The 55,823-nt window shown below is 70.3% G+C and carries 51 protein-coding genes and 1 tRNA gene; 20 read left to right on the top strand and 32 right to left on the bottom strand.

The features are described 5' to 3' along the window. Window positions 1–85: 85 nt before the first annotated feature. Genes FKV25_RS12145 through FKV25_RS12135 form a run of 3 tightly spaced genes read left to right on the top strand, consistent with a single transcriptional unit; the run spans window position 86 to window position 6,321 of the window. Window positions 86–1,588 carry a transglutaminase-like domain-containing protein gene (locus FKV25_RS12145; RefSeq protein ID WP_141519062.1) on the top strand — a complete coding sequence of 501 codons (1,503 nt, stop codon included), beginning with the start codon at window positions 86–88 and terminating at the stop codon, window positions 1,586–1,588. Window positions 1,589–1,636: 48 nt separating this feature from the next. Further along, window positions 1,637–4,672, top strand: a complete 3,036-nt coding sequence (locus tag FKV25_RS12140) for a TonB-dependent receptor (RefSeq protein WP_141519061.1) — start codon at window positions 1,637–1,639, stop codon at window positions 4,670–4,672. Then, window positions 4,660–6,321, top strand: a complete 1,662-nt coding sequence (locus tag FKV25_RS12135) for a serine hydrolase (protein WP_141519060.1) — start codon at window positions 4,660–4,662, stop codon at window positions 6,319–6,321. The genes FKV25_RS12140 and FKV25_RS12135 overlap by 13 nt, the downstream gene beginning before the upstream one ends. Before the next feature lie 9 nt (window positions 6,322–6,330). Here the strand turns inward: FKV25_RS12135 and dinB are convergent, their stop codons facing one another. The 3 genes from dinB to FKV25_RS12120 form a co-directional block, all read right to left on the bottom strand. After that, the gene (dinB, locus tag FKV25_RS12130) at window positions 6,331–7,455 is read right to left on the bottom strand and encodes a DNA polymerase IV (protein WP_141519059.1); all 1,125 of its coding nucleotides are present in this window, start codon (window positions 7,453–7,455) and stop codon (window positions 6,331–6,333) included. Window positions 7,456–7,547: 92 nt separating this feature from the next. Continuing rightward, window positions 7,548–7,901 (bottom strand): hypothetical protein, encoded by a 354-nt coding sequence (locus FKV25_RS12125; protein WP_141519058.1) that lies wholly within the window; start codon window positions 7,899–7,901, stop codon window positions 7,548–7,550. Window positions 7,902–8,010: 109 nt separating this feature from the next. Continuing rightward, window positions 8,011–9,414, bottom strand: a complete 1,404-nt coding sequence (locus tag FKV25_RS12120) for a GntP family permease (protein WP_141519057.1) — start codon at window positions 9,412–9,414, stop codon at window positions 8,011–8,013. A gap of 195 nt (window positions 9,415–9,609) precedes the next feature. On the opposite strand from FKV25_RS12120, the gene FKV25_RS12115 reads away from it, so the two are divergent. The 3 genes from FKV25_RS12115 (at window position 9,610) to FKV25_RS12105 (ending at window position 16,291) form a co-directional block, all read left to right on the top strand. Continuing rightward, complete coding sequence (locus FKV25_RS12115; protein WP_141519056.1) at window positions 9,610–11,799, top strand: TonB-dependent receptor; 2,190 nt, start codon at window positions 9,610–9,612, stop codon at window positions 11,797–11,799. 145 nt (window positions 11,800–11,944) lie between these two features. Next, window positions 11,945–15,316 (top strand): hybrid sensor histidine kinase/response regulator, encoded by a 3,372-nt coding sequence (locus FKV25_RS12110; protein WP_141519055.1) that lies wholly within the window; start codon window positions 11,945–11,947, stop codon window positions 15,314–15,316. A 111-nt stretch (window positions 15,317–15,427) separates the two neighbouring features. After that, on the top strand, window positions 15,428–16,291 hold the full coding sequence (locus FKV25_RS12105; RefSeq protein WP_141519054.1) for an amidohydrolase family protein: 864 nt from the start codon (window positions 15,428–15,430) through the stop codon (window positions 16,289–16,291). An 8-nt stretch (window positions 16,292–16,299) separates the two neighbouring features. Here the strand turns inward: FKV25_RS12105 and FKV25_RS12100 are convergent, their stop codons facing one another. After that, window positions 16,300–16,977 carry a response regulator transcription factor gene (locus FKV25_RS12100; protein WP_141519053.1) on the bottom strand — a complete coding sequence of 226 codons (678 nt, stop codon included), beginning with the start codon at window positions 16,975–16,977 and terminating at the stop codon, window positions 16,300–16,302. 96 nt (window positions 16,978–17,073) lie between these two features. Between FKV25_RS12100 and FKV25_RS12095 the strand changes: the two genes are divergently transcribed. Both FKV25_RS12095 and FKV25_RS12090 read left to right on the top strand, forming a co-directional pair. After that, a complete protein-coding gene (locus FKV25_RS12095; RefSeq protein WP_246072073.1) occupies window positions 17,074–18,924 on the top strand; it encodes a D-(-)-3-hydroxybutyrate oligomer hydrolase in 1,851 nt (616 codons plus the stop codon). A 567-nt stretch (window positions 18,925–19,491) separates the two neighbouring features. Then, window positions 19,492–19,740, top strand: coding sequence for a hypothetical protein (locus FKV25_RS12090; protein ID WP_141519052.1), 249 nt, complete (start codon window positions 19,492–19,494; stop codon window positions 19,738–19,740). 72 nt (window positions 19,741–19,812) lie between these two features. Here FKV25_RS12090 and FKV25_RS12085 read toward each other — a convergent pair whose 3' ends face one another. Together FKV25_RS12085 and FKV25_RS12080 are read right to left on the bottom strand one after the other, a co-directional pair. Next, window positions 19,813–21,387, bottom strand: a complete 1,575-nt coding sequence (locus tag FKV25_RS12085) for a DUF1501 domain-containing protein (RefSeq protein WP_170218631.1) — start codon at window positions 21,385–21,387, stop codon at window positions 19,813–19,815. A gap of 10 nt (window positions 21,388–21,397) precedes the next feature. Beyond that, window positions 21,398–23,248, bottom strand: coding sequence for a DUF1800 domain-containing protein (locus FKV25_RS12080; RefSeq protein WP_141519051.1), 1,851 nt, complete (start codon window positions 23,246–23,248; stop codon window positions 21,398–21,400). A gap of 201 nt (window positions 23,249–23,449) precedes the next feature. Here FKV25_RS12080 and pssA point away from each other — a divergent pair, with 201 nt between their 5' ends. The 7 genes from pssA (at window position 23,450) to FKV25_RS12045 (ending at window position 28,410) form a co-directional block, all read left to right on the top strand. Next, on the top strand, window positions 23,450–24,064 hold the full coding sequence (pssA, locus tag FKV25_RS12075) for a CDP-diacylglycerol--serine O-phosphatidyltransferase (protein WP_141519050.1): 615 nt from the start codon (window positions 23,450–23,452) through the stop codon (window positions 24,062–24,064). An 82-nt stretch (window positions 24,065–24,146) separates the two neighbouring features. Further along, entirely contained in the window at window positions 24,147–25,379 is a 1,233-nt protein-coding gene (gene phaE, locus FKV25_RS12070) for a class III poly(R)-hydroxyalkanoic acid synthase subunit PhaE (RefSeq protein WP_141519049.1), read from the top strand. 14 nt (window positions 25,380–25,393) lie between these two features. Then, the gene (locus FKV25_RS12065; RefSeq protein ID WP_141519092.1) at window positions 25,394–26,464 is read left to right on the top strand and encodes a class III poly(R)-hydroxyalkanoic acid synthase subunit PhaC; all 1,071 of its coding nucleotides are present in this window, start codon (window positions 25,394–25,396) and stop codon (window positions 26,462–26,464) included. Window positions 26,465–26,556: 92 nt separating this feature from the next. Further along, window positions 26,557–26,847, top strand: a complete 291-nt coding sequence (locus tag FKV25_RS12060; RefSeq protein ID WP_170218630.1) for a DUF5329 family protein — start codon at window positions 26,557–26,559, stop codon at window positions 26,845–26,847. 41 nt (window positions 26,848–26,888) lie between these two features. Next, on the top strand, window positions 26,889–27,092 hold the full coding sequence (locus FKV25_RS12055; protein ID WP_141519048.1) for a PspC domain-containing protein: 204 nt from the start codon (window positions 26,889–26,891) through the stop codon (window positions 27,090–27,092). A 14-nt stretch (window positions 27,093–27,106) separates the two neighbouring features. Next, window positions 27,107–27,538, top strand: a complete 432-nt coding sequence (locus FKV25_RS12050; protein ID WP_141519047.1) for a hypothetical protein — start codon at window positions 27,107–27,109, stop codon at window positions 27,536–27,538. 59 nt (window positions 27,539–27,597) lie between these two features. After that, a complete protein-coding gene (locus tag FKV25_RS12045; RefSeq protein WP_141519046.1) occupies window positions 27,598–28,410 on the top strand; it encodes a PhzF family phenazine biosynthesis protein in 813 nt (270 codons plus the stop codon). On the opposite strand, the gene FKV25_RS12040 is transcribed toward FKV25_RS12045, so the two are convergent. After that, window positions 28,407–29,216, bottom strand: coding sequence for an NRDE family protein (locus FKV25_RS12040; RefSeq protein WP_141519045.1), 810 nt, complete (start codon window positions 29,214–29,216; stop codon window positions 28,407–28,409). The two genes, FKV25_RS12045 and FKV25_RS12040, sit on opposite strands and share 4 nt — an antisense overlap. A gap of 54 nt (window positions 29,217–29,270) precedes the next feature. Continuing rightward, window positions 29,271–30,401 (bottom strand): aminopeptidase, encoded by a 1,131-nt coding sequence (locus FKV25_RS12035; RefSeq protein WP_211345428.1) that lies wholly within the window; start codon window positions 30,399–30,401, stop codon window positions 29,271–29,273. 314 nt (window positions 30,402–30,715) lie between these two features. Between FKV25_RS12035 and FKV25_RS12030 the strand changes: the two genes are divergently transcribed. Together FKV25_RS12030 and FKV25_RS12025 are read left to right on the top strand one after the other, a co-directional pair. After that, a tRNA-Leu gene (locus tag FKV25_RS12030) sits at window positions 30,716–30,802 on the top strand. 124 nt (window positions 30,803–30,926) lie between these two features. Next, window positions 30,927–31,466, top strand: coding sequence for a hypothetical protein (locus FKV25_RS12025; protein ID WP_141519044.1), 540 nt, complete (start codon window positions 30,927–30,929; stop codon window positions 31,464–31,466). Here the strand turns inward: FKV25_RS12025 and FKV25_RS12020 are convergent. Further along, entirely contained in the window at window positions 31,451–31,903 is a 453-nt protein-coding gene (locus FKV25_RS12020; protein WP_211345427.1) for a DUF2214 family protein, read from the bottom strand. The two genes, FKV25_RS12025 and FKV25_RS12020, sit on opposite strands and share 16 nt — an antisense overlap. 212 nt (window positions 31,904–32,115) lie before the next feature. Here FKV25_RS12020 and FKV25_RS12015 point away from each other — a divergent pair, with 212 nt between their 5' ends. Then, the gene (locus FKV25_RS12015) at window positions 32,116–32,610 is read left to right on the top strand and encodes a hypothetical protein (protein ID WP_141519043.1); all 495 of its coding nucleotides are present in this window, start codon (window positions 32,116–32,118) and stop codon (window positions 32,608–32,610) included. 47 nt (window positions 32,611–32,657) lie between these two features. Here the strand turns inward: FKV25_RS12015 and FKV25_RS12010 are convergent, their stop codons facing one another. The 17 genes from FKV25_RS12010 to FKV25_RS11930 all read right to left on the bottom strand — a co-directional run bounded on the left by FKV25_RS12010 (window position 32,658) and on the right by FKV25_RS11930 (window position 45,280). Next, the gene (locus tag FKV25_RS12010; RefSeq protein ID WP_141519042.1) at window positions 32,658–33,239 is read right to left on the bottom strand and encodes a hypothetical protein; all 582 of its coding nucleotides are present in this window, start codon (window positions 33,237–33,239) and stop codon (window positions 32,658–32,660) included. Next, window positions 33,236–34,153 carry an MbnB/TglH/ChrH family RiPP precursor modification enzyme gene (locus tag FKV25_RS12005; protein WP_141519041.1) on the bottom strand — a complete coding sequence of 306 codons (918 nt, stop codon included), beginning with the start codon at window positions 34,151–34,153 and terminating at the stop codon, window positions 33,236–33,238. Before FKV25_RS12005 ends, FKV25_RS12010 begins: the two co-directional genes overlap by 4 nt. Before the next feature lie 22 nt (window positions 34,154–34,175). Then, window positions 34,176–34,406: a hypothetical protein gene (locus FKV25_RS12000; RefSeq protein ID WP_141519040.1), complete on the bottom strand. Its 231-nt coding sequence runs from the start codon at window positions 34,404–34,406 to the stop codon at window positions 34,176–34,178. A gap of 320 nt (window positions 34,407–34,726) precedes the next feature. Beyond that, on the bottom strand, window positions 34,727–35,323 hold the full coding sequence (locus tag FKV25_RS11995) for a cysteine dioxygenase family protein (protein WP_246072072.1): 597 nt from the start codon (window positions 35,321–35,323) through the stop codon (window positions 34,727–34,729). A 42-nt stretch (window positions 35,324–35,365) separates the two neighbouring features. After that, window positions 35,366–36,511 (bottom strand): homoserine O-acetyltransferase MetX, encoded by a 1,146-nt coding sequence (gene metX / locus FKV25_RS11990; protein ID WP_141519039.1) that lies wholly within the window; start codon window positions 36,509–36,511, stop codon window positions 35,366–35,368. Window positions 36,512–36,720: 209 nt separating this feature from the next. Beyond that, complete coding sequence (locus tag FKV25_RS11985) at window positions 36,721–37,146, bottom strand: organic hydroperoxide resistance protein (protein ID WP_141519038.1); 426 nt, start codon at window positions 37,144–37,146, stop codon at window positions 36,721–36,723. A 131-nt stretch (window positions 37,147–37,277) separates the two neighbouring features. Then, window positions 37,278–37,757 (bottom strand): MarR family winged helix-turn-helix transcriptional regulator, encoded by a 480-nt coding sequence (locus tag FKV25_RS11980; protein ID WP_141519037.1) that lies wholly within the window; start codon window positions 37,755–37,757, stop codon window positions 37,278–37,280. Between the two features lie 89 nt (window positions 37,758–37,846). Next, window positions 37,847–38,866, bottom strand: a complete 1,020-nt coding sequence (locus FKV25_RS11975) for a tetratricopeptide repeat protein (RefSeq protein ID WP_246072071.1) — start codon at window positions 38,864–38,866, stop codon at window positions 37,847–37,849. Further along, on the bottom strand, window positions 38,866–39,330 hold the full coding sequence (locus FKV25_RS11970; protein WP_141519035.1) for a cytochrome c-type biogenesis protein: 465 nt from the start codon (window positions 39,328–39,330) through the stop codon (window positions 38,866–38,868). Before FKV25_RS11970 ends, FKV25_RS11975 begins: the two co-directional genes overlap by 1 nt. Next, window positions 39,327–39,905 carry a DsbE family thiol:disulfide interchange protein gene (locus FKV25_RS11965; protein WP_141519034.1) on the bottom strand — a complete coding sequence of 193 codons (579 nt, stop codon included), beginning with the start codon at window positions 39,903–39,905 and terminating at the stop codon, window positions 39,327–39,329. The genes FKV25_RS11970 and FKV25_RS11965 overlap by 4 nt, the downstream gene beginning before the upstream one ends. Further along, the gene (locus FKV25_RS11960) at window positions 39,902–41,860 is read right to left on the bottom strand and encodes a heme lyase CcmF/NrfE family subunit (protein WP_141519033.1); all 1,959 of its coding nucleotides are present in this window, start codon (window positions 41,858–41,860) and stop codon (window positions 39,902–39,904) included. The genes FKV25_RS11965 and FKV25_RS11960 overlap by 4 nt, the downstream gene beginning before the upstream one ends. Further along, a complete protein-coding gene (ccmE, locus tag FKV25_RS11955; protein ID WP_141519032.1) occupies window positions 41,861–42,346 on the bottom strand; it encodes a cytochrome c maturation protein CcmE in 486 nt (161 codons plus the stop codon). Window positions 42,347–42,356: 10 nt separating this feature from the next. After that, a complete protein-coding gene (ccmD, locus tag FKV25_RS11950) occupies window positions 42,357–42,533 on the bottom strand; it encodes a heme exporter protein CcmD (protein WP_141519031.1) in 177 nt (58 codons plus the stop codon). Then, entirely contained in the window at window positions 42,530–43,309 is a 780-nt protein-coding gene (gene ccmC, locus FKV25_RS11945; protein ID WP_141519030.1) for a heme ABC transporter permease CcmC, read from the bottom strand. Before ccmC ends, ccmD begins: the two co-directional genes overlap by 4 nt. Before the next feature lie 69 nt (window positions 43,310–43,378). Then, window positions 43,379–44,068 (bottom strand): heme exporter protein CcmB, encoded by a 690-nt coding sequence (ccmB, locus tag FKV25_RS11940; RefSeq protein WP_141519029.1) that lies wholly within the window; start codon window positions 44,066–44,068, stop codon window positions 43,379–43,381. Next, the gene (gene ccmA, locus FKV25_RS11935; RefSeq protein WP_141519028.1) at window positions 44,065–44,706 is read right to left on the bottom strand and encodes a heme ABC exporter ATP-binding protein CcmA; all 642 of its coding nucleotides are present in this window, start codon (window positions 44,704–44,706) and stop codon (window positions 44,065–44,067) included. Before ccmA ends, ccmB begins: the two co-directional genes overlap by 4 nt. Before the next feature lie 82 nt (window positions 44,707–44,788). After that, window positions 44,789–45,280 (bottom strand): DUF3293 domain-containing protein, encoded by a 492-nt coding sequence (locus FKV25_RS11930; protein ID WP_141519027.1) that lies wholly within the window; start codon window positions 45,278–45,280, stop codon window positions 44,789–44,791. 138 nt (window positions 45,281–45,418) lie between these two features. On the opposite strand from FKV25_RS11930, the gene FKV25_RS11925 reads away from it, so the two are divergent. Further along, on the top strand, window positions 45,419–46,567 hold the full coding sequence (locus tag FKV25_RS11925; RefSeq protein ID WP_141519026.1) for a pyridoxal phosphate-dependent aminotransferase: 1,149 nt from the start codon (window positions 45,419–45,421) through the stop codon (window positions 46,565–46,567). 9 nt (window positions 46,568–46,576) lie between these two features. After that, window positions 46,577–47,374 (top strand): amidohydrolase, encoded by a 798-nt coding sequence (locus FKV25_RS11920; protein WP_141519025.1) that lies wholly within the window; start codon window positions 46,577–46,579, stop codon window positions 47,372–47,374. 694 nt (window positions 47,375–48,068) lie between these two features. On the opposite strand, the gene FKV25_RS11915 is transcribed toward FKV25_RS11920, so the two are convergent. The 6 genes from FKV25_RS11915 to FKV25_RS11890 form a co-directional block, all read right to left on the bottom strand. Next, window positions 48,069–49,172, bottom strand: coding sequence for an NAD(P)/FAD-dependent oxidoreductase (locus FKV25_RS11915; protein WP_141519024.1), 1,104 nt, complete (start codon window positions 49,170–49,172; stop codon window positions 48,069–48,071). 102 nt (window positions 49,173–49,274) lie between these two features. Continuing rightward, window positions 49,275–49,640, bottom strand: coding sequence for a DUF3592 domain-containing protein (locus tag FKV25_RS11910; protein ID WP_170218629.1), 366 nt, complete (start codon window positions 49,638–49,640; stop codon window positions 49,275–49,277). 102 nt (window positions 49,641–49,742) lie between these two features. Next, window positions 49,743–52,988 carry an efflux RND transporter permease subunit gene (locus FKV25_RS11905; RefSeq protein ID WP_141519022.1) on the bottom strand — a complete coding sequence of 1,082 codons (3,246 nt, stop codon included), beginning with the start codon at window positions 52,986–52,988 and terminating at the stop codon, window positions 49,743–49,745. Then, window positions 52,978–53,973, bottom strand: a complete 996-nt coding sequence (locus FKV25_RS11900; RefSeq protein WP_141519021.1) for an efflux RND transporter periplasmic adaptor subunit — start codon at window positions 53,971–53,973, stop codon at window positions 52,978–52,980. Before FKV25_RS11900 ends, FKV25_RS11905 begins: the two co-directional genes overlap by 11 nt. Beyond that, a complete protein-coding gene (locus tag FKV25_RS11895; RefSeq protein ID WP_141519020.1) occupies window positions 53,970–55,244 on the bottom strand; it encodes a TolC family protein in 1,275 nt (424 codons plus the stop codon). Before FKV25_RS11895 ends, FKV25_RS11900 begins: the two co-directional genes overlap by 4 nt. A 54-nt stretch (window positions 55,245–55,298) precedes the next feature. Then, complete coding sequence (locus FKV25_RS11890; protein ID WP_141519019.1) at window positions 55,299–55,685, bottom strand: hypothetical protein; 387 nt, start codon at window positions 55,683–55,685, stop codon at window positions 55,299–55,301. Window positions 55,686–55,823: the final 138 nt, after the last annotated feature.

Below are 55,823 nucleotides of genomic sequence, written 5' to 3'. Positions count from 1 at the left end.
AAGTATCAATTCGGAATAAATTATTGACCACCATCCCGTCTGCGTGTTACATCGATGTCATCTCCAGCCGGCCGGGGGCCGCGTCATGGCGAACGACCCAAGCACACCTGTCGAGACCCTGGCCGGCCTGCGCATGCAGGCCCGGCGGCTGGGGTGCGTGGCGCTGCTGGGCTGGAGCCTGATGGTGCCCGCCCGCCCGGGTCCTCCCGATACCGTACGTGAAGTCGTCGCCCGGGTCGACGCAGGGCGCTTTGCGGACGCCGAGCGCCGCATCGCCGAGGCCCTGGCCGATGACGCCACCCCGGCCGAGGCTCGCCGTGCGCTGGCGTTCGAGCGCGAGCGCATGCGACGCATCCTGCTGGATTTCCCGCTCGACGAGCCGGCCACGCTCGAGCGTCTGCGCAAGGAGATCCCGGACCTGTCGAGCGGCGAGTTCGCCGCCTGGTCGGCCTCCGGCGCCCTGGAGCACCTCGACATCGATGGCCGGCCCCGCTACTTCGCGCGCGCCGTTCCCAACCTGTTCCGGGTGAACGCGGAAGCCGCGATGCGTCGACGGGAAACACCCGCGCCGCGGATGGGGCCGATGGAAACGCTGGGCCCGCACCACGTCGAGGTGCGCGACGCCGCGCTGGCGATGGGCCGGCCCGGCGTGGCGCCGCGACGCATCCGGGTGGAGCAGTCCCTGGTCGTGGAGGCCGACGCGGTGCCGGCCGGAGAGACGCTCAGGGCCTGGATTCCCTATCCGCGCGCGATCCCGGGCCAGCAGGACGACATCCGCCTGCTCGGCAGCGAGCCCGGCCGCCCGGTCGTGGCGCCGGAGTCGGCGCTGCAGCGCACGGTGTACCTGGAAAAGCAGGCCGTGGCCGGCGTGCCGACCGAATTCTCGGTGAGCTACGAACTGACCGTGCGCGGCCAGTACCACGCCATCGATCCCGCGCGCGTCAGCCGCGTGACGCTACCGCCGGAGCTGCTTGAGTTCACCGCCGAGCGCCCGCCGCACATCGTGTTCACCGACGCCCTGCGGCGCTTCTCGAAGCAGGTCGTGGGCGACGAGGAGAATCCGGCGCGCATCGCGCGCAGGCTGTTCGCCGCGGTCGACAGGATCCCCTGGGCCTCGGCGCGGGAATATTCGACGATCTCCAACATAAGCGAGCACGCGCTGCGCACCGGCCACGCCGACTGCGGGCAACAGACCCTGCTGCTGATGGCCCTGCTTCGCCTCAACGGCATCCCCACCCGATGGCAGTCGGGCATGGTCTATTCCGACGGCGACTACGACAACCTGCACGACTGGGGCTGGCTCTACCTGGCGCCCTACGGCTGGGTGCCGATGGACGTGACCACCGGCCTGCTCGACAGCCCGGACGAGGGCCTGCGCGATTTCTACCTCGGCGGTTTGGACGCCTATCGCATCGCCTTCAACGACGAATATTCGCGGGAGTTCTTCCCGCCCAAGGAGCATTTCCGGTCGGAGACCGTGGATTCGCAGCGCGGCGAAGTGGAGTGGCCGGGGGGCAACCTCTACTTCGACCAGTGGGACTACCGCTTCTCGGCGCGGGTCCTGTCGGGCAACGCCACCGCGCACTAACAGGGACGTTACCTACCTCAACCACAGCAACCAGTTCGGGGGATACACATGTACGGCACGGCATTGCGGAAGAGTGCGTTATTCGTGGCGATGGGGATCGGCCTGGCGTCGATGGCGCCGGGGATCGTCCACGCCCAGAACGTGAACGGCGCCATCGCAGGCCGCGCGAACGCCGGGGACCGGATCACCGTCACCAATACCGAGACGGGGCTCTCGCGCTCGGTCGCCGCCGGCGCCGACGGCAGCTACCGGCTGTCGCAGCTGCCGGTGGGCAGCTACTCGCTGCAGGTCAGCCGCGACGGCCAGCCCCTGGGCGAACCGGTCGAAGTCGGCGTGTCGCTGGGCAACGCGACCACCATCAACCTCGGCAGCGACGGCGTGGTCAGCCTTTCGGCGGTCCAGGTCATCGGTTCCCGAGTGATCTCGCCAGTCGACGTCACCTCGACCGAATCGGCCACCAACATCACTGCCGAGGAGATCGAACGCCTGCCGGTGGAGCGCGACGTCGCGTCGGTGGCCCTGCTGGCACCGGGCGTGGCGGGAGGCAGCGCGGGCTTCGGCGGCATCTCCTTCGGCGGCTCCTCCGTCGCCGAGAACGCCTTCTACATCAATGGCCTCAACGTCACCGACTTCTACAACCGCGTCGGCTTCTCGCAGGCGCCGTTCGACTTCTACCAGGAGTTCCAGGTCAAGACCGGCGGCTACTCCGTCGAGTACGGGCGCACCACTGGCGGCGTCGTGAACGCGATCGCCAAGTCGGGCAGCAACGACTTCCACTATGGCGCCAAGCTGGTCCTGGAACCGCGCGACTGGCAGTCCTCGGCGCGCGACAGCTACCTCGATGGCGACCGCTACCTCACGCGCAGCAAGGACAGTTCGGACCTGGCCACCCTCAATGCCTGGGCGTCGGGCCCGATCATGAAGGACCGCCTGTTCTTCTTCGCCATGTACGAAGCGCGCGACGTCAAGCCCGAGAGCACCAGCAACGCCGGCACCAGCTTCACCCGCGGCGACTCGGACAACGGTTTCTGGGCGACGACGCTGGACTGGCAGCTCACCGACAACAACCTGCTCAGCCTGATGGCGTTCTCGAACGACAACCGTGTCGACAACACCACCTACGCCTACGACTTCGATGCAGGCGCGCGCGGCGACAAGCTCAGCGAGGCCTATTCCGAATCCGGCGGCGACAACTGGGCGCTGACCTGGACGTCGCATTTCACCGACACCCTGTCGATGAAGCTCATGCACGGCCGCAACGAGCGCAACAGCGTGGCCGCCTCGCCCAACGACGGCGACTGCAACTACGTGACCGCCGGTGCCGGCGTGGTCGATCCGGGCGTGCCGCTGGGCTGTACAAACAACGCCACCATCTACGACCGCAACGACCAGCGCGAGCAGACCCGCGCGGACTTCGAGTGGGCGCTGGGCGACCATCTGCTGCGCTTCGGGCTGGACCGCGAGACCAACACCTCCGACCTCAGCCAGGACTATGCCGGTCCCGGTGGCATCCAGTACAACGTGTACTCGACCACCCCCGGCGCACAGATCTCCGGCGCCGGCATCGTGCCGCCGGGCTACTTCGCGTACGTCCGCGCGCGCCGCTATTCCATCTTCGGCGAGTTCGAGAGCCGCAACGAAGCCTTCTACCTCGAGGACAACTGGTCGGTCACCGACAACGTGGTCCTGAACCTCGGCATCCGCAACGAGACCTTCGACAACCGCGACGCGGAGGGACGTACCTACATCGAGATGGACGACATGTGGGCCCCGCGCGCCGGCTTCGCCTGGGACATGAAGGGCGATGGCACCACCAAGCTGTTCGGCAACGTGGGCCGCTACTTCCTGCCCGTCGCCAACGTCATCAACATCAAGCAGGGTGGGGCACTGCTCGATGAGCGCACGTACTACGGCTTCGACGGCTGGGACATCCAGGAGCGGGACGGCGTGCAGTACGCGGTTCCGATCCTCGGCACCCAGTTCGGCTTCGACAACAGCCAGGGCGACGGCACGGTCGGTGACCTGCGTGCCGAGGTCGACGCGGACATGGATCCCGTCTACCAGGACGAACTGATCCTGGGCTTCCAGCAGCAGATCAACTCGACGTGGTCCTGGGGCGTGCGCGGCACCTACCGCAAGCTCCACAACGCCATCGACGACATCAACCTGACCGCCACCCATTGCGGGCGCATCGCCAGCCGCTGGGTGATGGCCAACCCGGGCGAGGACGTGACGGTCTGGGGCGACACCGACTGCGACGGCGTCGACGACGGCTACCTGACCGTCGATACCTCGAAGATGGGCTATTGGACCGAGTCCGACAACTACGCGTTCGTCAACGGCGAATGGGAATACGTGGACTCGACCCCGACCGGGCAGCGCGGCTGGGTCAAGCCCCGGCGCACGTACAAGGCGCTGGAGTTCCAGGTCGACCGCGCATGGGATGGCAAGTGGGCCTTCAACGCTGCGTACACCCTGTCCTGGAACGAGGGCAACGCCGAGGGCCCGGTCAATACCGACACCAACTTCGGCGACACCGGGCGCACCGAGAACTTCGACGATCCCTTCGTCAACTACCGGGGCGACGGACCGCTGGCGAACGACCACCGCCACCAGATCAAGCTCCGCGGCAGCTATGCGTTCAACGACAACTGGAGCGTGGGCGCCACGCTGGACGCGCGTTCGGGCGGGCCGATCACGGCCTTCGGCGTGGGCAATCCCTACAACTGGAAGAGCTACCACAGCTACTTCATCTGCGTAGAAAACTGCACGCCACCGGAGGGCGCCCAGGAGGGTGATACCTGGAGCACGGCCGACCGCGTGTTCGAGCACTCCCCGCGTGGCGGCGAGGGCAACATGCCCTGGATCATCGACGTGGGAATGAGCCTGGGCTACGAGCGGGCGTTCTCGTTCGGCACCTTCGAAGCACGGCTTTCGGTCTACAACCTGTTCAACCGGCAGGAGCCTGTGTGGGTCTACCAGGACCTCGAGCCGGGCGTGGGCGACCGCGACGAGTACTTCGGCAAGGAGCGCTTCCTGCAATCGCCGCGCTATGGCCAGCTGACGCTCGCATGGCGCTACTGAGCCAGCCGGACGCGCGCGCGCCGCTGGCGCGGGCGCGGGAAGCGAGGGTGAAGGGGGGCGGCATTGCCGGTCCCCGACCCTCGCGCCGGCTGCCAGGTTTCGTCCTGTCGGTGGCGGTCGCGTGCGCGCCTGCAGTGGTGCTCGCGCAGTCGCCCGCGGGGGCCCGCGACCCGGCTGCCCTCGACCGGATCTTCGAGCAGGCCATGGCGCGCTACGCGCTGCCGGGCATGGCAATGGGCGTGATCGAGGACGGCGAGGTCGCCTGGGTGCGCACGGGCGGCGAGACCGTCGCCGGCTCGGGCGAGCCGGTGCTGCCCGCCACGCTCTTCAAGATCGCCTCCAACAGCAAGGCCATGACCGCCTCGCTGCTGGCGCGCCAGGTCGATGCCGGCCTGCTGGCCTGGGACGATCCAGTCGTCCGCCACCTGCCGTCGTTCCGTATGCATGACCCGTGGGTCACGCGGGAAATGCAGGTGCGCGACCTGCTGGTGCACAACTCCGGCCTGCCGGAGGGCGCCGGCGACCTGATGCTGTGGCCCGAACCCAACCGTTTCGGCCGCGAGGACATCATCGCCGGCCTGGCCCACCTGAAGCCCGAACGCAGCTTCCGGTCGGGCTACGCCTACGACAACCTGATGTACGTGGTGGCCGGGGAAGTCGCCGCCGCGGTCGGCGGCGAGGCCTACGAGGTGCTGCTGCGGCGGGAGGTCTTCGAGCCGCTCGGCCTGGATTCATGCCGCGTCGGCGAATGGAGTCGTGCCGCGGCGGGCAGCGTCGCCCAGCCGCACATGCGGACCGACACGGGCAACATCGCCATCCGCACCGACGGCGACACGGTGCCGGCCATCACCTCGGCCGCCGCCGGTGGCATCCGCTGCAGCCTGGACGACATGTTGGCATGGGCCCTGAACTGGCTCGCCCCGACGCCCGCGCAGCGCGAGTGGTTGTCGGAGCGGCAACGGGGCGAGATGTGGGCCGCGCACACGCCGCTGCCGGTGTCGGCGCGCAACCGCGAATGGGACGACACGCATGTCCGTGCCTACGGTTATGGCTGGCGCCTGGCTGACGTCGACGGCGAATGGACCGTGTCGCATACCGGCACCTTGTCGGGCATGTACTCGGTGCTGATGCTGTTGCCGGACCGGAAGTCCGGCTTCGTGGTGATGATCAACGGCGAGGGCAGCGCCGCGCGGACGGTGCTGACCGCCGCGCTGCTCAAGTACTTCACCCGTCCAGGGTCGGACGCGGACGTGAACGCCTTCGCCGCGCGCCTGGAAAGCGAGCGCACCGCGCCTTCGGCGTCCCGGGTGCCGGATACCACTTCGCGCCGGCCGATCGAGGCCACCTTCCCGGGCGTGCGGCTGGGGCGGTACCGCGACCCCTGGTTCGGCGAGGTGTCGGTCTGTGCCATGGAGGACGGCGTACGCTTCCAATCGGTGATGTCGCCACTGCTGTCGGGACGGGTGATGCGGGTGGGTGAGCGCGCCCTGGTGGACTGGGACGACGACACCGTCGACCTGGAAGCATGGATGGATTTCCACGACGATGGCGCGGGCACGCGCATGACGATGGCCAAGCTCGATCCCGACGGCGACTTCAGCTCGGACTACGAGGACCTGGACTTCCGGCGCATCGCCGACTGCGAATAGGGCCCGGCGTCACGCGTCGCCCGGGTCGCGTGCCTCGAACAGATCGATCTGGGCGGTTTCGCCCTCACCGTCGACGAAGCCCGAGAGGCCGACCCCGACCAGGCGGTAAAGCGTCTCCCGGGGCAGGTCCACGCGCTGCCGCAGCTCGCAGGCGACCTCGGCCAGTCCCTGCGCGTCCGCGGGCAACGCCGGCAGCGTCAGGCTGCGGGTGAGGATGCGGAAGTCGGCGGTCTTGAGCTTCAGCACCACGGTGCGGGCCAGGCGCTGCGGATCGCGCGCGCGTTCGCGCTGGTAGCCGGCCCAGGTCTTCTCGGCCAGGCGCTGGATATGGGGCGCCAGCGACGACAGCGGCAGGTCCTCGGGGAAGGTGTCCTCCGAGGACACCTGCATGGTCGGGCGTTCGGGTTGCACGGGGTTGTCGTCCACGCCCATCGACAGGCGGTGCAGGCGCGCACCCCAGCGGCCGAACGTCCGTTCCAGCTCGGCCTGGCCGAGTCCGCGCAGGTCGCCCACCGTGGCGATGCCCAGGCGCGCCAGGCGGCGCTCGGTGACCTGGCCGACGCCGGGGAGCCGCCCGACCGGCAAGGGCTGCAGGAAGGCATCGACGTCGCGCGGGCGCAGCACGAGCTGGCCGTCGGGCTTGCGCCAGTCCGAGGCGATCTTCGCCAGGAACTTGTTCGGCGCGATGCCCGCCGAGGCGGTCAGGCCGGTCTCCTCGCGGATCGCGGCGCGGATGGCCTCGGCGGTGGCCGTCGCCGAGGGCATCCCGGTCTTGGTCTCGGTGACGTCGAGATACGCCTCGTCCAGGGACAGGGGCTCGATGAGGTCGGTATGGCGGGCGAAGATCGCCCGGATCTGCCGCGAAACGGCCTTGTAGCGCGGGAAGTCGGGCGGCACGAACACCGCATGTGGACACAGCCGCTCCGCCCGCACCGCGGGCATCGCCGAGCGCACGCCGAAGCGTCGCGCCTCGTAGCTGGCGGCGCACACCACCGAGCGCGCGCCGCGCCAGGCCACCACGACCGGTTGCCCCTTCAGTTCGGGCGCATCGCGCTGTTCCACCGATGCGTAGAACGCATCCATGTCGACATGGACGATCTTGCGGAGCGGGGCAGCGGACACGGGCGACGGCATCGGGATTCGGTGGAACGATACCGCGTCCTGCTGACAGCGGGCGTCAGCAGGGTGTGCGGGCGCGCCTGCCCGGGGCGCCCGCGAAGGCGGACTCAGGGGTGGTAGTCCGGGTCGGGGGGTTGGGCCGGGGCCATCGCCACGACCGGGGGCGTGGTCGGCGTGCTCCAGTTGACCACGTCCTCGATCCAGGCGTTGCCGGCAAACCGGTCCCAGCGCGCCAGGTTGGCGTTCCAGGCGTAGTGGACGTGGGCGCGGACCGTGATCGGAGGGAGCTGCGGGACGGGCACGTTCGCCCACTGCATCGTCAGGGTGTACTGGTAGCCGCGCTGAGCCCAGGCATCCTGCGGGACCTGGGCGAAGATCGGGTTGGGGTCATGGGGCGGCGGATTGCCCAGCAGGGCGGTGGCGGCGCCGATCCTGCGCTGCTGCGGAGGCACGTAGGCCATGGGGATACCTCGATGGTCGGGAAGGGGTGAGTGAAGCCGTGCGGCGCGACCCGCGATGCGGCTACCCCAGTTCCAACGTCGGCCCTACCGTCCCGTGAAGCCCGCGGCCTCAGACCAGGCCGGTCGCGTAGAACACCCCGATGATGAAGAACACCGCCAGCGTCTTGATGATCGTGATCGCGAAGACATCCTTGTAGGCCTGCCGGTGGGTGAGGCCGGTGACCGCCAGCAGGGTGATCACCGCGCCGTTGTGGGGCAGGGTGTCCATGCCGCCCGACGCCATCGCCGCGACCCGGTGCAACACCTCCATGGGGATGCCGGCGGCATTGGCGTTGGCGATGAAGGTATCGGCCATCGCCGCCAGGGCGATGCTCATGCCGCCCGAGGCCGAGCCGGTGATGCCGGCGAGCGCGGTGACCGTCACCGCTTCGTTGACCAGCGGGTTGGGGATCGAGCCCAGGGCGTTGGCCACGATGAGGAAGCCGGGCAGGGCGGCGATCACCGCACCGAAGCCGTATTCCGACGCGGTGTTCATGGAGGCGAGCAGGGCACCGCCGACGGCGCTCTTGCTGCCCTCGGCGAAGCGCGCGGTGACCGGCTTCCAGGCGAGCGCGATGACCGAAAGGATGCCAACGAGGAGCGCCGCCTCGACCGCCCAGATCGCGGCGATCTTCGAGACCTCCTGCACCACGGGCGCGGCGTCGCCGACCACCGCCGGGTCGAAACTGTGGGTCTGGCCATACACGCGCGGGATCCAGAGCGTGAACAGCTTGTTGGACACGCCCACCAGCACCAGTGGCAGGATCGCCAGCCAGGGGTTGGCGAGGCGGTCGTCGGTGAAGGGCGCGGGTTCGTTGACCAGGCTCGCCGGGTCGCCGTAGCCCTCGCCGGCACGGGCGGCCTTGCGACGGCGCGATTCCAGGTAGGCCATGCCGAGGACGAGGATGAAGATGCCGCCCAGCGTGCCCAGGACCGGCGCGGCCCAGGAGTTGGTCCCGAAGAATGCGGTGGGGATGATGTTCTGGATCTGCGGCGTCCCGGGCAGCGCATCCATGGTGAAGGTGAAGGCACCCAGCGCGATCGTGCCCGGGATCAGGCGCTTGGGGATGTCGCTCTGGCGGAACAGCTCGGCCGCGAACGGATAGACGGCGAACACCACCACGAACAGCGAGACGCCGCCGTAGGTGAGCAGGGCGCAGACCACGACGATCGACAGCATCGCGCGCTGGGCCCCGAGCAGCCTGATCGTCGCGGCGACGATCGACTTCGAGAACCCCGACAGCTCGATCAGCTTGCCGAAGATGGCCCCCAGCAGGAACACCGGGAAATAGAGCTTGATGAAGCCGACCATCTTGTCCATGAACAGGCCGGTGAACATGGGCGCGACCAGGCCGGGGTCGGTCAGCAGCACGGCGCCCAGTGCGGCGATGGGCGCGAACAGGATCACGCTGTAGCCGCGATAAGCGACGAACATCAGGAAGCACAGCGCCCCCAGTACGATCAGAAACTCCATTCCTTGCTCCCCGGCGCCCCGGCGGGCCCTCGACAGTCCGGAGTCTCTGCAACGCGGCGGCGCGTGGGCATTGTCCGAAGGTACAGCAGTCGCGCCGGGCGCCCCCTCCTAGTCTGTGCTCCAGGACGGGGACCCCCGTCGTCGTACTGCACACCATCATTCCGATATCGGTTGGCACCTGGGGAGAGGACACGCATGAACCGCAAACACCTGAGCATCGCCATTACCTGCGCATTGCTGGCACCCAGTGCCTGGGCGCAGGACGCCGGCACCACCGCGGCGCAGGGCGAGCGCGCCGCGGCGACCCTCGACGCGGTCACGGTCACCGCCCGCAAGCGCGAGGAGACCCTGCAGGAAGTGCCGGTCGCCGTCACCGCGTTCACCGCCGACGCCCTCGACAGGCTCGACGTCGAGGACCTGTCCGACCTGGACGCGCAGGTGCCCAACCTGACCATCTACGCCGCGCGCGGCTCCAGCAGCACGGTCACCGCCTACATCCGCGGCATCGGCCAGTCCGACCCGCTGTGGGGCGTCGACCCGGGCGTGGGCATCTACCTCGACGATGTCTACATCGCCCGGCCCCAGGGCGCGCTGCTGGACGTGTTCGACGTCGACCGCATCGAAGTGCTGCGCGGCCCGCAGGGCACGCTCTATGGCAAGAACACCATCGGCGGCGCGATCAAGTACATCTCGCGCGGCCTGCCGGCCAGCACCGACGGCTTCGCCTCGGTCACCGCGGGCACCAACGGGCAGCTCGACGTCAAGGCCGCGCTGGGCGGCTCGTTCGGCGGCAACGATGCCCTGCGCGGCCGGATCTCGGTCGCCAGCCTCAACCGCGACGGTTACGGCGAGAACCGGATCACCAAGCAGGACGTGAGCGACAAGGAAATCCTGACCCTGCGTGCCGAACTGGGCGCCTATGTCAGCGACGATTTCGACATCCGCTTCGCCTACGACTGGATGGACGACCAGTCCGGCGTGCGCGGGGCGAAGATGCTCGCGCCCAACCCGTTCGCGCCCGGCTATGCGCCGCTCGACGACCGCTACGACGTGCGCAACGGCATGCCGAACGTCAACGACACCGACATGCAGGGCCTTTCGGCGACCGCCAATTGGCGCGTCAACGACGACTGGTCGGCGAAGTACGTCATCGCCAAGCGCGAATCCGACACCGAGACCAACATCGACTTCGACACGCTGCCCAACACGATCGCCGACGTGAAGGCCTTCTACAGCGACGAGCAGGTCAGCAACGAGCTGCAGGTCAACTACGATGCCGGTGGTCGCGCGCGCGGCGTGATGGGCCTGTACTGGTTCGACGGCGAGGCCGGCGGGCAGGTGCTCAACAACTTCTTCGGCCTGCTGTTCGGCGATACCCAGGGCACGGTGTACACCGAGAGCTTCGCGCTGTACGCCGACTGGACCTTCGACCTGACCGACCGCCTGCAGCTCGACGTCGGCGCCCGCTACACCGACGAGGACAAGCGCGCCGACGTCCTCAACCGCGGCTACAGCGACGCCACCTACACGACGCCGATCTCGGTCGCGGCCGACTTCGACAAGACGATCAACTTCAAGAACACCTCGCCGAAGGTCTCGCTGGACTACCAGGTGACCCCGGACATCATGGTCTACGGCGCCGCCTCGCGCGGCTTCAAGTCGGGCGGCTACAACATCCGCGCCCAGGCGACCGCGGTGCCGCGCTCGGCCGAGCCCTTCGACGACGAGGTGGTCGACAGCTACGAGGTCGGCAGCAAGATGGCCTTCCTCGACCAGACCCTGTTCCTGAACCTGGCCGCGTTCCACAATCGCTACAAGGACATCCAGCTGTCGGTCTTCACCGCCTTCGACGCCGACGGCGACGGCGTGGAGGACTCCTTCTTCGGTGACTTCACCAACGCCGGCGAAGGCACGGTCAACGGCGTAGAGGTGGAGTACCAGTGGCTGCCCTCGCAGCACTGGGCGATCTCCGGCAACCTGGCCTGGCTGGACGCGGAGTACGACGAGTTCATCACCAACGGCGTCAACGTCGCCGACAGCCAGGAGTTCACCAACGCGCCGGAGTTCTCCGGGGCGATCAACGTGGAGTACCGCCTGCCGCTGGCCAATGGCGGCGATGTCTCCACCCGCGTGGGCTACAGCTACCAGAGCGAGGTCTACCCGACCACCGACCTCTCCGAGGCGATCAGGCAGGACGGCTACGGCCTGCTCAACGCGGGCGTGATCTGGCGTGCCAACGACACCTGGAGCCTGTCGTTGCAGGGCAAGAACCTGCTCGACGAAGAGTATCGCACCACCGGCTACAACATCCCGGTGCTCGGGGTGCTGACCGGCTTCTACGGCCCCCCGCGCGAGGTCAGCCTGACCGCGCGGTACGACTTCTGACCCGGGCCCGCACCGACGATACGCTGGATCGACGGCGGGCTCCGGCCCGCCGTCGCTGCGTTATGCTCGCGACGGGGCGTCGCAGGCAGGTGGACACGGTGAGGCGGCAAATGGATCGGCGTGACAGCGGCGGGGGGCGGCCGGCATGACGCTCGGCTACGCGACCGTCGCGATCGCCAGCCTGGCCTGGCTGGCCTTGATGTTCGGCGCCGCCCTGTATGCCGAGCGGACCCCGACGGTATGGGCGCGCCACTGGCGCCACGTCTACGCGCTGTCGCTGGCGGTGCATTGCACGTCGTGGACCTTCTACGGCACCGTCACCCAGGCGGCGCGCTACGGCTGGCCACTGCCGCCCACGTTCCTGGGCGCGATCCTGTTCTACGTACTGGCGATGGGCTTCATGGTGCGCCTGGTCCGACTGGCGCGCGAAACCAACGCGACCTCGCTGGCCGACCTGATCGCCACGCGCCTGGGCAAGGACGCCTGGCTGGCGGCCACGGTGACCCTGGTCGCCGCGCTGGGACTGGTCCCCTACATCGCCCTGCAGCTCAAGGCGGTGGCGATGAGCTTCGCGATGCTCACCGCGGGCGCGGCCGATCCCGATCGTGTCCCGCCCTGGCAGGACATCGCGCTGTACGTGGCCCTGGCGATGGCCCTGTTCGCGATGCTGTTCGGCACGCGTCGCGCCAGCGCCGCCGAGCACAACCGCGGCCTGGTGCTGGCGATGGCCTTCGAGTCCGTGTTCAAGCTGGTGGCGATGCTCGCCATCGGCGCCTTCGTCTGGTTCGGCCTGGCCGGCATGCCCGGGGCGCACGTGGCCCAGCCAGTCGCCTTGCCGGTCGCGCCCACCAGCGGCGGCTTCATCCCGCTGGTGCTGCTCGGCGGCCTGGCGATGTTCATCCTCCCGCATCAGTTCCATGTCGGCGTGGTGGAATGTCGCAACGAGCGCGACGTCGGCACGGCGCGCTGGCTGTTCCCCCTCTACCTGCTGCTGATCGCGCTGCCCGTGCTGCCGCTGGCCAAGGCCGGCAGCGCGCTGCTCGGGGGCACCGGCATTCCCTCCGACCTCTATGTGCTGGCCCTGCCGCTGTCGCAGGGGCAGCATGCGCTGGCCCTGCTCGCCTTCCTCGGCGGCCTCAGCGCGGCGACGGGCATGGTGGTGGTGAGCACGCTGACGCTCAGCCTGATGATCGGCAACCACTGGTTCGCCCCGGGACTGTTGCGTGGCGCCTGGTCGCGCAACGACGGCAGCGACCTGCGCGGTCGCGTGCTCGCGCTCCGGCGCGGCGGCATCGTGGTCATCATGCTGCTGGCATGGGGCTACAGCCGGCTGGTGGCGAGCAACGATGCGCTGGCCGACGTGGGCGCGGTATCGTTCTCGGCGCTGGCCACGCTCGCGCCCGCCCTCGGCTTCGCGGTCTGGCGACCGCAGACGCCACCCCGCGCCGCCGTGGTGGGCGTGGTCGCCGGCTTCCTGGTCTGGGCCTGGGTCCTGCTGACGCCGATGTACCTCGCCTCGCGCGGCCTGTCGCCGGCCTGGCTGGTCGACGGCCCGCTGGGCTGGGCCTGGCTCTCGCCCGACGGCCTGTTCGGACTGACCGGCTGGAGCCGGCTGGGGCGCGCGGTGGGGGCCAGCCTCTTCGTGGGCACGGCGGCGACCCTGCTGTCGGCCATGCTGCGCCGTGAGGCCCCCCGGTTCGCACAGCGGGGGCTGGATGCGAAGACATTGCGCGATGCCGGCCTGCGCTTCCTGCCGCGCGAGCGCGTGCAGCAATGGCTGGACGGCGTGGAAGGCAATGGCCCGGTGCCGGCCGCGACCGAAGCGGCGATCGAGCGCGAACTGGCCGCGGTGCTGGGCTCGGCGTCGGCGCGCGTGCTGCTCGATGCGGCCCGTCGCGAGGTCGGCAGCGGCCTGGACACGGTCGCCCAGATCGTCGGTGAGGCCTCGGCCGACCTGCGCTTCAACCAGCGCGTGCTCGAGGCCGCGCTGCACAACATGAGCCAGGGCATCAGCGTGGTCGATTCCGACCTGCGACTGGTCGCCTGGAACCGGCGCTACGTCGAGCTCTTCGGCTTCCCCGAGTCCCTGCTGCAGGTGGGGCGTCCCATCGCCGACCTCGCGCGCTGGGCGATGCGGCAGGTGCCGCCGGACGGCGACATGGAGCGCGCGCTCGAGCGGCGGCTGGCCTACATGCGTGCCGGCACCGTGCATCTGAGCGAACGCGTGCTGCCCGACGGCAGCATCGTCGAGATCCGCGGCAACCCCATGCCGGGTGGTGGCTTCGTGGCGACCTTCACCGACGTCACCGAGTTCCGTCGCGCCGAGGCCGGCCTCATCCAGGCCAACGAGACGCTGGAGCAGCGCGTCGCCGAGCGCACCACCGACCTGGAAGCGGCCAAGCGCGAGGCCGAACGCGCCAACGAGGCCAAGAGCCGCTTCCTCGCCGCGATCGGCCACGACCTGATGCAACCGCTGCATGCCGCGCAATTGTTCGCCGACGCCCTCCAACAACAGGTGGCGGGTCCGCAGCGCGACTCCGTCCTGCAGATCAGCGGCGCGCTGGACTCCACCAGCGACCTGCTGACCGGCCTGCTCGACATGTCGCGGCTGCAGGCCGGCGGTCTGGCGCCACAGTCGCGCGACTTCCCGCTGGCGGAGGTGCTCGAACCGCTGGCCTCGGAATTCGGCGCCATCGCCGCGGCCCGCGGCCTGGCCTTCCATTACGTGCCCAGCCGCGCCTGGGTGCACAGCGATCCGCAACTGTTGCGACGGGTGCTGCAGAACTTCCTTGCCAATGCGGTGCGCTACACGCCGCACGGCGATGTATTGCTGGGCGTGCGGCGCGAAGGCGGGCAGGTGCGCATCGAAGTGCACGACACCGGACCGGGCATCGCGCCGGAGCAGCAGCGCGTCATCTTCGACGAATTCCGCCGCGGCGAGGACGCGCCGGGACAAGGGCTCGGACTGGGCCTGTCGATCGCCGATCGCATCGCGCAACTGCTCGGCGTGCCGATCCGCCTGCGCAGCCAGCCGGGCCGGGGCACCGTGTTCGACGTCGCGATGCCGCGCCTGGCCGGCGCCGGCGCGGTCGCGGCGGCGACCTCCGCGGCCTCGCGCGCGACGGACGCTTCCGAGGTGTTGGTGGTCGACAACGATCCCCAGGCATTGGCGGCCCTGGCGACGGTGCTGCGGGGCTGGGGATACCGCGTGCGCACCGCCGAGGGTGGCGCCGTCGCGGAGCGGGCGCTGGCGTCGATGCCTGCCGCGTTGTGGCTGTTCGACTACCACCTCGACGATGGCGACACTGGCGTCGCGCTCGCCGAGCGCCTGGCCGGGGCGTTCGGTAGCCGGCCGACCCTGATCCTCAGCGCCGACACCGGTGAGGCGGTGCGTCGCGCCGTCCACGAGGCCGGCCTGCCGCTGATCGCCAAGCCGCTCAAGCCACTGGCGCTCAAGTCGGTGCTCGATCGTCTGTTGACCTCGCGCTCCGCCGCATCCGGCGCGGTCGACGGCTGAACCCTTCGCCCCGGGGCCGGCGCAGGCAAGGGCGGCCGCGGGGGCCAAGGCTGCGACAGGCGGTGGGTCCCGCTAGACTGGCGCCCCGTACGGTCGAGGAGGCCCCGATCCATGCGTTACCTGCCGTTGATTTGCCTGTCGCTGCTGCTGTCCGTGTCGAACGCGTCCGCGCAGGTGGCGTCACCCCCGGTATTCGACGTGCACGTGCACCTGCGCGATGGTGAAACATCGCTGCGGGCCTTCGAGGCCGACACCCGGTCCGCCGGCATCGAACTCGCCGGACTGGGCGCCATGTGGTTCGGTGGGCCCCACCAGGCGCTGGCGGGGAACCCGGCGGACATCCGCGTCCGCAACGATGGCGTGATCGCACTGGCGGAACGGCATCCACGGGTCGTTGCGATCGGCACGGTGCATCCCTACGACGGCCAGGCGGCGCTGGACGAGCTCGAGCGCATCGCGTCCCAGGGTGTCAAGCTGATCAAGCTGCATGCGCACACCCAGCGATTCGACGTCGCCGACCCGCGCGTACTGGCACTGGTGCGCAAGGCGGGCGAGCTGGACGTGGCGGTCTTGATGGACAACGCGAACATCGTCGCCGGGGACAGCGAGAACCTGTTCAACCTCGCGCTGCGCGCGCGGGACACCACCTTCATCTTCGCGCACGTCGGCGGGCTCAACTTCCGCTTCTGGAACATCCTGCCGCTGGCGCGCACGGCCGATGGCATCGACATGGACAATGTCTACTTCGACATCTCCGCGACGGTCCTGCTCATGGCCGACTCGCCGCTGGAGGACGAGTTCCTGTGGACCCTGCGCAACATCGGCATCGACCGTGTGATCCTGGGCTCCGACCATCCGCAGATATCGCTCGCCAGGACCCTGGAGGCCTTCGAACGCCTGGACCTCAGCGACGAGGAGAAAGCGGCGATCCGCTTCGGCAATGCCCGCCGCCTGTTCGGGCTCGACGCACCCTGAGACCGCACTCAGCCCGGCGTGCCGTCGGGCATCTGCCGGCTGGGGTCGCTGAGCTCGAGTTCGCGCAGCACGACGCCGGCCTGGGTGCGATTGCGCACGCCCAGGCGTTCGAAGATCGCCGACAGGTGGGCCTTGACGGTGCGTTCCTGCACGTCGAGCCGGTCGGCGATCTGCTTGTTGAGCAGCCCCTGGGCGACGAGGGTCAGGACCCGGAACTGTTGCGGGGAGAGGCTGGCGAGCCGGGCGGCGAGGTCGGCGTCCGCGCGCGAGCTCTCGGTGCGGGCCACGGTCCCGCGAAGGGCCGGCGGCAGCCATTGTTCGCAGGCGAGGACGGCGCGGATCGCGTCGCGCAGCTCGTCGAGCCCTGCGCTCTTGGGCAGGTAGCCGGCGGCGCCGTGGTCGAGGGCCCGGCGGACCACGCGCGGATCGTCGTTCGCCGAGACCACCACGACCGCCACGCCCGGGAACTGCGCCCGGATCGCGGCGAGCCCGGCCAGGCCGTGGTTGCCGGGCATGTGCAGGTCCAGCAGCACCAGGTCGATGCCGGGATCGGCATCCAGCGCCGCGAGCACCGCGTCCAGGGTATCGGCCTCGCGGACCACGGCGCCGGGGACCGCATCCGTGGCGGCCTGGCGCAGCGCGGCGCGGAACAGGGGGTGGTCGTCGGCGATGAGCAGGCTGGACATGGGGCTAGCCTACAAGCCATTGCGCGGGCGCGGGCGGGAGCCGCGCTCGTACATAAGTACGATGGGCGCGCGGGGCGGTGTTGGTAGGCTGGCCGCATGACCACCCATCCGATGCCATCATCCCTGCGCTGCCTGGCCCTGGGCCTGGCCCTCGCCACCGCCGCCTGCGCCACCACCGCGGCACGCGCCCCCGTCCAGGAGAAGCCGATGTTCGCGGCCGAACGCATGACCGAGCATCGCGCCGGCGATGACCTGCTGACCGCCGGCCTCGGCCTGGCCGGCCTGCGTGACATGGCCGGTCCTGCGTTCGCCGACCCCCTGAATCCAAGCGCGGCCGAAACGCGTCGACGGGCGATCTGGAGCAACTGGCGCGGAATCGCCGACCTGGCGCCCGGTGGCGGCTTCGGCGAGGTGTACGGCAGCACGGCCAGCGTGCCCGGACGCGAGTACAGCGCGCTCGCCCGCGTGGCGGGCGCCAGGCAGCCTCACCGCGTGCTGGTCCAGGTGCCGGATGGGTTCGACGCGGACAAGCGCTGCGTCGTGGTGACCGCGGCTTCCGGCTCGCGCGGCGTCTATGGGTCGATCGCGGTCGCCGGCGCTTGGGGCCTGCCGCGGGGCTGCGCCGTCGCCTACACCGACAAGGGTGCGGGTACCGACTACTACGACTTGGACAGCGGCCAGGGCGTCGCCGCCGATGGCAGGCTCGCGACTGGCGGGGACCTGGCGTTCGAGCCCGGCCTCGCGACCTTTGCGGGCGAGGGCACGCGCGGCGTCGCGGTCAAGCACGCGCATTCAGGCGACAACCCGGAAGCCGACTGGGGCCGGCACGTCGAGCAGGCGGCCCGGTTCGCGCTGCACGCGCTCGACCAGGCCTTCCCTGCGTCGGCGCCTTTCACGCCCGACAACACGCGGGTCATCGCGGTCGGCATCTCCAATGGCGGCGGCGCGGTGCTGCGTGCCGCCGAGCTGGAGGGGAACTGGCTTGACGCGGTGGTGGCCGGCGAGCCCAACGTCGACGTCGAAGGCGGCCGCAGCCTGTACGACTACGCCACCGAGGCGGCGCTGCTGATGCCCTGTGCGCTGCTCGACCCCGCATTGGGACCGCTGCCCCAGCCGCCGCTGGCGGCACAGGTCGGTGCTGTCGGCCTGGCGCGCTGCGGCGCACTGAAGGCCGCGGGCCTGGTGGATGGTGCCGACGCAGCGGCACAGGCCGTCGACGCCCATCGCCGGCTCAATGCAAGCGGTTTCAGCGACGAAGCGCTCAGGGCCGGCGTCCTGTCCTCGGGTTTCGACCTGTGGCGAGCGGTGGCGGTGACCTATGCGTCGGCCTACGGGCGCTATGCCCCTGGCGCCCACCCATGCGGTTTCAGCTTTGCCGCGCTCGACGCCAACGGCGCGCCGCGCCCCTCGACCCATGCCGAACGCGCAGCCTGGTGGTCCGATGGCAGCGGCATTCCCCCCGGCGGCGGCATCGGCCTCGTGCAGGCGCCGGTCGCCGCGCCCGATCCGGGCTTCGATGGCCTGCGTTGCCTGCGCGCGCTGTGGACGGGTGAGGGCGACGATGCGCGTCGCGTCCACGCGGGCGTGGACGAAATCCGCGCCTCGGCGCCGCGCGAGGGCCTGCCGGTGGTCGTCGTCCACGGCACCGACGACGGCCTCATCCCGCCAGCGTTCAGCAGCCGTCCGTACGTGGCAATGGCCCGTGCAGCCGGTCGCGACGTCCGCTACTGGCAGGTGGGCCACGTCCAGCACTTCGATGCTTTCCTGGGACTGCCCGATTACGCGGCGCGCTATCTGCCGCTGCTGCCTTACGTCTACACCGCGCTCGATCGGGTCGATGCCTATCTGGATGGCACGGGTCCGCTGCCTTCGAACGCCGTGATCGCGACCCGGCCGCGTGGCAGCGGCGCTGCGCTGGAGGCCGGGCACCTCGTGATGCCGGAGTAGGTGATTGGTAAAGGGTGATTGGGCGCGGGCGCAGGGGCAACATCCCTCTTGGCCCGCGCAGCCGGGTAAGCCAAGCGCATGCGGGGCCCCTTCATGAGGGGGCGAGGATCGTAGGGTGCAACAAGCGAAGCGCATTGCAGCAAAACGTCATCGGCACGTCCCGGCGATACCCGTAGCCCGGGTAAGCGAAGCGCACCCGGCGCTCCGGTAAAGCCAAGAGCCGGGTCCCAGCGAACGCTGGGATCCAGCCTTTGCCATGCCGCCTTCGTAGGGTGGGTAGAGCCAAAGGCGAAACCCGCCGTCGCCGCTGCCGGCCACGACGCACGATGGGTTTTGCTTCGCGCAACCCATCCTACGGTGCTCAATCGGAACCCACGGAAAGATCAAAGGCTTCCGCCCTTTGGGCGGGTCCCTTTTGTCTTGGTAAAAGGAACCAAAACCGCGGGCTCCATCGTCCGTCGGTCCGGCTTCGCCGCACCGGTCCCCTGTGCGCCTCGGCCATGGCGGCACGGCGCCCAAACTCGCTGCGCCCGGACAAGGGCGCCTCTCCGGCCGCCATGGCCTGCGGTGCTCGGCGGCCTCAAAGTCGCGAAGATCAAGATCAAGATCAAGATCAACGGCAACGGCAACGGCAACGGCAACGGCAACGGCAACGGCAACGGCGACACGCCACGTAGCCCGGGTAAGCGACGCGCACCCGGGGCCGCGGCAAGAGGGATCGAGAATCGCAGGGTGCAAGAATCCAAGCGCATTGCACCCAGCGTCACCCGCACGCACCGGCGTTACCCGCAGGATGGGTCGAGCCGCAGTCGATAGCCACCGTCGACGACCGCCACGGCCCATGATGGGCTGCGTGAAGCAACACCCATCATGGGTTTTCCGCGGACGTCAGGGAAGGACGTCGCGGAAGAAGCGTTCGACCCGTCGGTGGATCTGGCGGACGTCGCGCTGCACCTGTTGCACCCAGTCCGGCCCCGGTTGGGATGGAGTCGGGGTGGGCTTGGGCGCCGGCCGTGGCCGGTCGACCGTGGAGGGCCGCGTGGGCGTGGAGGGCCGGGGGGCAACGGGGCGGCGTGACGGCGCGATGGCTGATGCCGCGACCGCCGGTGACGCGGCCGACGCGGCCATGCCGACCGGGGCGAGGTCGCTGCCCTTCATGATCCCCATCGGGGTATAGCCGCCGTAGCCGGGGAACACCGCGCCCAGGTTCGGATTGCGCATGCGGCGGATCAGGATCTCCGAGAGCACGCGGCGATGGTCGGTCGTGACCGGCACGTCGCCGTAGTAGGGCGACAGCACCTGCGGGTCCAGCCCCAGCCAGTTGCCGTAGAGCCTGCGCCCATTGACAGTGCCGCCCATCACCAGCATCGGATTGCCATAGCCATGGTCGGTGCCCCGGTTGGCGTTCTCGCGCACGCGCCGGCCGAACTCCGATTGCACCACGGTGGTGACACGCGACAGGTGGCCGCTTGCCTCGAGCGTGGCGTGGAAGGCAGACAGGGCGTCCGACAGTTCCGCGATCTTGTTCTGGTAATAGTGGTAACCGCTGCCGGCCGTGCCCTGGCCGTCATGGGTGTCCCAGCCGCCCAGGTCGAGGGTGGCGTAGCGCAGTCCCAGGTTCATCTGGATGGATTGCGCCACCGTCCACAGCTGGCGGGCGAAGGTGCTGGTGGGCCAGTCGGCGGGCAAGTTCTGGTAGGGCTGTTGCGCGATCACGCGCAGCGCGCCCTCGGCGCGCGCGCCGCTGCGCTCCAGGCCGGTGTTGCCCGGGCTCCACATCGACTCGAGGACGTCGTTGACGCCGACCAGGCCGGCCGGGGAATTTTCGCGTGCTTTCTGCCAGGACCAGGCGCCCGCATTGAGCGCGAAATCGCCCGGGCTTCCCATCGTCAACGCCGTGGTGCTGCCGTTGAAGTTCGCCGGTTGGCGGCTGTTGACCGCCAGTCCGGTGAGCGGCATCGACGCCGTCACGCCGGGTTGCGTGTCGAGCGCGCGCGCCAGCCAGCCAGTGCCGGTGCCCTGGCGGCCCGGGGTGCCGAGGTCGATCGACAGCTGGGCATCGAAGTGGCTGCGGGTGACCGACGTCAGCAGGCCACAGCACTGCACGATCCCGAGCATGCCGTCGTTCCACAGGTCGCGCAGCCCGGTGGCCGAGGGATGCAGGCCGAACCCGGTGGCGCTGCCGTTGCCCAGGGTCAGCGGCAAGGCGCCATAGGTCCCGCTGGCGGCGATGGCGAGGTCGGGGCGTGCCTGCTCGTAGTGGATGCGGTCCTGCCCGCTGACCGGGAGGACCAGGTTCAGGCCGTCCATGCCGCCACGCAGGAACACCGACACGACGGTGTCGTGGTTGTTCGCGGCCTGCGCCGCGCCCGAGAAGAACAGGCCGGGCCCGACCGCGCCGATGGCCGTGGCGGCCGCGCAGCCCTTGAGGAAGTCGCGGCGACTGTGTTCGATCGTCTTCATCATCGCCTCCTCAACGGCTCAGGAATTCGGGGGACATCAGGATCAGCGAGACCATGCTGCGCAGTCGTTCCTGGTTGTAATGGTTCTTCAGGTCGTTGCCCGCCCAGGCGTTGGTGTCGGTGATGACATGCGTCGCCGGGTCGCCGTTCTGGGCCATGAAGCCGATGAGGAGCTGGCGGCGCGCGTTGCTCGGCCTGCGCCCCAGGATCCGGTTGCACCAGTAGTCGACCAGCCGGGTCGCCGTCCACTGCGACACCTGGGCCCGGCTGATGGCGAGGATCGGCAGCAACGGCGCCTCCCCGTCCCTGGCTTCGGTCAGCCAGTTCAGCAGTTTCCAGTCCATCGCCAGGCTGTTGGCGCCGGTCCACGCCTGCTCGGTGTCCGGGTAGCCATTGGGTGCCGGCCAGGCATAGGGTTCGTGGCCGGTGAAGCCCAGCCGCCACATGAAGCTGTTGGCCGCATCGTTGTCCAGGCGAAGGGTCCAGTCGCTGCCGGTCGCGCGCATCGCGGCGACGATGGCCTCGAACGGCCGCCGGGTCTTCTGGCCCCAGGCGTTGTACATCGCGCTCGAGGTGAGGACATGGCGCAGCACGCGCTCGATCTGGTCGGCGCGCTGCCAGTTCTGGCGGAAGACCGTCGCCGCGCTGCTGACCAGCGACTCGGGCGGGGTGTCGTTGACGAAGCGCCGGATCAGCTTGCCGCAGACGAATCGCGCAACCGCGGGGTGGCTTGCCAGCCGGTCGAGGATGTCGCGACCGTCCTTCATCGCCGGCTGTTCGGGGTTGAGCAGTTTTCCGAGGACGAACTTCGGGCCCGCGTCGTGCCAGGACTGGCGGTAGACGAAACTGCCGTCGTTGTCGTCGGGGAATTCCCAGTGCCCGTTCTTCATCGTCCATCCGGTGAAGGCGGACGCGGTCTCGTAGACGTCGATGTCGGTATAGCCCGACGGATAGTCACGGTCGGTCGGGTCCGGTGGCACCGCGAACGGATCCATGAAGCCCAGGTAGTTGGCCGCGCCGAAGGTGTGCAGCTCGAGCAGCTCGCGCGCCCAGTTCTCGTTGGGGCCCGCGCGGGTGTTGGAGACATTGTCCAGGTAATAGAGCATCGCCGGGCTGGTGGCGACCGCCTCCAGCATGCTGCGGAAGTTGCCCAGCGCGTGTTTGCGGATGACGTCGCGGTCGTAATGCACGTACACCGGTCCGGCCGAGAAATCGCCCGCGGTGACGTTGAAATGGTCGTGCCAGAAGTTGACCACGACCTCGCGCAGCTGCCGCCGGGAGTGGGTGGCCCGCACGAACGCGGCTCGCTGCACCTCCCAGGCCGGTCGCATGCGGGTGTTGTACTCGGGATTGCCGAGCACATGGCCGCTCCACAGCTGCGCGAGCGACTTGCCCAGGGTCGTGTAGCCGGCCGCGGACAGCCGGTTGTCGACGGCGCTGTCGTCGATGGCGCCCCAGTCAAGCTGCCAGTCGACCCAGTTGGCCAGGCGCTCCATGTCGCTGCTGCCCAGCGCATCGAACTCCGACAGCGACTGCGGCGTGATGCCGTAGCTCAGGTTGGACAGCATGCGCACCGCGAAGGGCGCACGCGCGAGCGTCAGCAGCGACGGCGGCGAACTCCGCTCTGCGCGCGGCGCCTGGCCGGCATGCGGCGAGGCGGTCGAAGCCGCTCCCCCGGCGTTGTGCCCGAGGTGGCCCTGCGTGGCGATGGCCACGCCGTTGCCGTACCGACGGGCCAGGAAGTTCCGGTCGACCCGGCCCCCGGCGCTTGTCGAGGCCGGCGCCACGGCCGATGTCCTTGCCTGCGGTTGCGACGAACCGGCCATGCGCATGCTGCGCATGACCTCATCTGCGATCGACATGTCCCGTTTTCCCCTGCGTGCAGCCCCCTGCACACTGGACTATACCGCCCGCACGGGGCTTTGCCGTGGCAGGCTTCACAAAGCTGTGAAGTCCGTCGCCGCTGCCGCTGCGCCACCCCGGATCGGGGCGCTTGCAGGGCAGGGGGCGGCTTTGGCAGGCTGGCCACTTCCGGTCCCCGCGACCGTCGCCAGGTCGATCCCATGAGCCGCCATTTCTCGATGCTTCGCGAGTTCCACCTGGCGGACTGGTTCACCCTCGCCAACGCCATCTGCGGGATGGGCGCCATCTTCGCCTCGATGCACTACCTTCAGTTCGGGCAGGCGCGGAGCCTGATGGTCGGCATGGGCCTGATCCCGCTGGCCTTCATCTTCGACGCCCTCGACGGGCGGATCGCGCGCTGGCGCAACTCCGCCGGCACCCTGGGCCGGGAGCTCGACTCGCTCGCCGACGTCATCTCCTTCGGCGTGGCGCCGGCGGCGCTCGCCTATGCCTGCGGCCTGCATGGCGGTTGGGACTGGCTGGTGCTCAGTTACTTCGTCGGCTGCGGGGTGAGCCGGCTGGCGCGCTACAACGTCACCGCCGAGCAGTTGTCCGGCGACGAGGGCAAGGTGACGCATTTCGAGGGCACGCCCATTCCGACCAGCCTGGCCCTGGTCGTGGTGTTGGCGGTGGCGGCCTGGCAGGGGGCGATCGGGGATGCGATCTGGTTCGGGGCCGTCCAGCTGGGCCCCTGGAAGCTGCACCCGCTGGTGCTGATGTTCGCCCTGTCGGGCTCCCTGATGATCAGCAAGACCCTGCGCATCCCCAAACCCTGAGCCCGCGCGCCCGCAGCAGCGGGACCTTCGCGCTATCTGAAACACGGCATTGCTATGATCGGACCTCGTTTTGGAGGGCACCATGGCAGACCGTTCTTTCGGCGACTTCGACGCGCTGGCGCGCCAGTACTGGAACCAGTGGGGCGAGATGATGCGCTCCGCCACCGCGCCCGCGGCGCCCCCGGCGCCGACGATGCCCGGCTGGGACGATGCCATCGGCTGGTGGTCGAAGCTTGCATCGGGCGGCATGCCCGAGGCGAATGCCGCGGTGGGGCGGTTCGAACGCCAGGCCGGTGACTGGTTCGGCCGCATCCAGCAGCTGGCCGCGGGCTTCGTCGGCCGCAACCCGGCGGCCGCGGACGTGGTCGATGCCTGGAAGCAGATGCTCGGCGGCGCCCGCGCGAACCCCTTCGGCGACGTGCTCGCCTCGATGGGCGGGCAGGGCCAGCAAGGTTTCGACCAGTGGTTCGAGCAGGCCGCGCCCTTCATTTCCGCCCTCCAGGGCGAGGGTCGCAGTTGGCTGGGCATGCCGGCCTTCGGCTTCGCCCGCGAGCACCAGGAGCGCTGGCAGCGCATCGCGCGCCTGCAGGTCGAGTACCAGGAGCGCAACCAGGCCTGCCAGCAACTGATGATGGAGGCGGGCCAGAAGGCCTTCGTCCGCTTCGAGGAGAAGCTTGCCGCGCACGCCGAGCCCGGCCGGCAGCTGACGTCGGCGCGCGCCTTGTTCGACGTCTGGATCGACGCCGCGGAGGACGCCTACGCCGAGGTCGCGCTGTCCCCGCAATACCGCGCCGACTTCGGCGAGATGGTCAACGCGCAGATGCGCCTGCGGGCCGCCCTCCAGCACGAGGTGGAGCTCGTCGCCGGGCTGTTCGGGATGCCCTCGCGCACCGAGATCGACTCCGCGCACCGCAAGATCGTCCAGCTCGAGCGCGAGCTTCGCCACCTGCGCGAACGCGCGGACGCGAGCGCCACTGCGGACACGCCAGCCGAGCGCCCCACGGTGCGCAAGAGCAGCACGCAGGCCGCGCCCGGTCCCGGAGGTTCGAGCGGCAAGGGCGCTGCAGGGGCGAGCGCCAAGGCAAGGCCAGGCACCCGGAGCAGTAGCGCCAAGAAGACCGCGCCGCAGGCTTCCACCGCTGCCCGGAAGAAGCCGGCCACCGCCAAGTCCAAGGCCAGCGCCGCCTCGCGCACGCGCGCCTCCACGGCACGCGCCAAACCCGGCGGCAAGGCGGCGCCCGCGCGCGCAACGCCGGCCCGTGCGACCAAGCGCGTGGCCGCGAACGGGAAGGCAACACGCAAGGGGGCGCGCTGATGGACCGCGTCGACATCAATGCCCCCCTGCACTTCACCGCCGAGTCGCTGGCCGAGGAGGCGATGGGCGTCCAGGCCAAGCTGCGCGCCGGTCTCGACACGCTGCGCCAGGTCGATGACGTCGACTACGGGGCGACCGCGAAGGAGGAAGTCTGGCGCGACGGCCGCGTGGTGCTGTACCGCTTCCGGGGCGAGCGCGAGCCCACCGCGACGGTGCCGGTGCTGATCGCCTATGCGCTGGTCAACCGTCCGTACATGACCGACCTGCAGGCCGACAAGTCGATCGTGCGCGGCCTGCTCGAGCGCGGCGAAGACGTGTACATCCTCGACTGGGGATATCCGGACCGTTCCGATCGTTACCTGGAGCTGGAGGACTACATCCAGCGCTTCCTCGGCGGCGCGGTCGACCACCTGCGCCACCGGAGCGGACAGGAGGCGATCAACCTGCTGGGCATCTGCCAGGGCGGCGCCTTCTCGCTGTGTTACGCGGCGCTCAACCCGGCCAAGGTGCGCAACCTCATCACCATGGTGACCCCGGTGGATTTCCATACCGAGGGCAACATGCTCTCGCACTGGACCCAGGGCATCGACGTCGACCAGTTCGTCGACACCCTGGGCAACGTCCCGGCCGACCTGATGAACTGGTGCTACCTGACGCTCAAGCCGTGGCGCCTGTTCGTGCAGAAGTACGTGGGCCTGGTCGACATCCTCGACAACCGCCAGGCGGTCGAGGACTTCCTGCGCATGGAGAAGTGGATCTTCGATTCGCCCGACCTCGCGGGCGAGGCCTTCCGTCAGTTCATCAAGATGTTCTACCAGGCCAATGGCTTCCTGAAGGGCGGGATCCGCATCGGCGAGCGCGAGGTCGACCTCTCGCGCATCACGATGCCCGTGCTGAACATCTACGCGCTGCAGGACCACCTGGTGCCGCCGGCGGCCTCGCAGGCGCTCGGCGGCCTGGTGGCGACGGATGACTACACCGAGCATTCCTTCCGTGGCGGCCACATCGGCATCTACGTGTCCGGACGCGCGCAGCGAGAGGTGCCCGAAGCCATCCACGACTGGCTGGACCAGCGCTCGCCGTGAGGAGAGGGCTGGCGCGGATCGCATGGCCGCTGCTTCTCGCGTGCATCGCGATCCCGGCGTCCGCGTAACCGCCGCCGGAGACCCTGCGCGAGATGGAGCAGTTGATCGACGCACTGGGCGGCTCGGGTTGCGAGTTCGAGCGAAACGGGCGCTGGTACGACGGCGCGCGCGCGGCGACGCACCTGCGTCGCAAGCAGGCATGGCTGCTGGAGCGCGACCTGATCTCGTCCAGCGAGCAGTTCATCGAACGTGCCGGTACCCAAAGCAGCATGAGCGGACGTGCCTACCAGGTGCGTTGCCCGGGCCGCGAAGCGATGCCCTCCGCGCGCTGGCTGAACGAGGCCCTCGAATCGCTGCGTGCCCGCACATCGCCATCACGGTGACTGTCTAAACTGGCGGCATGGCAGTCCCGGAGTCCCCCCACATGAGTCATAACCCGCGTCCCTTCACGCGCTCGCGGCACGACAAGATGATCGGCGGCGTCATGGGTGGCATCGCCCGGCGCTATGGATGGAGCTCCACGATTCTTCGCGTCGTTTTCGTGCTCGTGTCCATCCTCTCGGCCGCGTTTCCCGGCATCATCGTCTACCTGATCCTCTGGCTCCTGATGCCCGAGGAAAGCGCCTGAGGCAGCCCGCAGGGATGCACCCGGCGACGTTCCTGGCCGGCCTGGCCTGGGCCGCGCCCAACAGCCTGCTCGGCCTCTTCGCCGGGATGGCCGGCATGCCTTTCGGTGCGCGCGCGTCGTGGCGGGCCCGTGAGATGGCCCTGGTGTTCCAGCGCTGGCCCTGGGGCCCGGGCGGGGCGATCACCCTGGGCAACGTCATCCTCCATACCGGCGATGACCTCGACGTGGCGTGCATGACCTACGCCCACCGGGCGGGGCATTGTGAGGAACCGGCGATCCGCATGAGCGACCACGAACGCGCGCACGTCCTGCAGTACATGGTCCTGGGCCCGCTGTTCCTGCCGCTGTACCTGGCCTGCGGCGGCGTCAGCGTCGGCAACCGTTTCGAGCGCGCGGCCGACCGTTACGCGTTGACCGGTGAGGGCTGGTGGCCCTGGCGGACCTGACGCACGACACGGCCTTGCCTGTTGCTAGCATGCAGGCCCCGCCCCAAGGAACGCCAGGCATGGTCGCGACGCGTTGCGCACCCGATACCACCCTCGAGCTCTACCAGGTCGACGCCTTCACCGACCGCGTCTTCGGCGGCAATCCCGCGGCGGTTTGCCCACTCGATGCGTGGTTGCCCGATGCCACGCTGCAGGCGATCGCGGCGGAGAACAATCTCTCGGAAACCGCGTTCTTCGTCCCTGCGGGCGATGGCTTCGCGCTGCGCTGGTTCACCCCGGCCGTCGAGGTCGACCTGTGCGGCCACGCGACCCTGGCGACGGCCTGGGTGATCGTGCATTGCCAGGACGACGCCCCGGCGTTGCTGCGCTTCTCGACGCGCAGCGGCGAGCTGACCGTGGCGCGCGACGGGGACGCGCTGGTGATGGATTTCCCGGCGCGACCGCCCGCACCCTGCAACCCTCCACCGACCCTGCTGGCTGCGCTGGGACTGGCGGGCGTCCCGGTACAGGTACTGGAGGCCGACGACTACATCGTCGTCGTCGATGATGCCGCGCTCGTCGCCTCGCTGGCGCCCGACATACGCGCGCTGGCGGGCCTGCCGAACCGGGGCGTCGCGGTGACCGCGCCGGGCGGCGACGTCGACTTCGTCTCGCGCTGGTTCGGGCCCAACGTGGGCGTGGACGAAGACCCCGTCACCGGCTCGGCGCACACGGCCCTCGCGCCGTATTGGTCGGCCCGCCTCGGCAAGTCCCGTCTCAATGCGCGGCAGGGCGGGCGCAGGCAGGGGTCGCTGGAATGCGAGTTCGCCGGCCAACGCGTGCGCTTGCGCGGCCAGGCGGTGGTCTACTTGCAGGGACGCATCCGCGTCTAGCGCGACGCAGGCGTCGGTGGGGTGGCGAGCACCTGCATCGACTCGCCGACCACGCGGCCGGCCGGATCGAAGCGGCGCTCGTAGAAGCCGATCGCGTCGGCCTCGACCAGGACGATCGTGCTGCATCGCGTGCCGTAAGTGGCATCCTTGACGAAGGCCGGCGAGAGCGCGCGTTCCAGTGCCAGGCCCACCCCCGTGTCGGGCAGGGCGTCGTCGGGTGCCGGGGTCGACTCGGCGAGCGCGTCCAGCAAAGGGGCCAGGGACCGGACATCGTCGGCGCCGCGTGCAGTCGATGCCGGATCGTCCAGCCACCGGGACAAGGCGCGGCTTGCGTGTCCGCTCTTGGGCCAGGGGGCATCGAACGCGCCGTTGGACATGGCATGCAGGCCGGGCGCCACATCCCCGCCGACGAAGCCCGGATGGTTGCTGGCGAACCCGAGGCGCTCGCCGTCCCAGGCCAACTGGTTGAAACGACCGAAGTCGCCGGCATCGGCAGCCAGCGCCGACAACCACGAAGCGGTGTCGTCGTCGCCGGCGACGAAATCGTGCACCAGGGCGCCGCGCGAGCGCGGCGATACCGCGTCCGGACGCCCTGCGCGGACATTGGTCACTGCCGAAAAGCGCCGCCGGGACGAGGCCAGCAACCAGCTGCCGCCTGCGACCAGGTCGCGACCGCCATAGACGTCGTGATGCTCCGGGTCGAACCCCGCTGGTGCGGCAGGGCGTGCGTGGCGCTCGTCGCGATTGGCGATCACCGCGAGGGCGTAACGGGGATGGGCCTTCCAGGCCAGGGCGATCAGGCACATGCGCGCATGGTAGGCGCTTGTGCGTCGTGCGCCAAAGGCGACGGGGCCCTGCGATCAGCGCAAGGAGGCATCGGCGCCGGGGGCGATGCCACCGGGCACGAGCGCATCCAGCCCGGCCTGGCGCACCGCCGCCGGTTCCCTGGCAAGCGCGGCGGTGCGGGCATGGAAACAGGCCCATTGTCTGCCGCAGGCATCGAACACCGCGGCGAACGCGGGCACCCAACCGTCGTACAGGCCCATCGGTACCAGTTTGGCATTGGTGATCGGCTCCTCGACCCAGCGGTCGAAGCGCGCGTCGCCCGCCCATTCGGTGCGTCGGCGCGCGGCGTAGGCATCGCGGAAGCCGGCGATGGCGTGCTCGCGTTGCGCGCGCATCGCTTCGGGGGACAGCTCGCGCGAATAGATGTCGGCCAAGCGCGCGCGCAGCGCGAGCGCCATGGCGACGAACGCCCGTTCGCGGACTTCGCGGCCCTCGTCGGGCGCGGGCTGGCCACGCCACGCACGCCATTCGCGCAGGCCCTCGCGCTGGACGAAACTGGCGATCGATTCGTTGAAGGCGGTGTCGTCGCGCACGTAGAGCTGCTGGTGCTCGAGTTCGTGGAAGACGGTACCGACCGGATCGTCCTGGTCCGGGCCGATCATGCTGCTGAGTACCGGATCGTCGAACCAGCCCAGCGTCGAATAGGCCGAAGTGCCGCCGATCCACGTCTGGTGGCCGCGGGCCTGCAGGCGACGCGCCTCATCGCGCGCCTTCTCCAGCGTGAAGTAGCCCCGGTACGCCACGCATCCGGCGACAGGAAAACAGTGCGTGACCGGCTCCACCGAGAATTCGGGCGCGGCGAAGACGTTCCAGGTGACGTAGGGGCGATCCAGCGCCACGTAGTCGGTGTAGCTGCCATTGCGGGGCAGGCCGAGGCGGGCGGAGGCGAATTCGCGCGCCTCCAGCAGCTCGGCAAGGACCTGCCGCCGCGGGGCCGGGATGCCGGGATCGTCGAGCACGTCCGCGATCGGTCGGCGCTCGCCCATCAGGCGCAGCTGGCCGCCGCCGACGTGCGCGTAGTAGCCCAGCGAGTGGCAGGCCGACAACAAGCCGCCCAGCGCGATCAGGCCGAGCAGGGAGGCCAGCCGTCCGCGTCGCCGCGGCCTGGAGCCGATGGGATGCCTGGCAGCGGGGAACAGGGTCATGCGATCAGGATACCGGTCTGCCGTCGACGGCGGCCGCGGGGCACGCCCGCCGTGCGCCGACGAACGGCGGCTGTTCATTCACCCGCATGTAACGCTGGCATGGCGGGCCGGCGCTAGCATCGACGTGCCGGGTACGCAGGCGACGGACAAGTCCACCATAGACGCAAGTCCGCGCCGTATATCCGGTCAAGAAGCCCGGCCGCCCAGCCCCGGATAGCTGGACGACCGGGCTTTCTCGTCCGGACGCCGCGCCCGGTCTCCGCCGACCCGGCCATTCCCGCGACCGATCCCGCTCCGCTATACTGCGCGGCCGCGCCGAAGTGGCGGAATCGGTAGACGCAGCGGATTCAAAATCCGCCGCCCTTAAAAGCGTGTGGGTTCGAGTCCCACCTTCGGCACCAGCTTTGCTGCCCATCCGGCCTACTCGGGTGCGTGCACGCGACAGGCCCGCGTTGCGCGGGCTTTTTCGTGCCTGGCGGCCGGATTCCAAGCCGGGCGGCGCCACGGCGCACGTATGCTGGCGCCATGGAAGGCCTGCCCCTCGACGCTTTGACCCCGGTACGACCGCGTTGGCCCGGCCGGAGCGCGCGCGGCTCGGTGGTCCTGCCGCTGGCGGACGAGGCCTTCGCCGGATTGCCGTCGCTTTGCGTGCTGCCCGAGTGCCGGATGGCGCGCAAGCTGGAATTCCACCTGACCCTGCTGTCGTCGCAAGAAGCGGCGGCGGTCGAATGCGGCCTGCCGGTCCAGGCCTGGGCCGCGAGGTTCCAGGCCCTCCACTGGTCGCTGCGCCTGACCGGGGAAGCGTGGTTGCTGCACGAATCCACGGCCGAAGCGGAGGCCTGGTCGCTGGTCGCCTGCGCGACCTGCCCCTCGCTGGACGCGTTCCGCCAGGCGATCGCCCTGGCCAGCGGCGTGCCGCTGCCCGACGCGCCGGCCCACGTGACCCTGTTCACGACGCCCGGCAGCCGCGGCATCGGCCTGCCGTCCCGGGAGGTGTTCCGGGCGCTCCGGGTCAGGCCGGTCCCGGGCGCGGCATCGGGCAGGGGCGATCAGAAGCCGCCGTAGCGGGCCATCGCGGCGGCAAGAACGAAGATCACCGCGACCGCGGCCAGTTCGATCCGGACCACGCGTCGCACCCGGTCCACGTCGGCCGTGGACGGGACGAACCCCGGATCCTGCCGCAGGGCACGTCGCCAGCGCAGGAAGTTGAGCGTCGGCAGGGCAGACAACAGGCCGGTGAGCACGTAGAGCCCGATCTTGGCGTGGAACCAGGGGTTGTGCAGGTAGAAGTCCCAGCCCTTGAGTCCATACAGCAGGCGCAGCACCCCCACGCCCAGCAGCAGGACGGCGGTGGCGCCGTAACCGGTGTCCAGGCCCGCCAGCCGACGGGCCATGCCCGCGTCCACGTGGCCGCGCAGCAGTACGGCCTCGGCCACCAGCATCGATACCAGTCCGAACACGAGCAGGTGGTGCAGGGCGGCAAGCAGCAGGTCGGTCATCATCGGCGCGGCTCCAGTCGGCAGGCGCCTACGCTATCGGGGCGGCCCCCGTGCATCAAGCACCCGGCCGGGTCGACGCGGTCGTCACGCAGGCTTCGCCTTGCCTTGAGTCGCTTCGTGCCACTGTGGCACCACGACCTGCCGCCGGGCCCGGCATGAAGTCCGGCGCCCCGCGCGGACGGCGCGTCCCGACGCATCCAGTCCTGGAGGGCGAGATGAAGCATCGACACGTATTCCGCAGCCGCGACCTGGCGCATGCCAGGGCGGGTATCGCACTGGCCCGCGTGAGCGGGGTGGAGGACACCGACATCGCCCTGGTCGCGCGACCGGACATCGAGATGCACGGCGTGCCCAATCGCCGCAAGGAGGCCGATACCGACTTCATGCCGGCGGCGCTGAAGGGCGCGCTCTACGGCGGTCTCACCGGCGTGGCGATCGGCCTGGTGGCGATGGCGATCAAACCCCTGCATTTCGGCGTCGTCGCGGTCGCGGTGATGGCCGTATGCGGCGTGCTGGTCGGCGCCTGGGTATCGTCACTGGTCGGCTCGGCCCTGCCCGATCCCATCCGTCGCGAGTTCGCCAAGGAGATCGAAGCCGGGCACGTGCTGCTGCTGGTCGATGCCGACGAGGACCTGCATCGGCTGGTCGAGCCGCGCCTGGTCGAGCAGGGGTACGTCGCCCTGGGGCGCGCCCACCTCGCGCCGTCCTGACACCTTCGCGTCCGATGCCCCCGCGCGCCCGCCCGCGGCGCGCTGGTTCAATGCGGCTCGATGCGCCAGTGGATGTGGCCGTCGCGGTCGCGCGTCGCCATCGCGTCCACCCGTTGCCGGGGTACGTGGCGGGGCCGCCCGCCTGCCGCCAGTGCGGCCAGGACGGGGGCCGGATCGTGCTCGAAGGCAACCGCTTCGGGCCGCCCATCCGCGCCTGCCGCCTCCAGTCGCAGGAGGGCGCGCTCGAAGGCGAGGACGTCGTGCAGGTAACGCATCCGCAGCCGTCGCCGCCTGAGGAATTCGCAGAAGTCCAGGGCTTCGGGCAGGAAGGAAAAACTCGACGGCGGCCGTTCGAGCCAGAACCGCGACAGCTCTCGCGACAGGCGCCTGCTGCCGAGCAACTGGCAGGTCATCGGCAACAGCGCCCTCAGCTTGCCCAGCCGGAAGCCCTTGTGCAGGGTCCGGTTGATGTCCAGCCCGCGATCGTCGGCGATCGCGCGCAGGCGGCGCATCTCCCGCGTGCTGAGTTCGACGCGCGGGGGGAACGGCTTCTGGGCGCGGATGCCGTCTCGGAACTCCGGTTCGGCGATCAGCCGGAACAGCATCGACTGGAATGCCTGCAGGCTCATGTGCCCACCTCGCGATGGGCGGCCGCCGACGCTTCGCCCTGGCAGCGCGCCCAGAGCGCCTGCAGGCGCTCCAGGTCGGACTGGATCGCCGCCAGGCCGACGCTCTCGACCCAGGACCCGAAAATCTCGAAGGTGACGCCGCCGATGTTGCGGCAGCGCGGCAGCGTCCACTCGAGCAGGTGCCAGACCGCTTCGGGGATCACGTCCGAATGGGCGTCGAGGTAGAAGCCGTCGAGCTCCATGCCGCCGGCGACGTGGATCTCGCCGACATGGTGCATGTCCAGCCGGCGCAGGACGTCGAAGGGGTCGAAGCCATGGTTGCAGGCATTCGTGTGCAGGTTGTGCAGGTCCAGCAGCAGGCCGCAACCGCTCTCGCGGCACAAGGTGTCGAGGAAGCTCGCCTCGTCCATCTCCGCTTCGGGGATGTCGAAGTAGTAGACGTTGTTCTCGAGCAGGAAGGGCGCGGGGACCCGCCGCATCACTTCGCGGATGCGCGGCACCAGCAAGTCGATCGATTCGCGGTCGCGCGCCAGCGGCAGGGTGATGCCCGCATTCGCGCGCGCGCCCTGGTGCTCGGCGAGATGGAAGGCCAGGTGGTCGCTGTGCCATGGGAAGCGATGGCGCTGCCACCAGCGTTCGATCTGGCCCAGGTGGTCGGTCTCGAAGCCGTCCGCGCTGCCGATCGAGAGGCCGATGCCGTGTGCGACGATGGGCCAGCGGCGTGCCAGCGACGACACGGTGCCCATGCCCTTCGCATCATCCACGTAGCGCGGTTCGACCGCCGGGCCGCGATCGGTCCAGAAGATGTCGGGCACCACCTCGACATAATCGATGGGCGGGGATGCCGTGTCGAAAAGGGGGTTCAGCGGGGCCTGGTACGCCAGGCCCACGCCGAGTTTCGGGAGCGCATGCATGCGCCGTCCTCCTGGCGATGCGCTAGCGCATCCCCTTCATCACGATGTCCTCGATGATGAAGCGGTCCAGTCCGGACAGGCACGGCCGGCACCCGCGGATGCCGGGCAACTCCGGCACGACCAGGGTTTCCTTGAGGATGCCGACCAGGTCGTCGAAGGAGGTGTCGGGCGCCAGCGACAGGCGGACTTCCGATAGCGCGGCCTTTCGGGTGAGGCTGGGCTTGATGGCCCGGGTGGGGGCTTTGACTGCCATGGGGGATTCTCCATTTTCATGACATGTTGGCCTGGCGGATATCCTTGACCGACGTCTAGGCCAGTGGTGCTCGGTCCATGCACCGTCCTTTGCGGGAGGCATGATCGTCCCTGACGTCCCCCTGCAGCCAAGCCAACGCCCCCCGGGAGGGAAACAGGACACGCGCCGGAGCGCCGGAAACAAGGGGTTTCTGGCGCGGATCGTGCATGGAGGCAGGGGCCGTCCCCGGCATGCCGCAGGCACGGCGATGCCGGGCCGTTGCCCGGGCGGGCGGCGTCATGCGGGAGGAAGGCGACGGGCTGGCGCCGCCGCGACGGGGCTCAGTGGGCCTCGTCGATCTCGAGCGGCTTGGCCTGCCGCGCGTACCACTCGCCGCGTTCGGGCACGAACATCGAGCAGCACTCCATCGGTGCCTTGTAGATGTGCACCGATACCGCCACCGCGTCCGGGCTGGTGTTGCGGATGGTGTGGTATTCGTGCGGCGGGATCAGGCTGCCCGCACTGCCGGGACCGGCCTGCATGCCGCCGGCGGCGCGGAAACGAAAGCGCTCGCCTTCGTGCTCGAGCAGTTCGTACTGGGTGATCTCCAGTTCGCCGTCCCAGACGCCTTCCACGCACCACAGCCCGCAATGGTCGTGCACCGGCGTGCCCTGGCCGGGCCCCCAGGTCATCGCGACCACGCTGTAGCCATGCTCGGCGCTGCGGTAGATCTCGCGACGGGCGTAGTGGTCGTCGATGGGCTCGTAGATACAGGCGGGCAGGGCGACGTCGCGGTCGCGGATCATCCGGCACAGGGTATTGCGCAGGGCCGCGGTGATCGCATGGTCGTCGCCGGCGCTGACGGCAGCATCCAGCGCGGAAACCAGCTTGTCTTGACCGGGGAAGGCGATGTCGGGGATCTGGGCGTCTGCGTGCATGCCCCCATTCTACGCCCCGGCGGCCCGGGGCGCAGTGGGCGTTCAGCCAAGCCCGTCGAGGAATCCGCGCACGGCCGGGCCGAAGCGCTCGAAATCCACCAGGAAGGCGTCGTGGCCCTGGGGCGAGGGCAGGGGCAGGAAGGTCGCGTCGCACCCCCCGGCGCGCAGGCCCTCGGCGATCTCCTCCTGCTGCTGGAGCGGGAACAGGATGTCGGTATGCACGCCGATCGCCAGCGCCTTCTCCAGCCCGGAGCGGCCCAGGGCGGCGAGCGCGCCGTGCACGTCGGTGGCGTGGTCGCCGCAATGGGGTGAGCAGTAGTCGCCGAGGTCGAACCAGTCCATCGAGCGGCTCATGAACATGTAGCTGTTGGGATCGAAGTGGCGCACGAAGCGCCGCGCGTGCGCTTCCAGGTAACTCTCCACCTCGAACTCGAGCCCGAACGGCTCGTCGTCGGCCCGGTCGGAGTCGAGCCGGACCCGGCCGAAGCGGCCGTCCCACTCCAGCGCCGAGCGATACGTGATCACGCCGAGCTTGCGTGCCATGCGCATGCCCGACTCGGGATAGTGCGCGTCGTCGTAGCGACCGCCGTTCCATTCCGGGTCCAGGCGGATGGCTTCGCGTTGCAGCGAGCGGATCGCGATCGAAAACGGCAGGGCCCGCGCCGCGCCGGAGATGTTGATGTGCGTACGCGCGATGCCCGGGCGCTGCCAAAGCAGGGCCAGCGCGGTCATGCCGCCCATGGAATTGCCCACCAGGCAGGCCAGTCGGCGGATGCCCAGGGCGTCGACCACGTGGGCAGCGGCGCGCGCGCCGTCCTCGATCGACAGCGCCGGGAAGTCGAGCGCATACGGTTGCCCGGTCGCCGGGTGGGGCGAGGCCGGGCCGGTCGAGCCCTTGCAACTGCCCAGGGCGTTGACGCAGACGACGAACCAGCGGCCGGTATCGATCGGCTTGCCCGGCCCGACCATGGCTTCCCACCAGCCGGGTTCGGGGTTGCCGGCATTGGACGCGGCGTGGGCGTCGGGGGACAGCCCGGTGAGGATGAGGATCGCATTGTCGCCGCCGGGCGACAGCGTGCCCCAGGTCTCGTAGGCGACCCGGGCGCCGCGGAGTTCGCCGCCGCGCTTCATCGGGAAGGGCGAGGGCAGGTCGAAGTAGCGTGTGCCGGGCGGGATGAATTCGGTCATGCGTTCGCGCGCGTCCTGTGCTCGGGATGCCGCGTCGTGCGCGGTTGGGAAGGGGGCAGTGTGCCTGCGTGCGACGCGGTTGTCGCGGCAGGGCGCGCACGGATTCTGCCGCGGGCGCGACCGACAGGGAAATGACGGTCGGCGAGGCCTCCGGAACCGATGCTCATGGCGATGCCTCCCTTCCCGCGGGCGGGAAGGGAGGCGCGGGCTCAGGCCACGACCAGCTTGACGTCGATGTTGCCGCGGGTGGCGTTGGAATACGGGCACACCTGGTGGGCCTTCTCGACCAGCGCTTCGGCTTCCTCGCGCGCCATGCCGGGGATCGTCACCTTCAGTTCGACCTCGATGCCGAAGCCGCCGGGGACCTGGCCGATGCCGACAGTGCCTTCGATCGAAGTCTCGGCCGGGAGGCTGGTGCGCGCCTGGCCGGCGACGAACTTGAGTGCACCGATGAAGCAGGCCGAGTAGCCGGCCGCGAACAACTGTTCGGGGTTGGTGCCGGGACCGCCGGCGCCCCCGAGCTCGCGCGGGGTCGACAGTTGCAGGTCCAGGGCGCCGTCGGCGGACACGGCGCGGCCATCGCGGCCTCCGGTGGCGGTGGCGGTGGCGCGGTAGAGGACGTTTTCGATGGACATGGGGAAGGTTCCTTGGCTTGGGAAGGGATGGCACGGCTGGTTGACCGTCGCGCCGGGGGTGGATGCATTGCTGGCGATATGATCGTGCACGATTAAAGTGACGGATGTTCCGTCAATGGGGGACGAAGGGTTCAGTCGGCGGTGCTTGCCTGCAGGTCGCCGCGCAAGCGTTCCAGATGGGTCTTGAGCGACGCCAGCTCCCCGGGCGCCATGGGCGTGGCGCACATCAGCCGGCGCGGCACCTCACTGGCCGGGACCCGCAGCGCGTGGCCGGCCGGGCTCAGGGTGATCACCACCTGGCGTTCGTCATCCGCCGAGCGGGTGCGCGAAAGCAGGCCGGCGGCTTCCATCCGCTTCAGCAACGGCGTCAGCGTGGCCGAATCGAGGAACAGGCGCTCGCCCAGCTGCGACACCGTCAGCCCGTCGCGCTCCCACAGCACCAGCATGGCCAAATACTGGGGATAGGTCAGGCCGAGCGGCGCCAGCAGCTTGCGGTACACCTTGGTCATCGCCAGCGAGGTCGAATGCAGGGCGAAGCACAGCTGCCTGTCCAGCGCCAGCGGACTGGTGAAGGACGGTTCAGCGGGGGCCTCGGCGCGACGATTCGACATGGCGCCAATTTACATAGCGCGCTATTTGTTTGCAAGCGATGGTGATCGCCACGGCTGGAACACTGCGATGCATGCCGTGGCGGCGAGGCCTATTCGACGACCTGATCGATCAGCAGCGCGGCCTTGGCCCCTTCACCGGTCTCCACCTCGACCGGCGCGGAGGTGAAATCGCCGGGCGCGGCGCGGGCGTCACCGCTGGCGGAGATCCGCGCGACCAGTTCGACCGTCTCCAGCTGCGAGAGCTTCTGCGTCGGCATCGGGCTGTCGGCATCGGTCAGCTCCACCGTGAGCGGGAAGCCGGTGACGGGCAGCTTCTTCGCGGCGACCGGCATCGGCGGCCCGCCCGGTTGGCGCGCGAGCACGAACAGGGTGGCGTTGGCCGGCAGGCGCATGCCCAGTTGCGGGTCCAGCGAAACCGCGATCGTCACGCCCGCTGGCGCGGGTGTTTCCGCAGGCTCGGGCAGGGGCGGCAGGCCGGCCTCGCTCCGCGCCAGGGCGATCTGTTCCCGCAGCGGTCGCGCAGTGCTGGCATCGACGATCGCGAGCAGGGGTTCCCAGACTTCGGCCGCGGCCGCGGCATCGCCGGCCTGGCGGCGGGCGATGCCCAGGAACCAGCGCGCGCGCTGGTGCATCGGCTGCACCTCGACGGCGTGCTCGAGCATCGCCACGGCCTCGGCATCGAAGCGCCGCTGCGGCTCGTTCATGGCGCGCGACTCGGCGAGTTCGGTGAGCAGGTCGGGATCGTCGGGCGCGTACTCGAGCGCCTTGCCGAAGGCATGCGCGGCCTTGGCCATCTCGCCCTGCGACTGGTAGGCATTGCCCAGCAGGCGCCAGCCCTCGGGCTGGTCCGGGTCCTGGTCGAGCTTGCCTTCCAGCTGCGCGATGGCCTGGTCCAGCGTTTCGGGCATCGCCGATACGCGATTGGCGGGGTCCAGCGCAGGCGGCATGCCCACGGTCCCGTAGAGAATGCCGGTGAGCACGACCAGGGCCAGCACCGCGCCGGTGCCGGCGGCGGGACTGCTGCGCCAGAGCGGACGCAGCGCCCAGCCCAGGGCGCCGACGGCCAGGAGCAGGGCGAGCAGGGTGAAGACGAGGGCGGGCGTGCTCATCACCATTCCTGCGTGTCGTCGACGGGCACCGGCGCATCGCCGCCACGCCGGCGCACGGCGACCACGACGGCGACGGCGCCCAGCAGCAGCACCGCGAAGGGGCCGAACCACAGCAGCCAGGTGCGCGACTCCACCTCCGGCCGGTACAGCACGAACTCGCCGTAGCGGTCCACCAAGTAGGCCTTGATCTCGTCGTCGCTGCGGCCTTCCTGCATCAGCGCGAGCACCTCGCGGCGCAGGTCGACGGCGATCTGCGCGTTCGAATCGGCCAGCGACTGGTTCTGGCACATCACGCAGCGCAACTCCACGACCAGGGCGTGGAAGCGCTGCTCCTGGGCGGCATCGCGGAACTCCAGCGGCGCACCGGACGCGGCCTGCGCCTGGACGCGTGGCGCCAGCGCGGCGAGCGAGAGGCCGGCCAGTGAGAGAAACAGGCCCAGCACCACGGGGCGAAGGGCGATCATCGCGCGTCGCCCTCGGCTTCGATGCGGTCCAGCAGCGGCGTGAGTTCGTCGTCGATGACCGCTTGAGTCACCGCACCAACGTGCTTCCAGCGGACGATGCCCTTCGCATCGACCAGGAAGGTCTCCGGCGCGCCGTAGATCCCCCAGTCAAGCGCGGCGGTGCTGTCGTAGTCGACCAGGACGACCCAGTAGGGATTGCCGTACTGCTCGAGCCAGCGCATTGCGTCGGCGTGCTCGTCCTTCCAGTTGTAGCCGATCACGCGCACGCGCTTGGTCTCGGCGAAGCGGGTCAGCACCGGATGCTCGACGCGGCACTCCGGGCACCAGCTGCCCCAGACGTTGAGCAGGTAGGGCGCGCCCTTGAGCGCCTCCGACGACATCAGTCGCCCGGCTTCGTGCAGCACCGGCAGTTCGAAGCGGGGCGCGGGCTTGCCGATCAGCGGCGAAGGCAGCGCTTCGCGGTTGGGTTGGCTGCTGAGCCAGATGCCGGCGGCGAGCAGGACGCCCAGCGCGGCGACGACCGCCAGGGGCAGCCAGAGCATCGCCGAGCGGGTGGGACGCGGGGTATCGGTCATGCGGCATTCTCCTGCTGCCGGGCGGAGGTGGCCAGGCGGAAGCGCCGGTCGCAGGCGGTCACCAGGCCGCCGAGCATCATCAGCAGCGCCCCTGCCCAGACCCAGCGCACGAAGGGTTTGACGTGGACGCGCAGCGCCCAGCTGCCGCCGCCCAGGGGCTCGCCCAGGGCCACGTACAGGTCGCGGGTGACGCCGCGATCGATCGCCGACTCGGTCATCACCTGGCCGCCGCTCGCATACGCGCGCTTCTCGGGATGCAGTACCGCCAGCGGATCGCTGGCCGCGCCATCGAAGACGCTGACGCTGCCGCGATCGGCCTGGTAGTTGGGACCTTCATGGTGTTCCACCCCGTCCAGGCGGAAGCGGTAGCCGCCCAGTTCGACTGCCTGCCCCGGCTCGACGGCGACCTCGCGCTGCTGGCTCAGGCCTTCGGTGAGCAGGGCGCCCACGACGAACACCGCGATGCCCAGGTGGGCGAGGACCATGCCCCACATTTCAGGGGTCATCCGACCGCTGGTCCGCAGGCGCGTCCAGGCGAAACGCAGCGTGCCCAGGGCCACCCAGGCGGCGCCGGCGATCCCGAAGCCGACCTTCCACGCGCCCTGCGGCGCCAGGAAGAAGGCGCCCACGCCGCACGCGGCGGCCAGCGCGAACCAGGGCGCCAGCATCGCCAGCGGCCGGCTGGGTTGTTCGCGTTGCCAGCGCGTCAGCGGGCCCAGCGGCACGAGCAGCACCAGCGGCGCCATCAGCACGATGAACATCAGCGCGAAGTAGGGCGGGCCGACCGAGATCTTGCCCAGTTGCAGGGCGTCGGCGAGCAAGGGGTACAGGGTGCCGATCAGCACCATCGCGCAGGCAGTGGCCAGCAGCAGGTTGTTGACCAGCAGCAGGGTCTCGCGCGAGCTTGCGGCGAAGGGTCGGCCGTCGAGTGGGCGTTCGCCGTCGCCGGTCGACGGCGCGCGCAGCGCGTACAGCAGCAGCGAGCCCCCGATGACCAGGCCCAGGAACACCAGGATGAATACGCCGCGGGCCGGATCGGCGGCGAAGGAATGGACGCTGGTCAGCACGCCCGAACGCACCAGGAACGCGCCGAGCAGGGAGAGCGAGAAGGTCGCGATGGCCAGCAGCAGGGTCCAGCTGCGGAAGCTGCCGCGCTTCTCGGTGACGGCCTGGGAGTGGATCAGCGCCGCGCCGGCCAGCCAGGGCATGAAGCTGGCGTTCTCGACCGGATCCCAGAACCACCAGCCGCCCCAGCCCAGCTCGTAGTACGCCCACCAGCTGCCCAGGGCGATGCCCAGGGTCAGGAAGGCCCAGGCGATATTGGTCCACGGCCGCGTCCAGCGCAGCCAGCGCGCGTCGACGCGGCCGTCGAGCAGGGCCGCGATCGAGAACGCGAACGAGACCGCGAACCCCACGTAGCCCATGTACAGCATGGGCGGGTGGATGATCATGCCCGGGTCCTGCAGCAACGGGTTCAGGTCGCGGCCTTCCAGTGCGGCCGGCAACAGGCGCTCGAACGGATTGCTGGTGAAGATCAGGAACGCCAGGAAGCCCGTGGCGACGATGCCGAGCACGCCCAGCACGCGGGCGATCACCGTCTCGGGCAGGCGGCGGGAAAAGCGCGCCACCGCCGCGGTCCAGATCGCGATCACCAGCACCCACAGCAACAACGAGCCCTCGTGCGAACCCCAGACCGCGGTGTAGCGGTAGACCATCGGCAGCAGGCTGTTGCTGTGCTGGGCGACGTAGGCGACCGAGAAGTCCTGGACCACGAAGGCATGGGTCAGGATCGCGTAGGCGACGCCGACCAGCGCCAGTTGCACGTAGGCCGCCGGTCGCGCGACCGCCATCCACGGAGCGATCCCGCGCTGCGCGCCCAGCAGGGGCAGCGCCGACTGCAGCACGGCCACCAGCAGGGCGAGTACCAGGGCGACCTGGCCAAGCTCGGGCAGCACTTATTCGGTCCCTTCGGCGTTGGCGGGACCGGTGTCGACGGCATGCTTCTGGTGGGCCTCGCCCATCTTGTCGGCGACTTCCCTGGGCATGTAGTTCTCGTCGTGCTTGGCCAGGATCTCCTCGGCGACGAAACGGCCGTCGTGCATGCGGCCGGTCGCCACCACCGCCTGGTTCTCGCGGAACAGGTCCGGCAGGATCCCCGAATAGCTCACCGGCATCTCGGCGTCGCCGTCGGTGACCCGGAAGGTGGCTTCCAGCGAGCCCTCGGCGCGATGGAAGGAGCCCTTGGCGACCATGCCACCGAGGCGGAAGCGGGTCTCGCCGGCGGCGACCTTTTCCCCGGCCTCGCCGCTGATCACCTCGCGGGGCGTGTAGAGGTAGGCCATGTTGCGCTGGAGCGCCATCGCCACCAGGGTGGCGGCGATGCCAGCGGCGGCGATCAGGGCGACCACCCAGAGCAGGCGGCGGCGACGGGTCGGGTTCATGCGGCGGTTCTCATCGTTTCAATGCGTTCGCGTCGGTCGCGCGTCGCTCCCGTCGCGCCGGCGCGGCGGCGCGTGCACGCTCTCGGCGCAGCACGCGGCGTACCTGCAGGCGGGGGGCGAGGTAATCCCAGGCCATCACCACCACGAACACGGCGTAGGCGGCCAGCACGTATCCGGCGGCGCTCATGGGCGTGCCTCCGGACGGGCGTCGGCTGCCACCGCGGGGAGGGCGGCCTGCGCCACCCAGGCCTTGCCGGCTTCGCGGCGCAGGTTGTCGGCGCGCGCGCGCGCGAGCAGCGAGCCCAGGAACCAGAACTTGGTGCCCAGGACCGTCCAGGCCAGCGGCCACATCATGCTGGCGTCCATGCTGGACTCACCGAACAGGCGGATCGTCTGGCCCTGGTGGAGCGAATTCCACCACACCACCGAATAGCGGATGACCGGCAGCAGGACGACGCCGACGATCGCCAACAGCCCGGCGGCGCGCGCCGCGGCGCGACGGTCGTCGATGGCGTGGTAGAGGCCCATCACGCCCAGGTACATGAACAGCAGTACGAGTTCGGTGGTCAGGCGCGGGTCCCATTCCCACCAGGTGCCCCAGGTCGGCTTGCCCCAGATCGAGCCGGTGGCGAGGGTGATGAGCGTGAAGGCGGCGCCGATCGGCGCGCAGGCCATCGCCAGGATCTCGCACAGCTTGATCCGCCAGACCAGGGCGATCGCGGCGTAGAAGGCCATGGCCGCGAACACCGCCATGCTCATCCAGGCACTGGGCACGTGGATGTAGAGGATGCGGAAGCTGTCGCCCTGCAGGTAGTCCGCGGGCACCCGGAACAGCGCGCCGTACAGGCCGATGGCGATCAGCAGCAGGCCCAGGCCGTGGCCCCAGGGGGCCCAGCGCGCCGCGAAACGGTCGAAATAGGGCGGCGAGCCGAGTTTGTGGAACCAAAGGACGATTGGATTCATGCGCTCTTCAAACCTGCCGTGCCGGCGCGGGCCGTTCGGCGTGTGGGGTCGGCACCGGCGTCGACGGGCTCAGTTGAGTGCGATCCGGATCGCCGCGGCCGCGGCGAGCGGTGCCAGCAGCGCCGACAGCACCAGTCCGGCTCCCATCATCAGCAATGCGCCGGCGTACTCCATTCCCTGGGCCGAGGCGGCGACGCTGCCCGCGCCGAACACCAGGACCGGGACGTACAGGGGCAGCGCCAGCAAGGCCACCAGTATACCGGAGCGCCTCATCCCGACGGTGAGCGCCGCCACAACCGCCCCGACGAGGCTGAGCAGGGGCGTGCCCAGCGCCAGCGAGGCCATCAGCACCGGCAGCTGTGCGTGCGGCAGGCGCAGCATCTCGCCCAGCAGGGGCGCTGCGAGCAGCAGCGGAAGCGCGGTGGTGGCCCAGTGCATGAACGTCCGCACCGCGACCAGCCACGCCAGGGGCACCGGCGCAAGCATCCACTGCTCCAGCGAGCCGTCCTCGGCATCGCCGCGGAACAGGCTGTCCAGCGACAGCAGGCCGGCCAGCAGCACCGCCAGCCACAGGATCGCGGGTGCGACCGCGGCGAGGGTGTTGGGTTCGTTGCCCAGTGCCAGCGCGAAGAGCACCACCACCAGCAGCGCGAACAGGGCCGGTTGCAGGGCGTCGCCACGGCGGCGCCAGACCAGGCGCAGGTCGCGCAGCACCAGCGCCCGGGCGGTGCTGGCCAGGCTCGGCGTGGCGGCGCTCACGTGGGCTTCTCCAACGCCAGCAGGCGGGTCCGTACCGGCGGCGCGGCATACGCACCGTGCGTGGTCACCAGGGACGCGCCGCCTTCGTCGAGGTGGGCGCGGACCATGCGGTTGACCAGCTCGATGCCTTCCAGGTCCAGGTTCGCGTAGGGCTCGTCCATCAGCCACAGCGGCGCCGGCGACAGCCACAGGCGGGCGAGCGACAGGCGCTTCTTCTGCCCGGCCGACAGCTGCCGGACCAAGGCATCCTCGAAGCCGCCCAGGCCGACCACGTCCAAGGCTTCCTCCAGCGAGGGGGTGGCGCGCCTGCCATGCAGGCCGCACAGGTAGTCCAGGTTTTCCCGCACGCCCAGGTCGGCCTTGGCGCCGGGCAGGTGGCCCAGGTACGCGGTCGATTGCGCGCGCGAGAGCGGATCGGCCGGCTGCCCCTGCAGGCGGACCTGCCCGCCCTCGGGTCGCAGCAGCCCCGCCAGCACCCGTAGCAGCGTGGTCTTGCCCGCGCCGTTGTCGCCCTGGACGAGCAGCGCCTCGCCGGCGTCGACGCTGAAGTCGAGCGGTCCGAACACCGGGATGTCGTTGCGCGAGAAGCGCAGCTGCCGGGCTTCCAGCAGCGGGGATCGGGGCGGTGGGGCGGTCATCGAACTCGGACGGGCGGCCAGGCGGGCCGGGTCGCCGCATTCTAGCAACGGGTGCGCGGGGCTCCGCCCGGGACCGGGCGGTTCAATCCGGGTCCGCGGCCAGGCCGCAGCCCCAGTCGACGAAAGGCAGGGCGTCCGCGCCGTTCGCCAGGGCCATGCTCATGCGCAGGCGCACGGGCTGGCCATGTTCCCAGAACAGGGTGCCGGCCTGGCCGAACTCGACGGCCAGCGTGTCCAGGATCGCGACGTCGATGTCGGCGACCAGCCAGCCGGACTCGCGCCATTGCTTGTCGCGGTCGTGCGCCCATGCCGGATGGAAGCCCAGGTCCAGCGACTGCAGGCGGGCGACGAGGCGGGCGTCGGCCTCGTTGTTCGCGGCCTCCGGCAAGGGCTGGGACGCCGGGTTCCAGGCGGTGATGAAGGCATAGCGGCGGGCCGCGCAGTAGGCCTCCACGTCGACCGCGGGCTCGCCCACGTGCAGGGCGAGCACGTCGCCGTCGAGCACGACCGCGTATTCCGCGGCCGCATAGGCGGAGGCCAGCTCGCTTGCGTCGACCAGGTGGAGGCGCTGCATGCTTTCGAGTGTCCTCGCCCGCGCGGGCTTATGCAATGGGACCGCGCCGCCGGCCCGCGCACCTCCCGGCAAGCCGGTCACGGGTTTTCGTACACTTGCAGGTCGATACAGGAACACGCCCCCGCGCGAACGGATCCGATGAAGCCAGAAACCAAGCTGCCCAAGGTCGGTACGACCATCTTCACCGTCATGTCCCAGCTGGCCGCCGAGCACGGCGCGGTCAACCTGGGCCAGGGCTTTCCCGACTTCGAGGTGCCGGGTCGGCTGGTCGACGCGCTGGACCGTGCCATGCGCGCCGGGCTCAACCAGTACGCGCCCGCCCACGGCCTGCCGGCCCTGCGCGAGGCCATCGCCGCGAAGACCGAACGCTGTTACGACCACCGGCCAGACGCGGACACCGAGGTGACCGTGACCTCGGGCGCCAGCGAGGCGATCTTCGACGCGATCCACGCGGTGGTCCGCCCCGGCGACGAGGTGATCGTGCTCGACCCCTGCTACGACTGCTACGAGCCGGCGATCGACCTGGCAGGAGGCGTCGCCGTGCACGTGCCGCTGGATCCGGCGACCTTCGCCCCGCACTGGGGCGTGGTCAGCGCGGCGATCACGCCGAAGACGCGCATGCTGATGATCAACACCCCGCACAATCCCTCGGGCGCGATGCTCGGTGCGGACGACATCGCCCAGCTCACGGCGCTGCTGCGCGGGACCGACATCGTGCTGCTGTCGGACGAGGTGTACGAGCACATCGTGTTCGACGGTGCGCGCCACGAATCGATCCTGCGCCATGCCGAACTGCGCGAGCGCGCGTTCGTCGTCTCCAGCTTCGGCAAGACCTACCACTGCACCGGCTGGAAGGTCGGCTACTGCGTGGCGCCGCCGGCGTTGACCGCCGAGTTCCGCAAGGTCCACCAGTACAACACCTTCTGCACCTTCACCCCGGCGCAGGCCGCCTTCGCGGAGATGATCCGCGAGGAGCCCGCCCACTACGAGCAGCTCGGCGCGTTCTACGAGGCCAAGCGCGACCGCTTCCGCGCCCAGCTCGAGGGCACGCGGCTCAAACCGCTGCCGGTGCCCGGCGGCTACTTCCAGCTGGTCGACTACTCGGCGGTGAGCGACCTGGACGATGCCGCCTTCTGCCGCTGGCTGACCACGGAGAAGGGCGTGGCGGCGATCCCGCTGTCGCCGTTCTACGAGTCGCCGCCGGCCGGGCAGCGCCTCGCGCGCCTGTGCTTCGCCAAGAACGAAGCCACCCTGGACGAAGCCATCGCGCGCCTGGGCGCGCTCTGAGGATCGATCATGGACAACCTCCGCATTTCGCTGGTCCAGGGCGACACCCGCTGGCACGACCCGGCCGCCAACCGCGAGTACTACGGCGAGCTGGTCGGCTCCCTGCGCGACCTGACCGACCTGGTGCTGCTGCCGGAGACCTTCACCAGCGGCTTCTCCAACGACGCCATCGACCGCGCCGAGGACATGGACGGCCCGACCGTGGCCTGGCTGCGCGAGCAGTCGGCCAGGATCGGCGCGGCGATCACCGGCAGCGTGCAGTTGCGGGTGGGCGAGGGCGTCTACAACCGGATGCTGTTCGTGACCCCGGACGGCGGCCTGCGGCACTACGACAAGCGCCACCTGTTCCGCTACGCGCGCGAGCATGAGCGTTACGCCGCCGGCCACGAGCGGTTGACGGTCGAGTGGAAGGGCTGGCGCATCTGCCCGCAGGTCTGCTACGACCTGCGCTTCCCGGTGTTCTGCCGCAACCGCTACGACGTCGAGCGCCCGGGGCAGCTCGACTACGACCTGCTGCTGTTCGTGGCCAACTGGCCGGCGGCACGCGCGTACCCGTGGAAGACCCTGCTGCGCGCGCGCGCGATCGAGAACCTGAGCTACGTCGCCGGCCTCAACCGGGTTGGCACCGACGGCAACGGCATCGCCTATTCCGGTGACAGCGCGGTGATCGACTTCCTCGGCCATCCGGTCAGCGAATGCACGGACGAGGAAGTGGTGGTGACGACCACGCTGCAGGCCGCCGAACTGCAGGCCCACCGCGAACGCTTCCCGGCCATGCTCGACGGCGACGCCTTCGAGCTGCGCTGAGTCCGCGGGCGGTCAGGCCACTGGGGGAGGGCCGGGTCCACCGAGCGACGCGCACCCGATGCCGTGGGCAGGCGGGTGCCGCCCGATTGTCGGCAGCGGCCACCGTTCAGCCAAGGCCTCGTATCGGGGACGAAGGCCATCTTGCGGTAGCTCCAGATGAAGCGAACCCCATGCTTGACGAACCAGGCATGGGCCTGCCGGTGGCCGAAACCGTCGCTCCATTCGTGCAGGGACGACCACAGCGTTCGGGTGGCATGGCAATCCGGTCGGGCCTCGTGCAGGGCGCGATGCATGGCGATCGTGCGGACCGCTTCGCCACTGGCAAGCAACGACCAGGTCAGCAGGATCGGCAGGCACAGGGCGATCGCGCCCGTTGGCCAGCGGTCCCTCGTCGCGCGCCGAAGGACCTTGCGCGCACGCAACACGGCCAGCAGCAGCGCGAGCCAGACCAGGACGCTGGTGCCGGCGAAGACCGGGCAGGTCGACAGGGCAAGGGTGGCGACGACCTTGGCTGCCACCGGGGGCAGGAAGGCGTAGAAGACGGCCAGCACGAAGCCGGACGCCAGCGCGAGGTTGAAGCTCATCGAAGCGTGGAACAACAGGACAAGGACAAGCAGTAACCCGCATCCGGGCACGTCGCGTGGACGCACGTCGTCGACCGGCGCCACGCACGTGTCTTCGTCTTCGCTCGGGATCATGGCCGGTGGCCGCGCTTGTGGAAGTAGACCTGTTCGGCCGCCCAGCGCAGCGGCGGGGTGTGCATGAGCAGGTCGAAGGGCCAGTCGAACTGCAGCCGGTCGTAGGCCCAGCGCAGGGCGCGCTTGGCGCGGAAGCGCGGCGCGGCCTCGACCGCGGCGCACTCGGGCGGCGGGCCACCATCGCGGACACGCGCCGCGACTGCGCGGCCGATCGTCCAGCCATGCTCCCAGGCCGAGTGGATCCCGCCGGCGGTGACCGGCGACACAATCCCGGCCGCGTCGCCGGTGAGCATCACGCCGTCGGTCGCCAATGGCCAGACCGGACCGCTGCACGGGATCAGCCCGGCCCGGGTGGTGCCCGGCTTGAGATGGCGGGGCAGGCCGCCGACATCGCCCACCCGCATCAGGAAGCCGTCGATGTCCGGCACCCGCGCACGGTCGGGATCGTGGCGCAGGGCGAGGCCGGCCTGGATGCCGGTCGGCGACTGCGCGATCCAGCCGATGTAGCCCGGGGCGTAGCGCTTGCTGATGAAGCAATGCAGGGCTTCGGGCGAGGCCAGGCGGGCGCCGGGGAAGTCGTACTCGACGCCGTAAAGGAACTGGCTCACCTGTCCCAGCCCCGTCGCGCGGGCCACGCGTGAGCGCGCGCCGTCGGCGCCGACCAGGTAGCGCGTGCTGCCGATGCCGTCCACCGACCAGCCGCCGGCGTGGCGCTCGGCCCCGGTGAAGGCCGTGCCGAGGTCGAGCTCGACGCCGTGCGCCACCAGTTGCGCCGCCAGCCATCGCATGACGTCGGGCGTGTCGGTGGTCAGGAAGTAGTAACCGGGTGCGGCCAGTGCGACCTGCTTGAGGCTGGGCGCATACAGGCGGACCTGCTCGACGCGGCGCACCAGGCGCGACGGCACCTGGTTGAGCAGGGTCTGCTCGGCCGCTTCCTTCACGATGATCCCGGTGGTGTGCAGCTTCTCGCCCGGATCGCGCTTGCGTTCCAGCACGCGCACGCGCAGGCCGGACTGGGCGGCTGCCAGGGCGCAGGCGGCACCGGCGAAACTGGCGCCGACGACGACCAGGTCGTGGTCGGTCCGGGGGGGATGGGGCATGGTCGCGACTCCTGCGAGGACGACACGCAGTCTGTCGGGGCGCTGCAAACCGGGGATGGCGCGACGGTGAAGCCGGTGCGAAGTGGCGACCTCCGCGCGAACTCAGTCGTCGCGATCGACCGCCTCGCGGGCCTGGCGCACGAGATGGAGCGGTGCGCTCACGTGGGGCTTGCGACGCGCGTATACGACCGCGATCGAGGTGCCGCGCGGGTGCTGGTTCCAGACGCTGTCGGGCACCAGCGATACATGTTCGTGCCGCTCGCCACGGCCGTCGCGGTATTCGTAGCGCAGGCGCTTCTGCGCTTGGTAGGTGCTGCCGGTGTGCTTGATGCGCTCCACCACGCGGCCCTCGGTCTCCACGCCGTCCTCGACCAGCAGGCGCAGCTGCAGGCCGCGGCGCGCGACGACGAGGACCATCGCGAGCACCAGCAGCAAGGGGAGGGCAATGGCCAGTGCCAGGGTCGTCATCCGTCCGTGTTCCGCGCGGGGCTCCAGAACCGGGATAACGCAGCGGGGATGCGGAACGGGCCAGCCCGGGGCACGCATGCGCCCCGGGCTGGCCGCGGCCCCTCAGCCCGGGGGCGCGGTCGCGACGCGGGTCCTGGCGTGGAACCAGCCGTACAGGGCCGGCAGGACCAGCAGCGTCAGCAGCGTCGAGGACGCGATGCCGCCGACGACGACCGTGGCCAGCGGGCGCTGCACTTCGGCACCGGTGCCGACGTTGAGCATCATCGGCACGAAGCCCAGCGAGGCCACCAGCGCGGTCATCAGGACCGGGCGCAGGCGGCCGATCGCGCCGTCCCGGATCGCGTCGGCCAGCGGCAGTCCGTCCTCGCGCAGGCGGCGGATGAAGGCGATCATCACCAGGCCGTTGAGCACCGCGATCCCCGACAGCGCGATGAAGCCCACGCCGGCCGAGATCGACATCGGGATGCCGCGCATGGCCAGCGCCACGACGCCGCCGGTCAGGGCCAGCGGCACGCCGCTGAAGACGATGGCGGCGTCGCGCAGCGAGTTGAAGGCCATGAACAGCAGGGCGAAGATCAACGCGAGCGTCAGCGGCACCACCCAGGCCAGGCGTCGACCGGCCAAGATCAGCTGTTCGAAGGTGCCGCCATAGTCGACCCAGTAGCCGGCAGGCAGTTCGACGTTGTCGCCGACGCGTCGCCGTACCTCCTCGACGAAGCCGCCCAGGTCGCGACCGCGCACGTTGGCCGTCACCACCACGCGGCGCTTGCCGTTCTCGCGGTTCACCTGGCTGGGGCCACTGACGGTCTCGATGCGGGCGACCTCGCGCAGGGGTACGGTGCCGGGCAGGCCCGATGGCCAGTTCGCGCCGGCGCCGGCCTCGTCCTGGCTGAACGCCTCGGGCAGCGGGATCGGCAGGTCGGCGAGGGCGTGCGGGTCGCGGCGCAGCGCTTCGGGCAGGCGCACGACGATGTCGAAGCGCCGGTCGCCTTCGAACAACTGGCTGGCGACCTCGCCGCCCACCGCGGTGGCCACGGTGTCCTGGACCACGCCGGGATTGAGGCCGTAGCGTGCGAGCGCGACGCGGTCCGGGGTGACGGTGAGCATGGGCAGGCCGCTGGCCTGCTCCAGGCGCACGTCCGCCGCGCCCGGCACCTGGCGCGCGGTGTCGGCGATCGCCTCGCCCAGCGCCAGCAGGGTGTCGAGGTCGTCGCCGAACACCTTGATCGCAAGCTCGGCGCGGACCCCCGAGATCAGCTCGTTCATGCGCATCTGGATCGGCTGGGTGAACTCGTAGTTGTTGCCGGGCAGGCGCTCGACCCCCGCTTCGAGTTCGGCCACCAGCGTGGCGCGCGGCTTGCGCGGGTCCGGCCAGGCGTCGCGTGGCTTGAGCATCAGGAAGGTGTCGGCGACGGAGGGCGGCATGGGGTCGGCCGCGACCTCGGCGGTACCGATCTTGCTGAACACCCGCTCGACCTCGGGCACCGCCTTGAGCCAGGTTTCCAGCGACTGCTGCATGCGCACCGACTGCTCGAGCCCGGTGCCGGGGATGCGCATGGCATGCAGGGCGATGTCGCCCTCGTCGAGCTGGGGGATGAACTCGCTGCCGAGCCGGGACGCGAGCAGGCCCGACAGCACGACCAGGCCCAGCGAACCGGCCAGGACCGCGGTCCGGTGCCGCATCGCCCAGCCCAGGGCGGGGCGGTAGGCGTGCGTGGCCAGACGCATCACCCGGTTGTCGTGGGCCGCGTGGTCGCGCGTGCCGTCGTGCGACCGCCGCGGCGCCTCGCGGCCGAGGAACAGGGCGATGCTGGCCGGGACGAAGGTCAGCGACAGCAGCATCGCGCCACCGAGCGCCAGCACCACGGTGATCGCCATCGGGTGGAACATCTTTCCCTCGATGCCGGTGAGGGCGAAGATCGGCAGGTAGACCAGCGTGATGATCGACAGGCCGAACAGGCTGGGTCGGACGACCTCCGCGGTCGCGCTCGCGGTGAGTTCGCGGCGTTCGTCGGCGTCCAGCGCGCGACCCGACAGGCGTCGTGCTTCATCGAAGCGGCGCAGGCAGTTCTCGATGATGATCACCGCGCCGTCGACGATCAGGCCGAAGTCCAGGGCGCCCAGGCTCATCAGGTTGCCCGAGACGCCGCCGCGGACCATGCCGGTGACGGTGAGCAGCATCGCGAGCGGGATCACCGCCGCGGTGATCAGGGCGGCGCGCACGTTGCCCAGCAGCAGGAACAGCACCAGCACCACGAGCAGGGCGCCCTCGGCGAGGTTGCGCGTCACCGTGGCGATGGTGCGGTCGACCAGTGCGGTGCGGTCGTACACCGCGGTCGCGGTGACGCCCTCGGGCAGGCTGGCGGCGGCCTTCTCCAGGCCGGCCGCGACGTCCCGCGCGACCTCCCGGCTGTTGGCGCCCACGCGCATGACCACCGTGCCCAGCACCACTTCGTGGCCGTCCTGGCTGGCCGCGCCGCTGCGCAGTTCCAGCCCCTCGCCGACCTCGGCGACATCGCGGATGCGGATCGGGACGCCGTCGCGCCGGTCCAGCACGATCGCACCGATCTCCTCCAGCGCCGGACTGTCGCCCGCGCCGACCTGGCCCGGGACGCGGACCAGGAACTGCTGGCCGTTGCGCTCGATGTAACCGGCACCGACGTTGCGGTTGTTCAGGCCGATCGCGCGCCGCACGTCGTCCAGGCCCAGGTCGAAGGCGACCAGGCGCGCCGGATCGGGCGTGACGTGGACCTGTCGTTCGTGCCCGCCGATGGTATCGACCTCGGTGACGCCCGGCAGGTTGCGCAACTGCGGGCGGATCACCCAGTCCTGCAGGGTGCGCAGGTCGGTGGCGGTCCAGGTCGAGCCGTCGGGCTTGCGTGCCCCCGGTTCGGCGTCGACGGTGTACATGAAGATCTCGCCCAGGCCCGTGGCCATCGGGCCCATGGCCGGGTCCAGTCCCGGCGGCAGCTGGCTGCCCAGTTGCTGCAGCCGTTCGTTGACCTGCTGCCGGGCGAAGTAGAGGTCGGTGCCGTCCTCGAACACCACCGTGACCTGCGAGAGCCCATAGCGCGACAGCGAGCGCGTGTAGTCGAGCCCCGGCAGGCCGGCCAGTGCCGTTTCCACCGGGAACGTCACCCGCTGCTCCACCTCCAGCGGCGAGTAGCCGGCGGCTTCGGTGTTGACCTGCACCTGCACGTTGGTGATGTCGGGGGTCGCGTCGATCGGCAGGCGCGCCAGGCTCCACGCGCCGAGCGCGACCAGGGCCAGGGTCGCTGCCAGCACCAGGCCGCGGCGGCGGATGGCAAAACGGATGATGGTCTCCAGGACCGACGCGTCAGTGCGCATGGGACGCCCCCGACTTCTCGATGTCGGCCTTCACCAGGTAGCTCTGTTCGACGACGACCGTTTCGCCGGCCTCCACGCCCGACAGGATCTCGACGCGCTCGCCGTCGCGTTGCCCGACCTCCACGGTGCGGGCTTCGTAGCGGTCGCCCTCGACGACGAAGACGACCTCGCGCCCGTCCATCGACTGCAGGGCGGTCGCCGGCACCACGCGTTCGGCCGGCGCCTGGCTGACGGTGACGCGCGCGCGCACCGCAGTGCCGGGGCGCCACTGTCCGTCGGCGTTGTCGAGCACCGCGCGTGCGATCGTGCTCTGGCTCGCGGTCGCCGTGCCGGGCAGGACACGGTCGAGCACCGTGTCCTGCGTGGCCTCGTCGTCGAGCCGGCTCACCCGCACCGGCGCGCCCGCGCGCAGGTGCCGGGCATCGCGACCGAATACGTGCAGGTCGACCCACAGCCGCGAGAGGTCGCTGATCTCCATCAGCGTGGCGTCTTCGCCGGCGATGTCGCCCATCGAGGCATAGCGCGCGGTCACGACGCCCGTGAGCGGCGAGTGCACGGAGTACGGCCCCAGGCTGAGGTTGCTTTCGATGATCGCCAGCACCTGACCGCGTTGGACCTGGTCGCCGAGGTTCGCGTCGAGCCGTCGCACCGGCCCGGGGAAGCGCGCGGCGATGCGGGCCACGCGACCCTCGATGGGGGTCAGCAGCCCTTGCACTTCGTGGCTGTCGGCGATGGTGCCGGCGGTCACGACGGCCACGCGGATGCCGGAGGCCTCGGCGATCGCCGGCTCGATGCGGGTGGCGGGTGTCTGCGCTTGGGCGTCGCCGTCTTCGTGGTCGTCGTCGTGTTCGTCGGCCCTGGTCACCGCTGGCGCGGGATCCGTGGTTTGCGCGGGCGATGCGTCGTTGCAGGCGACGAGCATCAGCATCGCCAGGGCGAGGAGCAGGGCGCGTGGCAACACGCCCGATGCAGGGGTGCGGTTCATGGCGCGGCTCCCGGGTTCGTGGCAGGGGTGGCGAGCAGGGGCTCGCCGGTCAAGCGCTGGAGTTCGATCAGGGCGCGCTGGCCATCCACCGTCGAAGCGAGTTGGCGCATGCGGGCTTCCACGATGCGGTCCTGGAGCTGTGTCCATTCCAGCGGGCCGGCGGCGCCGCGCTCGAAGGCCAGGCGGGCATCGCGCTCGGCCCGCTCCAGCGCGGGGATGATGTCGTCCTCGAAACGCGAGGCTTCAAGGCGCGCGAGCCGATAGCGGCCATGCGCTTCGACCAGGGTCGCGTACAGCGACAGTGATGCCGACTCGCGCTCGACCGAGAGCCGTTGCAGTTCGGACTCGGCCATCCGGATGGCGGGGGCGGCCCGTCCGCGGCTGCCCAGCGGGATCGAGATGCCGGCGACCAGGCCGATGTCGTCGTCGGCCTGGAGCCGGCGCACGCCGAAGCTCCAGTCGATGTCGGCGCGCGATTGGCTGCGCGCCAGCTGCAGGCGGGCCTCGGCGATCCGGCGCTGGTCGGTGAAGCCTGCCAGGTCCGGCGTGTCGCGCAGCAGGGCCTCGAGGCGCGCGAGAGGCGCGATCTCCGGCAAGCCGGGCGGCGCGTTGTCGGCGAGCTCGAACGACGGCTCGCGCTCGCCCCAGAGCGCCCCCAGGCGTGCGACGGCGAGGGCGCGCTGATGCGAGGCCCGATCGAGTCCGAGCTCGGCTTCGGCGAGGGCGGCGCGCGCGGTGAGCACCAGCGAGGCCGGCGCCGCACCCGCCTGTTGCCGCCGCCGCGCGAACGACACGGCCTGCTCGCGTTGGCGGATGTCCTGGAGCGCGATGCGCCGCTGGTCCGATGCGGCCAGGGCGTCGAGATACCGGCGCGCGGTTTCGGCCAGCAGGTCGAGCCGGCGGGCCGCGCGTTCGTTGCCGAGGCCGTCGAGCCGGCGCTGCACGAGCGCCGCGCGCGCGTCGGCCTTGGCGCCGCGCTCGAGCACGGAAGACAGGCCCAGCGTGAGCTCGGCACCGTCGAGCGCGCGCAGATCGCCGCTACCGATGGCGTTCTCGAGTGACGCGTCGAAACGCAGGGACGGGCGCTGCGCGGCCTGGTCGCGCTCGTGCGCCAGCAGCGGACGGCGCGCGTCGATTTCGCGCAGGTCGGGGTGGGCCCGGAGGACGCGCGCGAAGGCGTCGTCCAGGTCGAGGGTCTCGCCGGCGCGGGCGGGCAGGGCCGCGAACGCGCAGGCGAGACCCGCGGCGAATGCCGCAAGTCGCAATGTCATGGTGAACTCCGATGGTTGTGCGTGACGTCGGGCTGGCGCGGGGCCAGGGCGAGGTCAGGCGGCTATCGGAGGCCGGAAGGGCGTGTCGGCCGGGGTCGTCGCCGGCGCGTCGTAGTTCGCCGCCCGCGGCGAGGACGCCGGGGGGGCATGGGGGAGGGCGGCCACGAGCGGGGCCGGCACCGGCGTGGACTGGCCGCAGCAATGGGCCAGGTGCAGCAGGGTGTGCAGGGTCGGGTCTTCGCCGGCCTGGCGCGTGTCGCCGACGTCGTCGGCGGCACCGACATGCGTTTCGTGCGACGCGGCGCCGGCGTGGGCCAGTTCGTGGACTTCGCCGAAGGTCGTCAGTACCGGCCGCACGAGCAGGGACAACGCGAACAGGCCCAGCACCAGAAGGCGCAGGCCAGGCGAAAGGGTCGCGAACGGGCGTCCGGTACGGCTCATCGGGGCGCAGCTTAGCCGCTCGCCCGATGGGACACTATTGCACTCCGTATCCGACCTGCCGAAAACGCCGCACGCGTTGCGTGCCTTGTTCCGTCCATCGCGGCCACCAACGGAAAAGGGCGCCCTGGGGCGCCCTTT

The sequence above is a fragment of the Marilutibacter aestuarii genome, from assembly GCF_006546775.1.
Taxonomy (GTDB): Bacteria; Pseudomonadota; Gammaproteobacteria; order Xanthomonadales; family Xanthomonadaceae; genus Marilutibacter; species Marilutibacter aestuarii.
The sequence above is the reverse complement of the archived record's forward strand: the minus strand, read 5'-3'. Positions and strand labels throughout refer to the sequence as shown.

Excerpts from the sequence above, each read along its gene's own strand:
- FKV25_RS12145 (WP_141519062.1), top strand. The coding sequence starts at position 86 with ATGGCGAACGACCCAAGCACACCTGTCGAGACCCTGGCCGGCCTGCGC.
- FKV25_RS12140 (WP_141519061.1), top strand. The coding sequence starts at position 1,637 with ATGTACGGCACGGCATTGCGGAAGAGTGCGTTATTCGTGGCGATGGGG.
- FKV25_RS12135 (WP_141519060.1), top strand. The coding sequence starts at position 4,660 with ATGGCGCTACTGAGCCAGCCGGACGCGCGCGCGCCGCTGGCGCGGGCG.
- dinB (WP_141519059.1), bottom strand. The coding sequence starts at position 7,455 with ATGCCGTCGCCCGTGTCCGCTGCCCCGCTCCGCAAGATCGTCCATGTC.
- FKV25_RS12125 (WP_141519058.1), bottom strand. The coding sequence starts at position 7,901 with ATGGCCTACGTGCCTCCGCAGCAGCGCAGGATCGGCGCCGCCACCGCC.
- FKV25_RS12120 (WP_141519057.1), bottom strand. The coding sequence starts at position 9,414 with ATGGAGTTTCTGATCGTACTGGGGGCGCTGTGCTTCCTGATGTTCGTC.
- FKV25_RS12115 (WP_141519056.1), top strand. The coding sequence starts at position 9,610 with ATGAACCGCAAACACCTGAGCATCGCCATTACCTGCGCATTGCTGGCA.
- FKV25_RS12110 (WP_141519055.1), top strand. The coding sequence starts at position 11,945 with ATGACGCTCGGCTACGCGACCGTCGCGATCGCCAGCCTGGCCTGGCTG.
- FKV25_RS12105 (WP_141519054.1), top strand. The coding sequence starts at position 15,428 with ATGCGTTACCTGCCGTTGATTTGCCTGTCGCTGCTGCTGTCCGTGTCG.
- FKV25_RS12100 (WP_141519053.1), bottom strand. The coding sequence starts at position 16,977 with ATGTCCAGCCTGCTCATCGCCGACGACCACCCCCTGTTCCGCGCCGCG.
- FKV25_RS12095 (WP_246072073.1), top strand. The coding sequence starts at position 17,074 with ATGACCACCCATCCGATGCCATCATCCCTGCGCTGCCTGGCCCTGGGC.
- FKV25_RS12085 (WP_170218631.1), bottom strand. The coding sequence starts at position 21,387 with ATGAAGACGATCGAACACAGTCGCCGCGACTTCCTCAAGGGCTGCGCG.
- FKV25_RS12080 (WP_141519051.1), bottom strand. The coding sequence starts at position 23,248 with ATGTCGATCGCAGATGAGGTCATGCGCAGCATGCGCATGGCCGGTTCG.
- pssA (WP_141519050.1), top strand. The coding sequence starts at position 23,450 with ATGAGCCGCCATTTCTCGATGCTTCGCGAGTTCCACCTGGCGGACTGG.
- phaE (WP_141519049.1), top strand. The coding sequence starts at position 24,147 with ATGGCAGACCGTTCTTTCGGCGACTTCGACGCGCTGGCGCGCCAGTAC.
- FKV25_RS12060 (WP_170218630.1), top strand. The coding sequence starts at position 26,557 with ATGGAGCAGTTGATCGACGCACTGGGCGGCTCGGGTTGCGAGTTCGAG.
- FKV25_RS12055 (WP_141519048.1), top strand. The coding sequence starts at position 26,889 with ATGAGTCATAACCCGCGTCCCTTCACGCGCTCGCGGCACGACAAGATG.
- FKV25_RS12050 (WP_141519047.1), top strand. The coding sequence starts at position 27,107 with ATGCACCCGGCGACGTTCCTGGCCGGCCTGGCCTGGGCCGCGCCCAAC.
- FKV25_RS12045 (WP_141519046.1), top strand. The coding sequence starts at position 27,598 with ATGGTCGCGACGCGTTGCGCACCCGATACCACCCTCGAGCTCTACCAG.
- FKV25_RS12040 (WP_141519045.1), bottom strand. The coding sequence starts at position 29,216 with ATGTGCCTGATCGCCCTGGCCTGGAAGGCCCATCCCCGTTACGCCCTC.
- FKV25_RS12035 (WP_211345428.1), bottom strand. The coding sequence starts at position 30,401 with ATGACCCTGTTCCCCGCTGCCAGGCATCCCATCGGCTCCAGGCCGCGG.
- FKV25_RS12025 (WP_141519044.1), top strand. The coding sequence starts at position 30,927 with ATGGAAGGCCTGCCCCTCGACGCTTTGACCCCGGTACGACCGCGTTGG.
- FKV25_RS12020 (WP_211345427.1), bottom strand. The coding sequence starts at position 31,903 with ATGATGACCGACCTGCTGCTTGCCGCCCTGCACCACCTGCTCGTGTTC.
- FKV25_RS12015 (WP_141519043.1), top strand. The coding sequence starts at position 32,116 with ATGAAGCATCGACACGTATTCCGCAGCCGCGACCTGGCGCATGCCAGG.
- FKV25_RS12010 (WP_141519042.1), bottom strand. The coding sequence starts at position 33,239 with ATGAGCCTGCAGGCATTCCAGTCGATGCTGTTCCGGCTGATCGCCGAA.
- FKV25_RS12005 (WP_141519041.1), bottom strand. The coding sequence starts at position 34,153 with ATGCATGCGCTCCCGAAACTCGGCGTGGGCCTGGCGTACCAGGCCCCG.
- FKV25_RS12000 (WP_141519040.1), bottom strand. The coding sequence starts at position 34,406 with ATGGCAGTCAAAGCCCCCACCCGGGCCATCAAGCCCAGCCTCACCCGA.
- FKV25_RS11995 (WP_246072072.1), bottom strand. The coding sequence starts at position 35,323 with ATGCACGCAGACGCCCAGATCCCCGACATCGCCTTCCCCGGTCAAGAC.
- metX (WP_141519039.1), bottom strand. The coding sequence starts at position 36,511 with ATGACCGAATTCATCCCGCCCGGCACACGCTACTTCGACCTGCCCTCG.
- FKV25_RS11985 (WP_141519038.1), bottom strand. The coding sequence starts at position 37,146 with ATGTCCATCGAAAACGTCCTCTACCGCGCCACCGCCACCGCCACCGGA.
- FKV25_RS11980 (WP_141519037.1), bottom strand. The coding sequence starts at position 37,757 with ATGTCGAATCGTCGCGCCGAGGCCCCCGCTGAACCGTCCTTCACCAGT.
- FKV25_RS11975 (WP_246072071.1), bottom strand. The coding sequence starts at position 38,866 with ATGAGCACGCCCGCCCTCGTCTTCACCCTGCTCGCCCTGCTCCTGGCC.
- FKV25_RS11970 (WP_141519035.1), bottom strand. The coding sequence starts at position 39,330 with ATGATCGCCCTTCGCCCCGTGGTGCTGGGCCTGTTTCTCTCACTGGCC.
- FKV25_RS11965 (WP_141519034.1), bottom strand. The coding sequence starts at position 39,905 with ATGACCGATACCCCGCGTCCCACCCGCTCGGCGATGCTCTGGCTGCCC.
- ccmE (WP_141519032.1), bottom strand. The coding sequence starts at position 42,346 with ATGAACCCGACCCGTCGCCGCCGCCTGCTCTGGGTGGTCGCCCTGATC.
- ccmD (WP_141519031.1), bottom strand. The coding sequence starts at position 42,533 with ATGAGCGCCGCCGGATACGTGCTGGCCGCCTACGCCGTGTTCGTGGTG.
- ccmC (WP_141519030.1), bottom strand. The coding sequence starts at position 43,309 with ATGAATCCAATCGTCCTTTGGTTCCACAAACTCGGCTCGCCGCCCTAT.
- ccmA (WP_141519028.1), bottom strand. The coding sequence starts at position 44,706 with ATGACCGCCCCACCGCCCCGATCCCCGCTGCTGGAAGCCCGGCAGCTG.
- FKV25_RS11930 (WP_141519027.1), bottom strand. The coding sequence starts at position 45,280 with ATGCAGCGCCTCCACCTGGTCGACGCAAGCGAGCTGGCCTCCGCCTAT.
- FKV25_RS11925 (WP_141519026.1), top strand. The coding sequence starts at position 45,419 with ATGAAGCCAGAAACCAAGCTGCCCAAGGTCGGTACGACCATCTTCACC.
- FKV25_RS11920 (WP_141519025.1), top strand. The coding sequence starts at position 46,577 with ATGGACAACCTCCGCATTTCGCTGGTCCAGGGCGACACCCGCTGGCAC.
- FKV25_RS11915 (WP_141519024.1), bottom strand. The coding sequence starts at position 49,172 with ATGCCCCATCCCCCCCGGACCGACCACGACCTGGTCGTCGTCGGCGCC.
- FKV25_RS11910 (WP_170218629.1), bottom strand. The coding sequence starts at position 49,640 with ATGACGACCCTGGCACTGGCCATTGCCCTCCCCTTGCTGCTGGTGCTC.
- FKV25_RS11905 (WP_141519022.1), bottom strand. The coding sequence starts at position 52,988 with ATGCGCACTGACGCGTCGGTCCTGGAGACCATCATCCGTTTTGCCATC.
- FKV25_RS11900 (WP_141519021.1), bottom strand. The coding sequence starts at position 53,973 with ATGAACCGCACCCCTGCATCGGGCGTGTTGCCACGCGCCCTGCTCCTC.
- FKV25_RS11895 (WP_141519020.1), bottom strand. The coding sequence starts at position 55,244 with ATGACATTGCGACTTGCGGCATTCGCCGCGGGTCTCGCCTGCGCGTTC.
- FKV25_RS11890 (WP_141519019.1), bottom strand. The coding sequence starts at position 55,685 with ATGAGCCGTACCGGACGCCCGTTCGCGACCCTTTCGCCTGGCCTGCGC.